Annotated in this window: 50 protein-coding genes (1 of these 50 running past the window's edge); 22 read left to right on the top strand and 28 right to left on the bottom strand. The window is 38.8% G+C overall.

The features are described 5' to 3' along the window. From cmoA to BT797_RS15535, 6 genes are all read left to right on the top strand, one after another. Positions 1–316 carry the final stretch of a carboxy-S-adenosyl-L-methionine synthase CmoA gene (cmoA, locus tag BT797_RS15560; RefSeq protein WP_045111167.1) on the top strand. 413 nt of this gene lie to the left of the window's left edge, so the window shows 316 of its 729 coding nt (coding positions 414–729); its start codon lies beyond the left edge, outside the window; the stop codon is at positions 314–316. A gap of 80 nt (positions 317–396) precedes the next feature. Next, positions 397–1,389 carry a tRNA 5-methoxyuridine(34)/uridine 5-oxyacetic acid(34) synthase CmoB gene (cmoB, locus tag BT797_RS15555; RefSeq protein WP_045111168.1) on the top strand — a complete coding sequence of 331 codons (993 nt, stop codon included), beginning with the start codon at positions 397–399 and terminating at the stop codon, positions 1,387–1,389. Between the two features lie 52 nt (positions 1,390–1,441). Further along, positions 1,442–2,299 (top strand): ATP-dependent zinc protease family protein, encoded by an 858-nt coding sequence (locus BT797_RS15550; RefSeq protein ID WP_139291687.1) that lies wholly within the window; start codon positions 1,442–1,444, stop codon positions 2,297–2,299. 253 nt (positions 2,300–2,552) lie between these two features. Then, positions 2,553–3,338, top strand: a complete 786-nt coding sequence (locus BT797_RS15545) for an ATP-dependent zinc protease family protein (RefSeq protein WP_075472703.1) — start codon at positions 2,553–2,555, stop codon at positions 3,336–3,338. A gap of 2 nt (positions 3,339–3,340) precedes the next feature. Then, positions 3,341–4,837 (top strand): inactive transglutaminase family protein, encoded by a 1,497-nt coding sequence (locus BT797_RS15540; RefSeq protein WP_045111171.1) that lies wholly within the window; start codon positions 3,341–3,343, stop codon positions 4,835–4,837. A gap of 2 nt (positions 4,838–4,839) precedes the next feature. Beyond that, positions 4,840–5,799, top strand: coding sequence for an alpha-L-glutamate ligase-like protein (locus BT797_RS15535; protein WP_075472701.1), 960 nt, complete (start codon positions 4,840–4,842; stop codon positions 5,797–5,799). A 90-nt stretch (positions 5,800–5,889) separates the two neighbouring features. On the opposite strand, the gene BT797_RS15530 is transcribed toward BT797_RS15535, so the two are convergent. Continuing rightward, complete coding sequence (locus BT797_RS15530; protein WP_075472699.1) at positions 5,890–6,183, bottom strand: DUF406 family protein; 294 nt, start codon at positions 6,181–6,183, stop codon at positions 5,890–5,892. Between the two features lie 160 nt (positions 6,184–6,343). Next, on the bottom strand, positions 6,344–6,871 hold the full coding sequence (locus BT797_RS15525; RefSeq protein WP_045111174.1) for a ferritin: 528 nt from the start codon (positions 6,869–6,871) through the stop codon (positions 6,344–6,346). A 331-nt stretch (positions 6,872–7,202) separates the two neighbouring features. Between BT797_RS15525 and adhE the strand changes: the two genes are divergently transcribed. Continuing rightward, positions 7,203–9,851 carry a bifunctional acetaldehyde-CoA/alcohol dehydrogenase gene (adhE, locus tag BT797_RS15520; protein WP_045111175.1) on the top strand — a complete coding sequence of 883 codons (2,649 nt, stop codon included), beginning with the start codon at positions 7,203–7,205 and terminating at the stop codon, positions 9,849–9,851. 44 nt (positions 9,852–9,895) lie between these two features. Here the strand turns inward: adhE and BT797_RS23645 are convergent, their stop codons facing one another. Then, complete coding sequence (locus BT797_RS23645) at positions 9,896–10,066, bottom strand: YeaC family protein (protein ID WP_139291686.1); 171 nt, start codon at positions 10,064–10,066, stop codon at positions 9,896–9,898. Between the two features lies 1 nt (position 10,067). Then, a complete protein-coding gene (locus BT797_RS15515; protein WP_211705519.1) occupies positions 10,068–11,237 on the bottom strand; it encodes a quinone-dependent dihydroorotate dehydrogenase in 1,170 nt (389 codons plus the stop codon). Between the two features lie 421 nt (positions 11,238–11,658). On the opposite strand from BT797_RS15515, the gene BT797_RS15510 reads away from it, so the two are divergent. Continuing rightward, on the top strand, positions 11,659–12,930 hold the full coding sequence (locus BT797_RS15510; RefSeq protein ID WP_045111177.1) for a cyclic di-GMP phosphodiesterase: 1,272 nt from the start codon (positions 11,659–11,661) through the stop codon (positions 12,928–12,930). 80 nt (positions 12,931–13,010) lie between these two features. Further along, positions 13,011–13,778 (top strand): DeoR/GlpR family DNA-binding transcription regulator, encoded by a 768-nt coding sequence (locus BT797_RS15505; RefSeq protein ID WP_045111178.1) that lies wholly within the window; start codon positions 13,011–13,013, stop codon positions 13,776–13,778. 97 nt (positions 13,779–13,875) lie between these two features. Here the strand turns inward: BT797_RS15505 and BT797_RS15500 are convergent, their stop codons facing one another. Beyond that, a complete protein-coding gene (locus tag BT797_RS15500; RefSeq protein WP_045111179.1) occupies positions 13,876–14,559 on the bottom strand; it encodes an oligogalacturonate-specific porin KdgM family protein in 684 nt (227 codons plus the stop codon). 688 nt (positions 14,560–15,247) lie between these two features. On the opposite strand from BT797_RS15500, the gene BT797_RS15495 reads away from it, so the two are divergent. Next, entirely contained in the window at positions 15,248–15,796 is a 549-nt protein-coding gene (locus tag BT797_RS15495; RefSeq protein ID WP_045111180.1) for an acyl-CoA thioesterase, read from the top strand. Positions 15,797–15,915: 119 nt separating this feature from the next. Beyond that, entirely contained in the window at positions 15,916–17,682 is a 1,767-nt protein-coding gene (gene ggt, locus BT797_RS15490; protein ID WP_045111181.1) for a gamma-glutamyltransferase, read from the top strand. A gap of 50 nt (positions 17,683–17,732) precedes the next feature. Here the strand turns inward: ggt and BT797_RS15485 are convergent, their stop codons facing one another. Further along, a complete protein-coding gene (locus BT797_RS15485; protein WP_045112614.1) occupies positions 17,733–18,731 on the bottom strand; it encodes a DUF2860 family protein in 999 nt (332 codons plus the stop codon). 336 nt (positions 18,732–19,067) lie between these two features. Between BT797_RS15485 and BT797_RS15480 the strand changes: the two genes are divergently transcribed. Together BT797_RS15480 and BT797_RS15475 are read left to right on the top strand one after the other, a co-directional pair. After that, complete coding sequence (locus tag BT797_RS15480) at positions 19,068–19,640, top strand: NAD(P)H-dependent oxidoreductase (protein WP_045111182.1); 573 nt, start codon at positions 19,068–19,070, stop codon at positions 19,638–19,640. Positions 19,641–19,642: 2 nt separating this feature from the next. After that, positions 19,643–21,565 carry a monovalent cation:proton antiporter-2 (CPA2) family protein gene (locus tag BT797_RS15475; protein ID WP_045111183.1) on the top strand — a complete coding sequence of 641 codons (1,923 nt, stop codon included), beginning with the start codon at positions 19,643–19,645 and terminating at the stop codon, positions 21,563–21,565. Between the two features lie 250 nt (positions 21,566–21,815). Here the strand turns inward: BT797_RS15475 and BT797_RS15470 are convergent, their stop codons facing one another. Together BT797_RS15470 and BT797_RS15465 are read right to left on the bottom strand one after the other, a co-directional pair. Further along, positions 21,816–22,394 (bottom strand): Lcl C-terminal domain-containing protein, encoded by a 579-nt coding sequence (locus tag BT797_RS15470; protein WP_052678363.1) that lies wholly within the window; start codon positions 22,392–22,394, stop codon positions 21,816–21,818. A gap of 56 nt (positions 22,395–22,450) precedes the next feature. Next, complete coding sequence (locus tag BT797_RS15465; RefSeq protein ID WP_075477749.1) at positions 22,451–23,170, bottom strand: Lcl C-terminal domain-containing protein; 720 nt, start codon at positions 23,168–23,170, stop codon at positions 22,451–22,453. A 199-nt stretch (positions 23,171–23,369) separates the two neighbouring features. Here BT797_RS15465 and BT797_RS15460 point away from each other — a divergent pair, with 199 nt between their 5' ends. After that, the gene (locus BT797_RS15460) at positions 23,370–24,401 is read left to right on the top strand and encodes an NADP-dependent oxidoreductase (RefSeq protein ID WP_075472697.1); all 1,032 of its coding nucleotides are present in this window, start codon (positions 23,370–23,372) and stop codon (positions 24,399–24,401) included. Between the two features lie 9 nt (positions 24,402–24,410). Next, on the top strand, positions 24,411–25,034 hold the full coding sequence (locus tag BT797_RS15455) for a glutathione S-transferase family protein (protein ID WP_045111186.1): 624 nt from the start codon (positions 24,411–24,413) through the stop codon (positions 25,032–25,034). Between the two features lie 88 nt (positions 25,035–25,122). Here BT797_RS15455 and BT797_RS15450 read toward each other — a convergent pair whose 3' ends face one another. Together BT797_RS15450 and BT797_RS15445 are read right to left on the bottom strand one after the other, a co-directional pair. Further along, entirely contained in the window at positions 25,123–26,736 is a 1,614-nt protein-coding gene (locus BT797_RS15450; protein ID WP_045111187.1) for a right-handed parallel beta-helix repeat-containing protein, read from the bottom strand. Positions 26,737–26,902: 166 nt separating this feature from the next. Continuing rightward, positions 26,903–27,274 carry an MmcQ/YjbR family DNA-binding protein gene (locus tag BT797_RS15445; RefSeq protein ID WP_045111188.1) on the bottom strand — a complete coding sequence of 124 codons (372 nt, stop codon included), beginning with the start codon at positions 27,272–27,274 and terminating at the stop codon, positions 26,903–26,905. A gap of 366 nt (positions 27,275–27,640) precedes the next feature. Between BT797_RS15445 and BT797_RS15440 the strand changes: the two genes are divergently transcribed. The 3 genes from BT797_RS15440 to BT797_RS15430 are packed head-to-tail and all read left to right on the top strand — an operon-like array spanning position 27,641 to position 30,377. Beyond that, positions 27,641–28,447 (top strand): metal ABC transporter ATP-binding protein, encoded by an 807-nt coding sequence (locus BT797_RS15440; protein WP_045111189.1) that lies wholly within the window; start codon positions 27,641–27,643, stop codon positions 28,445–28,447. Beyond that, entirely contained in the window at positions 28,444–29,304 is an 861-nt protein-coding gene (locus BT797_RS15435; RefSeq protein ID WP_045111190.1) for a metal ABC transporter permease, read from the top strand. The genes BT797_RS15440 and BT797_RS15435 overlap by 4 nt, the downstream gene beginning before the upstream one ends. A gap of 44 nt (positions 29,305–29,348) precedes the next feature. Next, positions 29,349–30,377: a metal ABC transporter solute-binding protein, Zn/Mn family gene (locus tag BT797_RS15430; RefSeq protein ID WP_075472695.1), complete on the top strand. Its 1,029-nt coding sequence runs from the start codon at positions 29,349–29,351 to the stop codon at positions 30,375–30,377. A gap of 129 nt (positions 30,378–30,506) precedes the next feature. Here the strand turns inward: BT797_RS15430 and BT797_RS15425 are convergent, their stop codons facing one another. The 3 genes from BT797_RS15425 to BT797_RS15415 all read right to left on the bottom strand — a co-directional run bounded on the left by BT797_RS15425 (position 30,507) and on the right by BT797_RS15415 (position 32,908). Then, on the bottom strand, positions 30,507–31,610 hold the full coding sequence (locus tag BT797_RS15425; protein ID WP_045111192.1) for a nickel/cobalt transporter: 1,104 nt from the start codon (positions 31,608–31,610) through the stop codon (positions 30,507–30,509). Positions 31,611–31,635: 25 nt separating this feature from the next. Continuing rightward, a complete protein-coding gene (locus BT797_RS15420; RefSeq protein ID WP_045111193.1) occupies positions 31,636–32,304 on the bottom strand; it encodes a DUF1007 family protein in 669 nt (222 codons plus the stop codon). Positions 32,305–32,491: 187 nt separating this feature from the next. Next, complete coding sequence (locus tag BT797_RS15415; RefSeq protein ID WP_045111194.1) at positions 32,492–32,908, bottom strand: Lrp/AsnC family transcriptional regulator; 417 nt, start codon at positions 32,906–32,908, stop codon at positions 32,492–32,494. A 187-nt stretch (positions 32,909–33,095) separates the two neighbouring features. Between BT797_RS15415 and lysA the strand changes: the two genes are divergently transcribed. Beyond that, entirely contained in the window at positions 33,096–34,421 is a 1,326-nt protein-coding gene (lysA, locus tag BT797_RS15410; protein ID WP_045111195.1) for a diaminopimelate decarboxylase, read from the top strand. Here the strand turns inward: lysA and BT797_RS15405 are convergent. Continuing rightward, positions 34,418–34,774, bottom strand: a complete 357-nt coding sequence (locus BT797_RS15405) for a winged helix-turn-helix transcriptional regulator (RefSeq protein ID WP_075472693.1) — start codon at positions 34,772–34,774, stop codon at positions 34,418–34,420. The two genes, lysA and BT797_RS15405, sit on opposite strands and share 4 nt — an antisense overlap. 108 nt (positions 34,775–34,882) lie before the next feature. On the opposite strand from BT797_RS15405, the gene BT797_RS15400 reads away from it, so the two are divergent. From BT797_RS15400 to BT797_RS15390, 3 genes are all read left to right on the top strand, one after another. Next, the gene (locus BT797_RS15400) at positions 34,883–36,217 is read left to right on the top strand and encodes an aldehyde dehydrogenase family protein (protein ID WP_075472691.1); all 1,335 of its coding nucleotides are present in this window, start codon (positions 34,883–34,885) and stop codon (positions 36,215–36,217) included. A gap of 33 nt (positions 36,218–36,250) precedes the next feature. Beyond that, on the top strand, positions 36,251–37,060 hold the full coding sequence (locus BT797_RS15395; protein WP_244534202.1) for a 2OG-Fe(II) oxygenase: 810 nt from the start codon (positions 36,251–36,253) through the stop codon (positions 37,058–37,060). 138 nt (positions 37,061–37,198) lie between these two features. Further along, positions 37,199–37,828: an SHOCT domain-containing protein gene (locus BT797_RS15390; RefSeq protein ID WP_045111198.1), complete on the top strand. Its 630-nt coding sequence runs from the start codon at positions 37,199–37,201 to the stop codon at positions 37,826–37,828. A 262-nt stretch (positions 37,829–38,090) separates the two neighbouring features. On the opposite strand, the gene BT797_RS15385 is transcribed toward BT797_RS15390, so the two are convergent. From BT797_RS15385 to BT797_RS23470, 14 genes are all read right to left on the bottom strand, one after another. Beyond that, on the bottom strand, positions 38,091–39,878 hold the full coding sequence (locus tag BT797_RS15385) for a hypothetical protein (RefSeq protein ID WP_075472689.1): 1,788 nt from the start codon (positions 39,876–39,878) through the stop codon (positions 38,091–38,093). A 407-nt stretch (positions 39,879–40,285) separates the two neighbouring features. Then, positions 40,286–40,816 carry a hypothetical protein gene (locus BT797_RS15380; RefSeq protein WP_139291684.1) on the bottom strand — a complete coding sequence of 177 codons (531 nt, stop codon included), beginning with the start codon at positions 40,814–40,816 and terminating at the stop codon, positions 40,286–40,288. Positions 40,817–41,167: 351 nt separating this feature from the next. Beyond that, on the bottom strand, positions 41,168–41,437 hold the full coding sequence (locus BT797_RS15370) for a DUF2913 family protein (protein ID WP_170860774.1): 270 nt from the start codon (positions 41,435–41,437) through the stop codon (positions 41,168–41,170). Next, the gene (locus tag BT797_RS15365; protein ID WP_045111200.1) at positions 41,437–41,634 is read right to left on the bottom strand and encodes a hypothetical protein; all 198 of its coding nucleotides are present in this window, start codon (positions 41,632–41,634) and stop codon (positions 41,437–41,439) included. Before BT797_RS15365 ends, BT797_RS15370 begins: the two co-directional genes overlap by 1 nt. 120 nt (positions 41,635–41,754) lie before the next feature. Next, positions 41,755–42,294: a porin family protein gene (locus BT797_RS15360; RefSeq protein WP_075472685.1), complete on the bottom strand. Its 540-nt coding sequence runs from the start codon at positions 42,292–42,294 to the stop codon at positions 41,755–41,757. Positions 42,295–43,001: 707 nt separating this feature from the next. Further along, entirely contained in the window at positions 43,002–43,286 is a 285-nt protein-coding gene (locus tag BT797_RS15355) for a hypothetical protein (protein ID WP_075472683.1), read from the bottom strand. A 341-nt stretch (positions 43,287–43,627) separates the two neighbouring features. Continuing rightward, complete coding sequence (locus tag BT797_RS15350; protein WP_045111204.1) at positions 43,628–44,389, bottom strand: N-acetylmuramoyl-L-alanine amidase; 762 nt, start codon at positions 44,387–44,389, stop codon at positions 43,628–43,630. 305 nt (positions 44,390–44,694) lie between these two features. Beyond that, positions 44,695–46,626 carry a bifunctional diguanylate cyclase/phosphodiesterase gene (locus BT797_RS15345; RefSeq protein WP_045111205.1) on the bottom strand — a complete coding sequence of 644 codons (1,932 nt, stop codon included), beginning with the start codon at positions 46,624–46,626 and terminating at the stop codon, positions 44,695–44,697. Between the two features lie 5 nt (positions 46,627–46,631). Further along, positions 46,632–47,288: a transglutaminase-like cysteine peptidase gene (locus BT797_RS15340; RefSeq protein ID WP_075472718.1), complete on the bottom strand. Its 657-nt coding sequence runs from the start codon at positions 47,286–47,288 to the stop codon at positions 46,632–46,634. Positions 47,289–47,366: 78 nt separating this feature from the next. Then, the gene (locus BT797_RS15335) at positions 47,367–47,963 is read right to left on the bottom strand and encodes an OmpA family protein (RefSeq protein WP_075472681.1); all 597 of its coding nucleotides are present in this window, start codon (positions 47,961–47,963) and stop codon (positions 47,367–47,369) included. After that, positions 47,963–49,375: a TolC family outer membrane protein gene (locus BT797_RS15330; protein WP_045111207.1), complete on the bottom strand. Its 1,413-nt coding sequence runs from the start codon at positions 49,373–49,375 to the stop codon at positions 47,963–47,965. The genes BT797_RS15335 and BT797_RS15330 overlap by 1 nt, the downstream gene beginning before the upstream one ends. 37 nt (positions 49,376–49,412) lie before the next feature. After that, on the bottom strand, positions 49,413–50,780 hold the full coding sequence (locus BT797_RS15325) for an HlyD family type I secretion periplasmic adaptor subunit (protein ID WP_045111208.1): 1,368 nt from the start codon (positions 50,778–50,780) through the stop codon (positions 49,413–49,415). Further along, positions 50,777–52,954: a type I secretion system permease/ATPase gene (locus tag BT797_RS15320; protein WP_075472680.1), complete on the bottom strand. Its 2,178-nt coding sequence runs from the start codon at positions 52,952–52,954 to the stop codon at positions 50,777–50,779. The genes BT797_RS15325 and BT797_RS15320 overlap by 4 nt, the downstream gene beginning before the upstream one ends. A 45-nt stretch (positions 52,955–52,999) precedes the next feature. Beyond that, positions 53,000–57,671 (bottom strand): type I secretion C-terminal target domain-containing protein (locus BT797_RS23470; protein ID WP_139292003.1); only part of this gene is annotated, 4,672 nt, incomplete at its 5' end.

Here is a 57,671-nt window from a genome sequence, read left to right as displayed (position 1 = left end):
TCCACCAGCAGAACGCCAAGCTCTACTGGCCAAAATCTATGATGGTTTAGTACCCGGTGGTATTCTTATCTTGTCAGAAAAATTCTGTTTTAGTGATAACAAGGTCAACGACCTACTCATCAATTTACACGAAGATTTTAAACGAGCTAATGGCTATAGCGAGTTAGAAATCAGCCAGAAACGCAGCGCAATTGAAGATGTAATGCGCCCAGACAGCATTGAAACTCACTTGAATCGTTTTAAAGAAATTGGCTTTAGCAGCGCAAATTCTTGGTTCCAGTGTTTTAATTTTGGCTCTATGATTGCTATCAAATAAGCTCAATCATAAGCACAATGTTTACATCATCATTTAGCACATACATCGAATTAATTTAAAGCAGTACACATAGGTTACCCATGATCGACTTTTCAAATTTTTACCAGATAATTGCGAAAAACAAATTACACCATTGGCTTTACACGTTACCAGCACAAATGCATGAATGGGAGCGCGAACATAAACATGGTTTTTTACCGCGCTGGGAAAAAGTATTAAAAAAACTACCAAAAGTCGAAACCAAACACATCAATATCACTGACAAGTTTGAAGTTGGTGCGCCGGGTGAATTAAGCGAAAGTGATCTGCGTAAAACCGAGAGCTTATTACAAAAATTCCACCCATGGCGTAAAGGTCCCTTCAACATTCATGGTATTCATATCGATACAGAATGGCGCAGTGATTGGAAGTGGGAACGTCTACGTGAATTCATCTCCCCGCTAAAATACCGTTATGTATTAGATGTAGGTTGCGGTAGCGGCTATCACATGTGGCGTATGCTCGGTGATGACGCTGAATTTGTCGTTGGTATTGACCCAAGCCAATTATTCTTAGTGCAATTTGAAGCGATACGTCATTTTGCTAACAATAACCAACGCGTACATTTATTACCACTTGGGATTCAAGAATTACCTAAATTGCGTGCATTCGACACGGTTTTCTCTATGGGTGTCCTGTATCATCGCAAATCGCCGATTGATCACATTGAACAACTTAAAAACCAATTACGTGATGGTGGTGAATTAGTATTAGAAACATTAGTGATTGATGGTGATGAACAAGCGGTATTAGTACCCGGCGATCGTTATGCACAAATGCGTAATGTTTGGTTCTTACCAAGTTGTGCCGCATTAAAACTTTGGGTTGAAAAACTGGGTTTTGAAAATGTCCGTATCGTCGATGTATCTGATACCAGCATTGAAGAGCAACGCGCAACTGAATGGATGAGAAACGAATCACTGGTTGATTTTCTTGATCCAAACGATCACAGTAAAACGATTGAAGGCTATCCAGCACCTAAACGTGCCGTGCTTATTGCCACTAAACCTTACGCCGAACAACTAGACGAATAACATGATATAAGCACCGGAAACGGTGCTCGATAAAGAATATAGAGAATAGGTTATGCACATTGTCAATTATTTAAAATTAAGAATGTATAAGTTGAAAACGCACCGTCAATTACTCACAGGTATTATCCTTAGCGCCTTACTTTCTGGGTGCGCGAGTGTTGACCAGTTTCTAAATCAAGACGGTACATCATCGCAAACACTGCATTCACAAATAGCACAACAAAACCAACAAATCGAACAATTGGTTAAACAGCAAAATACCATCTTGACCGAATTACAAAAACAACCAGAATTATTTGCACAGCAACAACTGGGGATCGCACAACTGAGTCATAAGCTCGAAAGTTATATTAAGTTACGTCAACAAGTAGCCAACAATAGTCAACTTATCGCGAGTTGCCCAACGGATAAATCTGTTGAAGTAATCAAGGATACTGAACATTTTTCCCTTGTGCAGTCTTCAGAAGCAATTACGCCCATTGATAAATTAGTGATTGGTTCAGAAGAACTGGTATTACTCAGTGATCTGCAAAATAAATATAAAGCCCGCATTGATACTGGTGCAACAACATCATCACTTAATGCAACCAATATTATTGAATTTGAACGCGATGGTAAAAAATGGGTTCGTTTTAACTTCAGCCAAGCCGTCGATAACGATACACAAATTATCGAAGCAAAAATCGCGCGTACCATTTTGATCCGTCAAGCAAACAATAGTGAATCCACGCGTCGCCAAATTATCGAACTACCCGTGCAACTCGGTGATATCAAAATGCTGACAGAGTTTACACTTGCCGACCGCAGTCACATGACGTTCCCTGTATTACTGGGTCGTACATTCTTAAAAGACATCGCGATGGTCGATGTTGCGCGTACTTATACACTGACAGAATCAGTAATACAGTAATTTAAAGATTCCATTAAGATAAAATACGTATAAACATTTGATATATAATAATTGTATTCGATATGATTATTATCTCAATAGCGATTATACTTTATGCAATATGTTATTTATTAAATAGATAATTATATTTTAGTTATGTCAGCCCCCTTATTTGACTATAAATAATATGATTTATAATCAAATAGCGGAACTATTTACCCACTTTAGCGAACTAACCCTCTTTTTCATCAGCCAAAACAGGGCAAAATACCTAATGAAAAATACAACAATATTTCGCACATTTAAAACATCAAAGATAGCTATTGCTAGTGTACTTAGTCTTGTATTTTTAAATGGCTGCGCGATGACACAAAATAAAGCTAATACTGCGATTGTGACAAAGCAACAAGCACAAATAGAAACAATTCTGCAACAACAACAACAGATATTAACGACATTGCAATCACAACCAGATAAGTTCAGCGAACAAGATAAAGCGATTACCAAATTAACAAATAAACTTGACGAACTCGGAGCGCCCCCTCCCGTGAAACACACAACACCAAACGTGGTTCTCGTGAAACCAACAGCTAAAGATGATGCTTCATCAGGCAAGGTGATCCTTGGCCAAGAAGAATGGGTATGGTTTGATGAATTGCAAACCAACTTTAAGTCACGTGTTGATACTGGTGCAACAACATCATCACTAAATGCAACAGGCATTGTTAAATTTGAACGCGATGGTCAAGACTGGGTTAAATTCAATTTATCCCACAAAGATGATAAAACTGAGCTCCCAATGGAAGCACCAGTCGTACGTACTATCAAGATCCGTCAAACCAACACAGTCGAAGCATTACGACGCTATGTAGTCAGCTTACCCGTCGAACTGGGCGATATTAAAACCGAAACAGAATTCACCCTAGCCGACCGTAGTCGTATGATCTTCCCCGTCCTCCTTGGTCGAACTTTCTTAAAAGATATTGCAATTGTCGATGTTGCACAAGCATACACTCAACCTAAAAAACATCCTGAACCTGCTAAAAAAGGGACTAACTAATCATGCCGTCTAAGATCCCATTTCGCATTTTTGTTGCGATACTTTTCCTCCTTGGTGTAGGTTCTATCGCTCAACGCCATTACAGTGGTGAAATCCCTTGGTTTCCCGGAGAAACCTACTCAACGTGGATGATTGAAGCGAAAGTTGAATTTACAGCGCAAGGCGACGCCGTTAATGCGTCCTTCGCCACTCCGTCTACCCAGTCTAACTTCACCGTATTAAGCCAAACAGCAGCGTCGCCAGGCTATGGATTAGCCTTTATTGATAATCGCGCACAATGGACAATTCGGAACGCCGAAGGCAAACAAGATTTATACTATAAAGTTAATGTATTGACGAATGACATCCCACAAGATGTCATTAATGAGCAAGACGTTAAAATTAATAAAACCACTTGGCTACCACCGTATGATATAGCTGCAGAGCAACTCGTTAATAGTGCGATGGAAAAAAGCGCCGATGCTTTTTCATATAGCCGTGAATTGCTCAAGCTACTGTCTGGTGATGATTTAGGTCAAAATGCCGAATTAATGCTACAAGAAAACAGCAAATCAACATTATTTGTGGCACTGCTAAATGAAGCTAATATCCCCGCATTACTGGTTAAAGGGCTATATCTTGAAGACGGTCGTCGCCAGCAGCAGTTGCAACCATTTGTACTGGTATTTGGCGAAGATGATACGCGTTTAATCGATGTCAAATTAGGCAAAATAGCTAACGCGAAAAACTTACTACTGTGGGAACAAAATGGCGAACCGACGTTAGATCTGATTGGAGGTACAAATTCTCGAGTTAGTTTCTCTGTTATTCAGCAAACTCAACCTGTCATGCAGGTATTAAAAGAAAAATCAAACGATACGAACTTGTCGAACTTTAGTATTTATAGTCTACCACTCGAAGAACAAGCTCTATTTAAAGGGATTTTACTTATCCCATTGGGTGTGATGATCGTGGTAATGATGCGTATTCTTGTCGGCTTACGTACATCAGGTACTTTTATGCCAGTATTAATCGCAATGGCATTTGTACAAACCAGTTTAGCAACCGGTTTAATTGGCTTTACCTTAATTGTCGGTGTTGGCCTTGTGATCCGTTCTTATCTGTCTCGGTTAAATTTGCTATTAGTATCTCGAATATCCGTGGTGATCATTACTGTTATCGCTATTATTTCGTTGTTCTCAGTTTTATCATACAAAATTGGGCTCACAGAAGGATTGAAAATCACTTTCTTCCCAATGATCATTCTATCTTGGACCATTGAACGCATGTCAATTCTGTGGGAAGAAGAAGGCCCGAAAGAAGTACTTGTACAAGGTGGTGGCAGCTTGTTTGTGGCTGTACTTGTGTACCTAACCATTAGTAATGAATTATTACGCTATTGGGCATTCAACTTCCTTGGTCTGCAACTTATCATTATGGCAATCATCTTAATGTTAGGTACTTATACTGGCTACCGTCTGTTAGAACTACGCCGCTTTAAAGACATGCAAGGTGAGTAAAAATGACATTTTCATTTTTTAAAGAATTCGCGAAACCGAATAAGTTAAAACAGCAAGGTATTCTGGGGATGAACCAGCGCAATAATATGTACATATCGCGCTATAACCCCAGAAAGTTATTTCCATTAGTGGATAACAAATTAAAAACCAAAGAAATAGCGGAAGAAGCCAATGTCAGCACCCCTGAACTTATTGGCGTCGTTGATAATCAGCACTCAGTTAAATCAGTTGATAAGCTTATCGCTGGTTTGAATGGCTTTGTAATCAAACCTGCAAAAGGCTCTGGTGGTAAGGGAATTCTCGTGATCACCAAAGTGGAAGATGACCGCTATTACAAACCCAGTGGCAGTGAATGCTCAATCGATGATATTGAACGTCATTGCTCGAATATTTTAGCCGGTCTATTCTCACTCGGTGGTGGTATCGATGTTGCTGTTGTTGAAGCGCTTATCGTATTTGATGATAGCTTTGAGGGCTATAGCTTTGAAGGTGTGCCAGATGTACGTGTGATTGTATTTAAAGGTATTCCGATGATGGCCATGATGCGTTTATCAACATCCATGTCGGATGGTAAAGCCAATTTACACCAAGGCGCTGTCGGTGTAGGTATTAACATCACCACAGGCGAAGCGCTCAACGCGGTGCAATATGATGAAGTTGTCACCCATCATCCTGATACACAAAAAGAGTTGGCCCTGTTAAAAGTGCCACATTGGGAACAAGTGATTCGTTTAGCTGCACAATGTTATGATATTTCAGGTTTAGGTTATTTAGGTGCGGATGTGGTCTTAGATCGTCATCATGGTCCTATGCTATTAGAACTCAATGCACGTCCAGGACTGGCCATTCAAATAGCCAATGGCATGGGGTTGCTGCCAAGGTTACAACAAATTGAAGCGGCGAATACCGAGAGTATGGATCTAGACCAACGTCTTGCTTATTGTAAACAACACTTCGGCTAAACATTCTGTAGAGGATAAATAAAGATATAAAGGCATACAGTACATTTTGTATGCCTTTAATCATTGAGCAATTTAAAAATATGAAACCTTTTAAGCCAATAAATGACGTAAATTCATTTCAAAAATCATTTTTTCTGCAGTACAAGTAAAGCTTAATGTTACTAAATAAGAGAATTCATCTTGTGCGGTAAAGGTAATCGTGACTTCTTCATCAAATTGCTCATTAACATAAGCCTCAAGCTCGCTGCGTTTTTCATCAGCAGCCAGTTGCGAATCAAATGTAATAGGAAAAGAGAGTTCAGTATCATCAGGTTGAATTATGCTGCCTATTTCAGCAAACGCACCACAGCAATCTTTAACATCAGTATTGTTATTATTCGACATAATTATTCTACCCTTGATTAAAATTCACGATTAACGCCAATGATAATACCACTAAAGTGTAACCTGTAAAAATAAAAAACCGCTTACACCAAGGTATAAGCGGTTTTTATATTCAAATAATCCTATTTTTAGCGTATATACATTTGTTAGCTAAAGTAGATTAAATAACAATTGACGGCGCTGCAGGCGCTTTGCTCATTGCTTTTAACTCTTGATCCATAATGAATAGACCATGACCATTTTCAACACCAACACGGCGAATTTGGCTCACGATACCATTAAATAATGCTTCTTCTTCAGTTTGCTCTTCCATCAAGGTATTTAAGTGAGCAACAGATTGGAAATCTCTTAATTCATGCGCTAAACCAAGAATTTCTGAAATAGATTCAGTGATCATCACTTCATGATCCAAGGCTTTGCGAAACACATCAAGTAGATCTGTAAATTCAGACTCTGCCGCAGGAATAGCTTCCATTAATGGCTGGATACCGCGATCGATCATGTAACGGAATAACAATTGTGCATGTTGCTGTTCTTCAGCCGCATGCTTATAAAAGAAATCACCCGCGCCAATAAAATCAGAGGCATAGCAAAAAGATGCCATGCTGCGATAAAGGTGCGATGCAGTAAACTCTTTTGTCATTTGTTGGTTAAGTGCTGTCGCCATAACCTTAGATAATTTCGGCATAGTATAATGTCCTATAATAAACTGTTCAGACAATGCTACCTTAATGACTCTAAAATTAACAATAACTTTGTTAATTTTACGTCTTTTTTTTTAAATTCAGCGCCTTACAGCCTTATAAATGAGTCTTAGTCGCATTGAAATAAAATTACAAATGAAAGTGATATTACATATTCACGACCGACTTAACACTATTTTGAAAATATAATACGTAATATTACTACAATTGATTTAAATCAACTTTTAATCCTTAAGATTACCTATAATTCAAACTAAAGGCATTCACTAAGAGGTAGCCCCTTAGTAAATATTTTTTAGCTTTTAAGGATGGATTATGACTGTCAAAAATATAGAAACACTCAATGCAATGGTTGCGAAAGTGAAGGAAGCGCAACAAAAATTCGCTACATTTAATCAAGAACAGGTTGATAAGATCTTCCGTGCAGCAGCCCTTGCAGCATCAACATCTCGTATCCCGTTAGCAAAGATGGCTGTTGAAGAATCTGGTATGGGGGTTATCGAAGATAAAGTAACTAAAAACCATTTTGCATCTGAATACATCTACAACAAATATAAAGATACTCTAACATGTGGCATCATCGAAGAAGATAATGAATTTGGTACGATTACAATCGCAGAGCCAACCGGTATAATTTGCGGTATCGTACCAACGACAAATCCAACTTCAACGGCTATTTTTAAAGCGTTAATTTCACTTAAAACACGAAACGGTATCATATTTTCGCCACACCCTCGTGCAAAAAATGCCACTAATACAGCCGCTAAGATTGTATTAGATGCAGCGATTGCAGCAGGTGCACCAAAGCATATCATTGGTTGGATTGATGAACCATCAGTCGAATTATCTAATGCATTAATGCACCACGACGATATTAACCTTATCCTTGCAACGGGTGGCCCAGGCATGGTTAAAGCGGCTTACTCATCAGGTAAACCTGCGATTGGTGTTGGTGCAGGTAATACACCAATTGTGATTGATGAAACAGCCGATATAAAACGTGCAGTATCTTCAATTTTAATGTCAAAAACATTCGACAACGGTGTGGTATGTGCCTCAGAGCAAGCCGTTATTGTTGTTGATGAAGTATATGACGCAGTGAAAGCACGATTTATCACACATGGCGGCTATATCCTATCGAAGAAAGAAGCAGATAAAGTCCGTGCTATCGTATTAATCAACGGCAATATGAACCCTGCAATTGTCGGTCAATCGGCAATTAAGATTGCAACAATGGCGGGCGTTACTGTACCTCCTTTCACAAAAGTACTCATTGGGGAAGGTCCAGAAGTACACGTAGATGATGCATTCGCTCACGAAAAACTATCTCCGACCTTAGGTATGTTCCGTGCTCGTGACTATAACCATGCAGTTGAACAAGCGATCACTATGGTTGAGCTAGGTGGTATCGGTCATACATCTGGTATTTACACAGACCAAGATGCTAACGAAGATCGTATCAAAGACTTCGGTGATAAAATGAAAACCGCACGTATTCTAATTAACCAACCAAGTTCACAAGGTGGTATCGGTGATTTATATAACTTCGGTCTAGCACCATCACTAACACTAGGTTGTGGCTCTTGGGGTGGTAACTCGATCTCAGAAAACGTGGGTCCTAAGCACCTTATCAATAAAAAGACTGTTGCAAAGCGAGCTGAAAATATGTTGTGGCATAAACTACCAGAATCAATTTACTTCCGCCGTGGTTCATTACCCATTGCGATGGACGACCTTGTTGGCAAAAAACGTGCTTGTATCGTGACTGATAAATTCCTATTCAACAACGGTTATGTTGATGACTTAGTGTCCATCCTAAAAAGCAAAGGTATTGATACTGAAGTATTCTACGACGTAGAAGCAGATCCAACACTTGCAATCGTGAAGAAAGGCGTAGAAGTGATGAACAGCTTCCAACCGGATGTTATCATTGCCTTTGGTGGTGGCTCACCAATGGATGCAGCGAAGATTATGTGGGTAATGTACGAACATCCAGATGTACACTTCGAAGATCTTGCAATGCGCTTTATGGATATCCGTAAACGTATCTACAAGTTTCCAAAAATGGGCATAAAAGCCATGATGGTTGCGGTAACGACAACATCTGGTACAGGTTCAGAAGTAACACCATTTGCCGTGGTCACCGATGAAGTAACAGGGCAAAAATACCCAATCGCTGATTATGAACTAACACCAAACATGGCTGTTGTAGATGCGAACCTAGTGATGAATATGCCAAAATCACTGACCGCTTTCGGTGGTTACGATGCCGTGACACATGCGCTAGAAGCATATGTCTCAGTATTACAAAATGAATACTCAGACGGTCAAGCACTACAGGCACTTAAACTATTAAAAGAGTACTTACCAAGTTCATACAAAAACGGTGCAAAAGACCCAATTGCGCGTGAAAAAGTACACAATGGTTCAACAATTGCTGGTATCGCCTTTGCCAATGCATTCTTGGGTGTTTGTCACTCAATGGCACACAAGATCGGTGCTGAGTTCCATATTCCACATGGGTTAGCAAACGCACTACTTATTACCAATGTGATTCGCTACAACGCAACGGATATGCCTACCAAACAAGCCGCATTCTCACAATACGATCGCCCGAAAGCACGCGCTCGTTACGCTGAGGTTGCAGAACATTTAGGCTTCCGTGAAGGTAAAACAGCTGACAAGCTTAACGCATTATTAAATTGGTTAGACGAACTAAAGACTGATTTAGATATACCTAAGTCAATTCAAGCTGCGGGTGTAAACGAAGCCGACTTCCTTGCAAAGGTTGACCAGCTAGCGATTGAAGCATTTGATGACCAATGTACTGGTGCTAACCCTCGCTACCCGTTAATCAGCGAATTAAAAGCATTATTACTTGCTTCCTACTACGGTAACGACTACAAAGAAAGTTATGAAATAGAGCAGAAAAAAGAAACAGTTCAAAAATCAACTGTCGAATAAATAAAATAGCCCAGTTAACCTTAATTCGTTAACTGGGCTTTTTATTAATGATTACAGTTAGAATCATTACCTTCATGATAAAACAAAACCTGTTCACAGATTCGCCGTTGCTGTTCTGTTAACAGTAATCCACTCTTCCAACAGCCCTGTATTAACGCTTGGCGAAACTCATAACAAATGGCCTGCGGTAAATTAACAGATACCTGTTCAAACATACTAAGCCACCTCTGCAACTTCCTCTATAGCCTCTGGAATTACTAACTCTGGTAGAGGATTTCTAGAACCCACAGCTTGCTCGATTGAAGTAAAACCATCTGCTTTTAATAATTTAACTAAACCACGGTTTATTTCACTAATATTTTGCGGTCCATCAAAGATCATGGTGGTGATCATATGCAATAAATTAGCCCCAGATGTGATTTTTTCATACGCATCTTTTGCCGTGAAAATGCCTCCCACACCAATAATAGTAAGCTCACCCCGAGTACGACGATAAACATGACGAATAACGTTAGTAGAAATACGCTGAAGCGGTAACCCACTCATCGCACCTTTTCCTTCGGGTAATAAACCAAGTTTAGATGGGTATTCAGCCGAGATATGTTCTTGGTTACAGCCTGGTTTAGCGAGATTTGTTAATACAAAACCATCCATCTTATACTCAATACAACCATCAACAATGACATCGATCTCGTCAAAAGTCAGATCAGCCGCTAACTTAACATAAATAGGTTTATCCGAAATCGGTCTAATATTTTCATTCACAGCGGCCAATAGAGCCCCTAAATTATCCGCATCAACAAAAGGTTCGCCATCTTGAGTATTTGGACAACTAATATTAATTGTATAGTAATCACCAATATCCTTAAATAAGGTCATCGTTTTAAGGTAATCACGAATTGATTCTGCTAATACAAAGTCAGGGGAGACATTAGATTTAGCAGCATTAATGCCTATACGTAAATCACCAAAATCAGCGTCAGCGAGTCGAGCTGATATTTTTTCTGCGCCAAGGTTATTTAGGCCATACCACACAACAATGGACTTAGACTTTACCATCCGGAATAGACGCTTACCTGGATTTCCCGGACAAATTTCACCGGTAAAAGAACCCAATTCAGCTAATCCAAAACCCAGATACGGATAAATTTTTGTAAGTTCACCATCTTTATCAAAACCAGCTGATAAACCGACCGGATTACGGTATTTGACTCCGTCTACCTCTGTGTTCAAACTCTTATGGCTATAATTAAATAACAATCCTGTTATTAATCGCGTTATTACATTACTGCCTAAAAATACCCCTATTTTCTTAAGCGCGTAATGGGCTTGCTCTGGATCCATCAAAAATATTATCGGACGAAATATCCGATATAATATTTTCAAAATATAATTCCTTAACCCAACAATAGCACTCATAGAAATCCCTTATTTGTAAATGTCTGCAACCGTTATTGATCACAACAGTCAATAATGATAATCGATCTCATTCGCATTTACAATGTAATGGGTATGTATCTTTAAAATATCTATTATGTTAATCCACTTCATGGAGAATGATTTATTCTGTGATTGATAACATTCAGACGTAAATATACCGGTATGGTAATTTAGAGAAAATGAAGGAGAAAACGCCTAAAAATGAAGTAAATAAAATAAACAAAAGCTAAAAATTTGATCTATGTCTACCCCCTACATTTAATTTTGATCACAACAAATATATTCCCTATAATTATTCATACGTATTTACAATCTCACAATAAACAATTAGGTTATTATCCTTAGGAAGGTAGTATAAGGAATAGAAATGGAAAATGTCTCATTAGCGATTAAAGATCTTAAAGTCGGTCATTATATTAATCTACCCATCGGTTGGACATCCCATCCTTTTATTCTAAATTCATTTATAATTAAGGATACGAAGCAATTACAAATATTACAGCACCTTGGTTTCGACACAATTTCCGTTGACCTATCTCGCAGTAAAGTGACGCCGGCAGCACAATCAACAGCGCAGCAGATAGCACCAGTAACAAACGATCTCGCTTTAGCCGCAAAAATAACAGAACAACAAGTTGCGTTAAAACACGCTGCAGAACAAAAAATACAATTATTACAACAGCAGGTATGGTGGAAACAAATCCGTCAAGCGCGCTCAAAATACCAAAACAAGATTACGATACTAAAAGATATTTACAGCAAACTTAGCTTACAACCGCAGCAGGCAATATCACAATTAGAAGTGCTTTCTGGAGAGTTAACAATTGCGGCTGAACAACAGCATGATTGTAGCTTTGTATTATGTAATGAAGAATTGTCTGGTGATCCGATTTATCAAAACGCAATGAATATCGCCGTATTAAGCACACGTTTAGCGCAGCAATTATCCTTTAGCTCACAAGATATTGCGATCGTGACGCAAACCGCGCTGCTTAGCCAATTCGGTATGTTATGGGTGCCCTCTTCAATTCGTAATAAAAAATCAGAATTAACAAAACCCGAAATAAATTATCTTAAACAACATCCTGCCTACGCATCACAAAAACTACAAGGTATCGACGCACTTACCGATATCGTGATAAATAGCATCTTACAGATCAATGAAAAGTTTGATGGTAGCGGCTACCCACGAGGTATCAAACAAGATAAAATATCGAAAATCGCACAATTAATTGCGATAACTACCCGCTATAATGAAATGTGTAATGCTAATTTACCTCAACACCGTTATTCACCTCATCTCGCCATTGGATTACTGTTTAAAGCCGCTGACAAACATTACAACAAAACTTATCTTGAACAGTTTATTAAAATGATGGGCATATATCCGATTGGTACAATAGTCAATTATGATAACAATCAAGCGCAAGTACTGATGAGTATTATTAATAGTCTTCGAACCCCCCTTATTGTCGACTTTACTAAACTTGAACCATTAAAAAAGCAGCCACTGTTACGCCACTGTGGTCAGGACAATATTACGATTGCTAAAGGGATTAGTTGCAATGATATCGCCCCTGACAAGTTAAATAAATTTAACCTAATACAACGTAATAATTTATACTTTCCTGCGAGTTAATTTAGATTACTGCTGACGTTAATTCATTATATTGCTACACTCCTACTTTAAATAAAGAACTAACAAGAACTCATTAAATTATGTCAAAACGCAACACTCAACAACGTCGCCATACCATTATTAAATTACTTGAAGAACAAGGTAAACTCAGCGTTGATGAACTAGCACAACGTTTTGAAACATCAGAAGTAACCATTCGCAAAGACCTAACAGCCTTAGAGCAAAATGGTCTATTATTACGCCGTTATGGCGGTGCGGTTCCGCTCCCTAAAGAACTCTTACCTGAAATTGAAACAGATAAGGTTTCCCAGTGTAAAACTGAGATTGCAATTGCCGCGGCGTTACGTATTCGCGATCATAATCGTATCATTATCGATAGCGGCACAACCACGGCCAGTTTAATTGAACAACTCGCGAATAAGAGAGGCTTAATAACCATGACAAACTCTCTGCAAGTAGCGAATGCATTAAATGGCTTAGAAAATGAACCTACGTTATTAATGACAGGGGGGACATGGGACCCACACTCAGAATCTTTTCAAGGTCAAATTGCTGAACAGGTACTGAGATCATATGACTTTGACCAGCTCTTTATCGGCGCTGACGGCATTGATTTAGAACGTGGCAGTACCACATTTAATGAACTAATTGGACTCAGTCGCGTGATGGCCGAAGTATCAAGAGAAGTCGTAGTCATGGTCGAATCAGATAAGATCAGCCGTAAAATGCCAAATTTAGAATTAGCATGGGACTCGATTAGTACGTTAATTACCGATGCCGATATTACTGATGAACAACGCACAGCAATTGAAGCAAAAGATATTACGGTAATCATAGCACCGAGATAAGCTTCTATTTGGGTTTGTGGTGAAAAACAGATCCCGCTTACTGCAAATAAACGGGATTTTACATAAAGGATCTATTGTTGCACTAAACGGTTAAGATTTAGAAACCGTAAGAAGCACCAAATGTGAACGCTAGGTTACGATCTTCAGCTTTACCCATGTCTTCATCACGTAACTCAAAGTATGGTGCAATACCAGTGCCCATGAAATCATTCTTTGTTACACGCCATTCGGTGTTATAACTGTCACGATCGCCATTTTCACCAAATTTAGCCGTATCAGCAAAGCCACGTTGGTTGTAAATAACATTTAGTTTAAGTTGAATACCGTTATCCATGTTGAAGCCAATTGCATTGTCATAACGGATCTCTTTCCAGTCACTTTCTGTCGTACTGTAATGGAAACGAGTACGGTTACTGACGAACAAACCATTATCAAAATTATAACCAATTTTAACCAATGGGCGACGTTGACCAGAATCGCCCTCTACTGAACCATCAAGACTTAAATCGTGGTAACCAATTGCAGTCCATAAACCACCGTTTGTATAAGCCATTTGCTCAATGCCAAATGTAGTATCAGTCACACTACGTACGCCATCGTGAAGAGTACCAGCGACTTCTACTAATAAGGTTGTCCCAGCAGAAAATGTATGACCCGCTTCAAGCGTATATTCAGTATCACGTTCAGTGTTACCCTTTACATTACCAGTAACATAAGAACTACCAGCAAATACAGGGGCAGCGATTGATGCGCAAAGTAGAGTAAATGCAAATTTTTTCATTATAGCCTCGATTATAGTTAAGCAATTTCATCATGTTAAATTGCTAATTTAAGTTAATCATTTCACTGACTAGTTACCTGTCAGAAGATGAAACTAATGTAACACTTTGTAGGCAGTCAATAATGCTATTAGCTAAATTTGACGATCTTTATCACAACTTATTTCCCAGTGTAAATTAAGTTAAAGAGGAATAAAGCGGCAAGGTAACACGTGGTCATATTAAAATTATATTTTTAATTATTAAAGTAACTACTGATCAACAAGTTAAGATGAGTAACGGAATTAACAAGGTTTCGTTCTATAAAATGCCTCATGATAATAACCCGAATAACTAATTATCATTTAATTTTTAATCAGATTAAATTTGTGAGCTACATAACGATTTCCGATAGAGAATGGAACCAACACGCTGGAATATATAACTATAAAACAACTTATAAAAGCTTAACATGTAGAATAAAACACTAATCAAGTTGATTTAACTTAATTTACAATGGAAACAATGATTTTAGTGAGGGTATTTAGTGCTTATTTAAAGAGGGTTTAATCCTTTCTGATTTCAACCAAATTAGGATTTACCACATAGGAACAAGTAGTAATTAACATTTTAATTACAATTGACGTGACAATAATAAAGAACGCAGTAGACTCTTTATTCTATTACCTATAACAATCATATTGAGGCTTTATGATCAGTGAGTTGATTCGTTGCTTTTACCTTCGTAATAAGCAAACAAACCCGAAAGGTTTTTTCGATACCATCACGCGCTCTTTTCGAGTAGGGTTTCGTCATATCGATCTGAATCTACATATTAACAATGCAAAATATCTCATGTTTCTTGAAAAATCGCGCTGGGATCACTCTATTCAGACTAATACATTCACCCCATTATTGAAGAATAAATTAAACTTCATCGTAGCAGGTGTGGAGGTCGGTTATATTCGTGAGATCCGCTTATTCAAAAAGTTCGATGTAGAAACCACTTACTTGGGCTGGGATGAGAAATACTTTTACTTAGAGCAAAAATGTGTAGCTGATGGAAAGTTATGTAACTACAGCTTAGTGAAGGCTGTATTTACTCAGAGAGGCAAAGTAGTTTCTCCGAATAAAGTCATGGAAATGATTCCCATAAAGCAACGTCCACAACAGTTACCAGAACATATGCAAATATGGAAAGATCTCGGTATTGCCAAACGCAACTTTTCCACCAGCGAAGCTGTAGATAAAGTCGCTTAAACCTATTTATGTGAGTTCACTTGTAATTTAAACCACCTAAAAATTGGTAGTTGAAACCATTTGCTATGTTATGTTATATCAACTAAATAACACTATGAACAATCGAATAGGGAACATTCATGTCAACGACGCCTCTAATCAAAGGTCTTACCTTTGGACTCATCAGCTGTATGAGCTTAACGCTATCAGCCGCCACAGCAAGCACAGAAACAGTTGCTAAAGTTAAACTATCAACAGGTGCTATTTATAATCAAATGGCGATCCATCATCCCGTATGGGCAGCAAACGGGATGGTAGCGAGTCAAGAAGCGCTTGCAACACAGATAGGTGTCGACATAATGAAGCAAGGTGGCAACGCTATTGATGCAGCAGTTGCCGTTGGTTATGCGTTAGCTGTTACCCTACCTCGCGCTGGTAATTTAGGTGGTGGTGGTTTCATGCTGGTTTATTTAGCCGATGAACAGCGCGCTATTGCGATTGATTACCGAGAGGTAGCACCACTGACAGCTTATCCTGATATGTTTTTAGACGATGCAGGCAATCCAGACAGCCAACTTTCTCGCTTTCATGGTCTAGCCGTCGGAGTACCTGGCACAGTATTAGGCTTTGAACTCGCACTAAATAAATACGGCAGTATGTCATTAGCACAAGTAATGGCCCCCGCGATCAAATTAGCCCGTGACGGTATTGTTGTTACGCCTGACTTAGCAAATTCACTCCAGGCTACGAAAAAACGCTTAAGCCAATGGCCAAGCACCAAGACTATTTTTTATAAAGCAGACGGCAGTAATTATCAACCCGGAGAAATATTAAAACAAACCGACCTTGCCAATACACTAACAGCCATTGCTAAAAAAGGCAGTCCTGCATTTTATCAAGGTCCCATTGCCAAACAGATCAGTAACTCGGTACGTAATGCTGGCGGCATGATGACAATGCAAGATCTAGCCACGTATGAAGCCATAGAGCGTCGACCTGTTACGGGGGACTATCGCGGTTATCAAGTAATTTCAATGCCACCTCCGTCTTCTGGTGGCGTACATATTATTCAAATGCTGAATATGCTCTCACAGTTTCCGATTGATAAAATGGGCCATAATAGTGCGGCAACGATTCATGTCATGGCAGAATCAATGCGCCGTGCTTACGCAGACCGTAGTTTATATTTAGGCGATCCAGATTTTGTTAACGTACCGGTTTCTGAACTAACCAACGAGCAATACGCAAAGCAATTAGTGAGTCAAATAAACCCTAACAAAGCGACACCAAGCAGCGAAGTATCCCCTGGCACATTATTGCCTTACGAAAGTAACCAAACGACCCATTACAGCGTGGTTGATAAGTTTGGTAACGCGGTCAGTAATACCTATACCCTTAACTTTAGTTATGGTTCTGGGCTCGTTGCTAATGGAACAGGTGTATTACTCAACAATGAAATGGATGATTTTTCAGCTAAGCCTGGTACACCAAATGCTTACGGCCTCATTGGCGGAAAAGCAAACGCCGTTGCAGCCAAAAAACGTCCACTTAGCTCAATGACACCGACCATTGTCTTAAAAGATAATAAACCTTATTTGGTCACAGGTAGCCCAGGGGGCTCACGTATTATCACCACAACGCTACAAGTGATCATGAATGTGATTGACCATAATATGAATATTGCAGAAGCCAGTGCGGCAACACGTATTCATCATCAATGGTTACCGGACATGATCCGTATTGAGAAAGGGTTAAATGTCGATACGATTAACTTATTAGAAAATAAGGGGCACAAGGTTGAAGTGAAAGCTGCAATGGGTAGTACCCAAACAATTATGTTGACAGAAGAAGGCGTTTACGGCGCATCAGACCCACGTAGACCGAGTGCACTTAGCTTAGGTTATTAGGTAAAAAACGGACGTGATACTCACAGTATGACGTCCCTTTCGTTCTAATTTTAATTAAAACTATAACTCACACCAACTGAAAATAATTTTGTCGAGCTATCATAGAACTCAATGTTGGCATCATTTTCTTTGTTTTGATAAATAATATTAAGGTTAGTGCCTTCGATATCAAACGGTTCAAAATAAGAATAAAGGAATGAATAACGGGCAGCATCGTCCTCTTGTACCTCTCCAAACATTGGATTCTCGGCATCGTATTCACGCTTGCTAAATGCCGCTTGAACTGAGAAGAAATGCCTTTCATATTTAGTCATAATACTAAGGCTATAATGAAATTCATCAAAACTCTGACTTGCACCTTTAGCATTTTGAGCACCATAAAACACATTTGCTTTAGCGTATATTCCTTGCCATAGCGGAAATAAGCTTTCTACACTAAGTCTTTGATAATCACTATCTCGATTTAACAAGGCTTGTTCTTCAACACTCATTTGACTGCCGCTTTGCTCATTTTCTATCGAATATGATGCATACGAATATTCAATCTGAACAGGGGAAAATTTATAGGCTAAACGTACAGCACTCGAATCAATGTCGCTCTTTTCTCTTGGCGCGTTAATCAAAAATGGATCTGACCAAGTTTCTTTTAAAAACGGTACGTGCGGGATATAAGCAAATGTCATGCTTTGGCGTTCATCAAACTGATGTTTCACACCTATTTCATATTGTATGGCACTATTTAAAATATTTTCAGGACTCTGACCAAGAAAGTACTGAGTCTGAAGATCTTCCGTTGTATAAGCCACACGGAAAAAAGGAAACAACACGCTTGTCGATACCCCTTCACCAGCATTGTTTAGATCTTGTATCTGTTCATTGTCATCATGAATATTAAACTGGCCCTGCGTTTCACTGACGCCAGCATTAATCCCTAACGTACCAGAAAAACCTGCGTTCTTTGCCAATGGCTTCGCTACTGCAACACTACCAAGTAAACCACAGGTCAATAATAAAGGTAGTGAAAGTAAGCGATGGTTTTTCAAAATCATGTGTAAAAATGTCCCAACAGTTAAGTTATTATCAATTAATAATGTCAAATATTGACCGAAACCAATCTAGTGACGAAAGCATAACATAACAACTAAAACATAAGACGCTTAATAATAGTGAATATGATTAATAGTATTAACGAGCAGTAACCATTCAATAATTAGAAAATAAGAGTGATATCAGCCATATCAGTCAGAACAACTAAAAAAACACTGAAATAATTTGTTTTATATTATAAGCTTATATTACAGCAACTGATATAATTAACGCCTTAAACGCTAAACTATTGAATGCAGTTAAAAAGACCTATTTCAATAAAGGATGATTGAAAATATATGTACAAAATTCTCGTTTTATTCGCCCATCCTGCATTACAAAAATCTCTCGCACATAAATCACTATTCAATGAAATTCAAAATATTGAAGGCATAACTTGCCACGATCTTTACGATGCTTATCCCGATTCATTTATTGATATTAAGCATGAACAAACCTTGTTACTAAATCACGATATCATTGTATTTCAATTTCCACTTTACTGGTATTCATGCCCCGCAATTTTAAAAGAATGGCAAGATTTGGTGCTCGAACATGGTTTTGCTTATGGTGAAAATGGAGACAAACTCGCAGGAAAAAAACTCATGCTCGCTATCTCGACAGGAGGTAGTGCTAACTCTTATTCCGATTCAGGTTACAATGAACACGATATTAGTGAGTTCTTATTACCTTTTAGCCAGATGAGCAAAATATGTAATTTAGAATACCTGCCACCATTTGTACTCCATGATATTCATAAACGTCATGAGTCACAGCGTATTGCGCGTAAAGCAGCAGAATATCGCCAGCAATTATTAATGCTACAACAAATAGATGATGGAACCGTCGCAAAAAAAATGGAGGGTAACTAACCATGGAACATGGCGTATTATTTAATACTTTCATCTATCTTGCCGCAGGTGTCGTGGCAGTACCAATAGCAAAACGTTTAGGGCTGGGTTCGGTACTGGGATATTTGATTGCAGGCGTAATTGTTGGGCCTTATGCATTAAGTTTAATTTCCAATCAAGAAGATGTCATGCATGTTGCCGAATTCGGTGTGGTTTTAATGCTGTTTTTGGTTGGCCTAGAATTAAGACCGGCTTTATTATGGCAACTAAAAATGCCAATTTTGGGGACAGGTGGCTTACAACTTAGCGCCACGACCTTGTGCATTTTCTTGTTATTACTTGCTTGTGGACTTGCGTGGCAAACAGCACTCGCTATCGGTTTAATTGTTGCCTTGTCATCCACTGCGATTGTGCTGCAAAACTTACAAGAACGGGAGTTGATGAAAACCGAAGCCGGTAAAAACGCCTTTGCGGTCTTATTATTTCAAGATATTGCCGTTATCCCTATTTTATCTATATTACCGCTGCTCGTCATACAAGATACTGCCATTGTTGAATCTACAATACCTAGTTGGCAAAGCGCATTAATGATTGCAGGCGTTATTGCTGGCATTATTATTGGCGGCCACTTCCTCGTTGTACCGCTACTGCGTATTATTGCAGGTTCTCGCTCTCGAGAGATTTTTATTGCAACCGCATTGGCACTGGTTGTCGGTATTGCCTTGGCGATGGAAGCGGTTGGTTTATCTGCCGCGCTCGGTACTTTTTTAGCTGGTGTGGTATTAGCGGACAGTGAATACCGCCACGAACTTGAAAGTGATATTGAACCTTTCAAAAGTTTATTATTAGGTATCTTCTTTATCTCTGTTGGCGCCAGTATCGATTTTACCCTCTTACTTAATCAGCCGATGTTAATCGCCTTACTAGTGGCAACATTAATTGCGGTTAAATTTATCGTACTATTCATCACCGGGATCGTATTTAAGATCCAACACAGTCAAAATTGGTTATTTTCCTGTGCCCTTGCACAAGGTGGTGAGTTTGCTTTTGTATTAACATCATTCTCTCTGCAGCGCCAAGTACTGGATAATGAAACAGCTAGCTTGCTGGTATTAGTAGTTACTTTATCAATGGTATTTACCCCACTGCTGTTGATTATTTACGATAAAATAATCGCGCCAACATTCAAACGCAAAATACCGCAATCCGAAAATACAACCACTCCTGATCATCAGATTCCAGATGATGCGCATAGCTCTGTGATCATCGCTGGCTTTGGTGGTTTCGGGCAAGTTGTGGGTCGATTACTGCATGGCTACCATATCAATACCACCATTTTAGAAAACGATGTAGGCCAGATAGAATTATTGCAGCAATTCAAATACAAAGTGTTTTATGGCGATGCTGAGCAGCTTAATTTATTACATTCAGCAGGTGCCGATAATGCCAAACTATTTATTATTGCCGTCGAAAGCGCAAGCCGTACCAAGCGTATTTTAATTCAAGTAAAAAAACACTTCCCGCACTTAACTGTATTAGTCCGGGCAACAGATCGTAACCATGCCCAGCAATTAATCCGTCTTGGCGCTGATCATGTGTTTAGAGAATCGCTCGATTCAGGTATCAGCTTAGGTGTTGAAACACTAAAAGCATTAGGGATGCGTGCCAATCAAGCGCATCGTGCAGGCCAAGTATTCCGCCGTCATGATGAAGCAGTATTACATGAAGAAGCAAAACGCATGCACGAAGAAGAGCCTGAATTTGTGAACCGTAGCCTAACAGAGCGGCGTATACTGAAAAAATTATTAGGATTAGATGCGTTAACCTACTACGACAACCTCAATGATGCTTGGTCAACAGAAGCGCACAGTAATGAAGATAAAAATACGGTTGGTAACTTAGCGGCCGCGCATAAACACAACAAGTCGACAAGCGAGCAGACTTAGTCATATAAATAAAACGGTGCAGTTGATAACGATAGCTATTTGGCTACTGCAACCAACTGTGCCTTTTCGTTTATTATCGAAATAGCTCATTATTGTTTAAAATCAGCTAACTCAAGCGACGGAAGCTAAAAGTGCCACTGTAAATAAACTGTTTGATAGTTACTGCCACCTTTAATACGCCCAAACACCGAGCTACTTTCAAAAATACCTAAACGCCAGCGTGATCCCAATTCTTTTCGACGCTATCTAACTAATCATATTCTTGCTGACAAGCTTCATCACAAGTTCGAACTAAACGTACTGTTAAACGCTCGCCATTCGAAATGTCATATAGTAATCCATTTTGAAATTCGACTTGCCAAGCTTTACTTGGGTTGCCATTACTTGGTGTACTCGACCAAGATTTAGATACCGCTGGAGATAAAGGGTGATTGGGAAAGATGGATTTATTTAAGCTTGGCTCTTCGCATGCTGTTTCTATAATACTGTAAAGCTCTTTAATATTAGGTAATCGCCAATCAGTATGGCCATCATTTGTAGCATTAAATGCAGCAGGTTCCATCATTGCTTCCCACGATGTAAAATAACGAACCGTACCGTTCTGACATCGATTACCCGTTAGACCGAGAACACAAGTTTGCCATTCTAAGCGGGTTGCTTTATCAAACAAAAACCCTTCCCTAGTATTAACAAAACGTTGATTTGGTGTTGATATCTCAGCATTCTCATTACAGCGTTGATCGAGTCCTTTGGCAGCCATCGACATCACTAATAATAAAATAGTGCTAGTAATAAGTAATATACGCCGGGTTATATTAAAGATCATCATTAACATCCTTTTATGACAACTAAATAGCTTATATCAAAGTATTTAATTACTGATTTTTATTGCAAACTTTGACTACGAACTAAACGTACAGCCCTTGGGATATTGGTTAAATTCCCCTGGATATTACCGTATAAAAAATTAACCATCCAAGCTGATTCTAAATCGTCAATATCAATATCAGCAGTCCAATAATAATGATTTTGAGTATGAGGAAAAAACACAGTCTCAACGGCAGGTATTATTTGCGAATAATTGATAATACTTTGTAGTTCTAAACGAGTGGGTAAACGCCAATCATTGTAACCACACCAATCGAGATCGTTCATAGCGATTTTGAATTTTTCAGTGTCACAGCTACTACTATCGACACAAATACCACCATTTTCGGTAACACCATGACCATTAAAGTCAGCATCACTCGATTTAAACCACGAATAAATATAGTCAGCATCATTAACATGGCCACTACCAATCACCGATTTAACTTCCCACATCAATTGTGTTTTATTATCTAAAACACAAAACCATTCAGGTGAATCCTCAGCCATGCTCACGCCCCCAGATCCTATTTTGGTAAAATCTAGAAAGTCTTCTAACCGATTCTGCTTATCATCAAGACGGAGTCCAGCGGGGTTTAAATTAAGTCGTATGACATAATCAGGCAGCAAAACAGCGCCCCCCTCACCGGGGTAACTATTCCGCTCAACGTTACCATCACTGCCAGTGGGGCAACCCGTCAATAACAAACAGCTTAAAAACATAGCTATATATTTCATATAAAGAATCAAAAATGTGACATGTATCGAAGTTTAGATTACAAATATTAATTAATCCGCAAAAAAACCACCAATTAATAGACGACCGGTCTACTAGAGCGTATTGTTAACGCATTAGAAATACATCACGCTTTTTACATCTAATTAAAAGACGATCGGTCATACAGTATCGTAAACGACTTAAAAATAAGGATCTTCTATGCCTCAATCGCATTCAATTAATCGCCGTATTACACTTGCTTCACGTCCTGTTGGCGCACCGACATCAACCAACTTTAGTCTTCAAGAAACTGTCATACCTTCTCCTGAAACAGGTGAAATATTATTACGAACAAACTATTTATCACTTGATCCTTACATGCGCGGCCGTATGAATGCTGGTGCATCTTACGCCGAGCCTGTCGATATTGACGGTACTATGGTTGGTGCTACAGTGTGCCAAATTGTGAGCTCTTTACACCCCGATTATCAAGTCGGAGAGTGGGTTCTTGCTTATACAGGCTGGCAAGATTATGGCATTTCAGACGGTGAAGGTCTTATAAAGCTAGGCGTAGAGCCAACTAATCCCTCTTATGCGCTTGGGATCTTAGGTATGCCTGGATTTACTGCTTATATGGGACTATTAGATATTGGTCAGCCTAAATCAGGTGATACGCTTGTTGTTGCTGCAGCAACCGGCCCTGTAGGAGCAACAGTCGGCCAGATTGGTAAATTAAAAGGCTGCTACGTGGTCGGTATCGCAGGCGGAGCAGAGAAGTGTAAATATGCTGAAGACGTATTAGGTTTTGATAAGTGTGTTGACCATAAAGCTGACGACTTTGATGCACAATTACAAGCTGCTTGCCCTAACGGCATTGATGTTTACTTTGAAAATGTTGGCGGTAAAGTATTTGATAGTGTCCTCCCCCAACTAAATACTGGCGCACGTGTTCCCGTTTGTGGTTTAGTATCGCAGTACAATGCAACAGAATTACCATCAGGACCTGATCGTTTATCACTATTAATGGGCACCTTGTTGGTCAAACGTATCAAGATGCAAGGTTTCATTATTTTTGATGATTACGCACATCGCTATAACGAATTTTTTGAACAGATGATGATGTGGTTACAATCGGGTGAAATTAAATACCGAGAGCATATGATTGACGGTTTAGAAAACGCACCATCAGCATTCACCGGTATGCTACAAGGTGAAAACTTCGGTAAACTTGTAGTAAATGTGGCTAAATAAGAGGTTAAAATGATTAAATTACACCATTTAAATAAATCACGTTCTAAACGTATCATTTGGCTATTAGAAGAATTAGGTGCTGATTATGAAATCATCGCTTACCAGCGTGATAGCCAAACTTTCTTAGCGCCACCAGAGCTAAAAGCAATTCATCCACTAGGTAAATCGCCAGTGATCGAAGATGATGGGGTCGTAATTGCTGAGTCAGGCGCAATCACAGAATACCTTATTAATAAGTATGCAGCTGACAAACTCGCACCAAAGCAGTTATCACAAGAGTATGTCGATTATTCGCAATGGATCCATTTTGCTGAGAGTTCTGCTATTTTACCGCTTTTGCTGAAAATGTTTGTTGAAAAGGATGGCTGTCAAACAAACTTTATGGCGGCTTACGCTGATATCGAAATAGCAAAAGTAATTAGTTATTTCGATGAGTCCTTAGCAAATAAAACTTACCTTGTTGGAGAGCAATTAACTGGGGCTGATATCATGATGTCATTTATTGTTGAAATCTTAGCAAATAATAATGTACTTGATAATTTTGTTCATCTTTCCCGCTACAACAAACAACTTCACTCTCACGCGAGTTTATTAAAAGCGATAGAGATTGAAGCTAAGTACGAAACTAGCTGATTTAGTTCTGATAATAGTCAATAGATAAAATACCGAAAAACCCTAATAACTTGTTATCAGGGTTTTTTATCTTATGGCAATCAACTAATTAATCATATTGACGAGAAAACTCCCCGCTACAGTCATCGCCAATCAGATAGTTACCAGACGATTTTAATATCACCTGATAATTACCATCGGATAAATTTTTAGCCCCAATATCAAATGTCCAGCCATTACCACCTAGCATTAATTTATTACCATAACTACTCGTACAGATCTCCATTAATTGGGAATGTGAAGCAGAAGCACTTGAATCTAAATATTGATCATTATAAGTAACTTCGAGTACAGGAGGCTTAACATCTGTTCTTTCATTACCGAAATCATCAACAAGCGCAATGTCAAGATTCAGAGCCATATCATCGCCCAATAAAGGCTTACCGGTAATTAACGCGGGTTGACAGGATAAAGTATCTATCACACTCGAATCGACCCCTTGTGAACCTAATGGTTGACCCAATGTACTTGCCGTTAATGCCCAACTTGCGGGGCTGAACAAATACACATTACTTAGCTCAGGATCATCTTCAAACAACTGCGTAAAAGTTAAATTTTCATTTACTAGTACCTTAAAATTATTGACTGCAACGTGTGTTAACTGATTTTGTGTGTAAGATTGGTTTTTCGCGTCAATACCGACAGAGTTCAACTTATAGTTACCATAAAATAATGAGTTAATAACACTATTATTGGTACTTGGACCACCCATTTCAGAAAACCAAACACCACGCGAGGCGTTGACTGATGTATGCTGTGAAATAATATTATCCGATGATCGATAAAGTAAAATAGAAATACCATAACCTTCAAAATCATCAGTAAAGTAATCTAGATTATTTTCCACGGTGTTGTTATTTGAATTAGTACTAAAATATAAATTTTCATGGGTATTATCCCAGAAGGTATTATGTTCAATCAGGTTATTCAAACCTTGTGATAAACTGATACCCCATGTATTTTGGTAAGATGTATTGTAAGCAACATAGTTATCATTACCTTGAATATTTATACCGCCACGGTTTCGCATCAAATCCTCATGACCATTACTATAAATAGTATTGTTCAACACATGCATATCTGAGCTCCAATATCCAACCGTGATACCATTACCGTTATCTGAGTTTGCAATGTTGTTACGAGCAATACCGCCACTTACATTATGCAGCCATAAGTCGTTACCATTATTATTAAATACATTATCTTCAATAATAAAATCTTCACGTTGATCCGCTTTTGTATGTAGCACAAATAAGCCATAAATCGCATTTTTAAATTCAGAATTCCGAACAATTACAGATTTTCGAGCACCAGTAGAAACAAGCTTATTCGACACGCCTTCACCATCAAATGTTATCCCGTCGATCACAATACCATCGCGGCCTATATGTAATATGCCTTGATATGCGGATCCAGAACCTGTTAACGTCGGTGATTGACCGGGTTCAGCTCTAATCGTTAAATTATTTTTATAAACATTTAACCCTTCGACATAGGTTCGACTATCTGTAAATACAAGTTCATCACCCGATGTGGCCGCTTGGTATGCACTGCCTAAACTATCAAACTCAGAAAATTCACCAATTTCTAATATTTCAGCATGTATATTTCCAATCGAAAATATCCACATGATCATTACAAACATGTACTTACATAAATCCATGGTAATTTCCCTACATACAAGGCGATGAATCATCAAATGAAGTGAAACATGCTATTTGAAGTTATACGTAAGTTTAGACTAGAATTATAAACGTGCTCCAGATCACATTTACTAATCGACTAACAACAGAATAAGTTATTTATAATCATCTATAAATGAACAATTATTATTTTTCAATATAGGCGGGTTCATCCAATTCCAATTGTAATTTTTTGGTCAATTTACTCACAACTAAAGCATAAGATTGACCCGCTAAGTTTTCAATCATCCCTGCTGGCACATCTCCTTTAAGCTTTACCGTTATCCAATGTCTTTTGTTCATATGATAACCGAGACTAATCGCCATAAATTCATCTACCAACACCTCAACATCACTCGGGTGAGCCTTAAAATTTACACTGCATCCAGCTTCATTTTTTGTCAAAAGAGCAAACATCTTACCCATCACTTTATAAACCAATACATCAGGTCCAAAGGGATAGTCTTGCTGGGCAGCTTTTAAATTATGAAGGTAATGCTCTAAGTGCACTTGTTCCATCTCACTATCATCCTTAGTATATTATTTACTAACTTTATGCCAGGTGATTGGCATAAGCTCAGTATCACAGCCAGCTTGTGTAAACTCAAGTGAGGCTAAACATGAATAATTGCTTTGTTATAACATAACATTATTCTTGCACACTTATATTGTTATGTTATAACATTGCCACACATTCAATTGAAGTATTACAAATCGATATAAAATGCCAGCATTATCATCTTATACACCAGAAAATAGTCATGCAGTAAATCAAAGACAGCGATTATCTTTACTGCTATGTAGTCTATTCTCACGTCTTGCTATCTCCATCATCATCACTGTTTCTCTGTGGTTTACTCTGTTTAAATTCATAGGGTAATAACCATGATCAAAATAAATAATTTAAGCGTTTCTTATCAGCAAAACCTCGCACTTAGCCATATAACAACCACCATTGACAGTGGGGACTTAGTCGCGATTGTAGGTCCTAACGGTGCCGGAAAATCAACCTTATTAAAAAGTATAATGCAACAAATCACCGTTGAATCAGGCTCTATTGAACTTGGTCGGTTGAGTTTGAAAAACATTGCTTACTTGCCACAAAGTAATCAAATAGACCGAAAATTTCCAATAACAGTGACTGAATTTGTTTCTGCTGGTGCTTGGCAACGCTGTAATTTCTGGCGAGTATTTAGTCGTAACGAACAGCATTTATTACAACAAGCATTAGCCAAAGTAGATTTAGAAAATATGGCTGGACGTCAAATTAGTCAGCTATCTGGAGGTCAATTCCAGCGCATGTTATTTGCACGTATGTTATTACAAGACGCCGATATTCTGTTACTTGACGAACCATTCGGTGGCATTGATGCACAAACGACTGAATTATTAATAAGCGTGATTCAGGAGTGTCAGCAACAAGGTAAAACAGTTATCGCCGTGATCCACGATCTAGCCTTAGTACAGCGATACTTTCCAACCACATTACTTGTTGCAACCAATTTAATTGCCTCAGGTAAAACAGCTAATGTATTAACTCAAAAGTATTTATTACAAGCGGGTTATCAGCATTTTGCTCACTGTGCTGTGCATAATACGCTTAATAATCCTTTTCATAACATCCCAGACAACAGCACTAACGAAAATGCAGTGACTTCTTTGTCAGCGAATATCGAGAGTCAAGCATCATGAGTGCACAGTTACACGAATTATTTATCGCCCCTTTTTCTGAGTTTGTATTTATGCAACGGGCATTATGGGGGATTATCGTACTCAGTATTAGCGCGACACCGGTTGGCGTATTCTTAACTCTTAGACGTATGAGCCTAACCGGCGATGCAATGGCACATGCCATCTTACCAGGTGCTGCGATTGGTTTTCTTATTTCAGGTTTATCTGTCACGGCCATGACGATTGGCGGTATTGTTGCCGGTTGCATTGTCGCTGTATTAGCTGGCATGGTGGCCCGACATTCAAATGCTGAAGAAGATTCAAGCTTAGCCGCCTTCTATCTACTTTCGCTCGCGATCGGGGTATTAATCATTTCGTCCAATGGCAGCAATGTGGATTTATTGCATGTACTATTCGGCTCAACACTCGCGCTCAATGATGATGCCTTAATACTACTCACCGTTATCGCCACAATCTCTATTTTAACACTCGCGATACTGTATCGTCCTCTAGTCATGGAGTGTGTTGACCCTCACTTTTTTAAAACTATCAGCAAATTGAGTGCCGTTGCTCACTATGGATTTTTGCTACTGGTCGTACTTAATTTGGTCGCTGGTTTTCATGCATTAGGTACATTAATGGCGGTTGGTTTAATGATCCTACCCGCAGCGATTGCTCGCTTTTGGTCTAACCGCTTAGGTGGCATGTTGTTAATAGCTTTCATCACAGCAGTAATCAGTGGCTATTTCGGTCTATTTCTTTCTTACCACGCAAGTTTAGCAACCAGTCCCGCAATTGTACTGGTACTCGGCATACTTTATATAATTTCATTAATATTTGGCCGTCAAGGCGGATTACTCTTTAAAAATAACAGCTAATAATAACTCTACGCGTTAATATCTAGCTATATAAGGACAATAATATGTTTAAATCAACCCTAACATCCTCCATGATACTTCTTGGTTTAAGTACCAGTACTACTGTAATGGCTGAGCAAAAAATTGCTGTTATCAGTAGTTTTTCGATTCTCGGTGATCTCGTCTCAGAGGTAGGTCAAGAGCATGTAACCGTTGCAAATTTAGTTAAAATTGACGGTGATGCGCACGTATTTAATCCGACACCTCAAGATGCTAAAGCAATATCAAAAGCACAACTAGTTGTCACTAATGGATTACAGTTTGAAGGTTGGATGCCGCGTTTAATTGAAGCAGCTAACTACCAAGGCGTGCAAGTTGTTGCAGCTAACGGTATCGATGAACTAAGTACAAAAGAAGAACATGATCATCATGACGACGAACATGAACATCATGACGACGAACATGAACATCATGACGACGAACATGAACATCATGACGACGAGCATGAACATCATGACGACGAACATGAACATCATGACGACGAACATGCGCATCATGACCATGGGGATATTGACCCTCATGCGTGGCACAGCATAAAAAATGTGAAAGTTTATGTTCACAATATCGCAAAAGGCTTGATTCAAGTAGACCCTAAAAATACAGATGACTATCAACAAAATGCGAAAGATTACATTCAAAAGTTAGATAAGTTAGAGTTAAAACTAAACGCCCAGCTTGCGCAGATACCAGCATCACAACGTAAAGTTATCACTCCACACGATGCGTTTGGTTATTTCGCTCGTGATTTCAATGTCACCTTCTTGGCACCACAAGGTACCAGCACAGGTTCAGAAGCGAGCGCTGCAGATGTAGCCACGCTAATTAAACAAATTCGTCACGACAACGTAAATGCTGTATTTATGGAAAACATCGCCGATAATCGTCTAATTGAACAGATAAGTCGTGAAACAGGAGTGAAAGTTGGCGGTAAATTGTATTCAGATGCATTATCTAGCGCGGATGATCCCGCAGCAACATACTTACAAATGATGCAATATAATGTTGATACGATCGTGAATGCGTTACACAAGTAAAATATATATCTATACCCACACTCTATTTCAAGATGCTAGCTAAAGACTAGCGTGGATATAAAAAGCCCCCCAATAATTGGTTATCCAACTATTGGGGTCAATTAGGGATTTTATCATCAGGTTAAACAATTAAAACATCGGAGACATACCTACAGGTCTCGATTCAAGTAATAACATTCCCAATAATATTAATAACAAACCTCCAATAATCGGCACGATAAACTGAGTTATATTGAGTCCATTTTTTGGCCCATCATTACGCTTTCCAGTCGCTAAATAACGTCTTACAGCTTGCTTACCGGTAATGGTCATAATCGCAATCGTCGATGTGGTAAGCGCAGTACCTAACGCCATTACCACAGCACTGACAATACCAAGCCAATAAATATCAAGCATATTAGCAAATAACAGTACCATAACAGCACCCGTACAAGGACGAATACCAATGCTCAAAATAATAGCCAAATACTCTTTGAATGAAGAGGCATCGTTAATTAGCTCAGGCGCCACAACATGTTGATGCCCACAGCCACAATTATCATGATGTTCGTGATCAACAAGCAATGAACTTGCTGGTGCAGCATACTTAGTAGCTAATACCGACGGTGCAACTGGTGTTAATCGTTTAATCACCCTATCAGAGCCATTCGATATGCCTTGATTTTCTGAATTCTTGTGCTTTTTAATTACACGATACATCAAGACTAAATTACGAAAAATAATAACAATACCTAATAAAACAACAGTACAAAAACTTAATGGTATGAGTAGGTCTGCTTTCTGATTAACTTCACGCATCGATGCATCAAATAGCATTAATAATACAGATACTAGCCCCACAGCAACGAAGGCCTGCACAAGCGAAGACAGAAGCGTGATAATAAGGCTTAACTTCACTTTAGCTTCTTGTGTCGCAATATAAGTTGTCACGATCAATTTGCCATGACCAGGACCAACTGAGTGCAAAACACCATACATAAAACTAAGTCCGATCAGTGATAACCCAGCCATTAAACTTTCATTTTTAGCAGCGTGTAATAATTCACTCAACTCATTATTTATCTGTTTTTGCCACTGCATACCAGCGGTAATAAGTGTTGGCCAAACCTGCCAAAGCACATAACCTAAAGCAAAAAATAAAGAGATCATGCTAACGAAACGAAGCATCTGTAACAAAGGCGACTTATGTATATTTTCTTTAGCCATACGGCGATTCGAAACTAACGGTATCATTATTTATCCTTGTATAAAAGTAACGTTAAGGTTGGCAGTTGATAATGGCAGATTGAGTAAATAACTCGCCAATCGCATTATCTCTCTCAGCATCAACAGGTAATGACATAACATACGCAAGTTGTTCAGACGTAGGTGTCGCTTCAATAAGAGATAATTTGCAATATTGATTCAGTTCCGGTGAGAGCTGAACTGAATTTTTTGCAGGCCAACTCATATCAACATAATAACTTGGATCATAAATAAGTAACTTGAGTGATTTATCAGATAACACAAGGGGCTCTGCTAACGGTAGGTAAAACTGTAACGTCGCCTTTATTTTGTCTTGCACTAAAGTACCCTGTTTTGCTAGTGCATACTTAACTGGCTTCCCCCCTTCATAAAAATAAGTAAGGTAATGATTAGTTGTCATATTTGTCATAATCGAATCAGCGAGGTCCTGTAACGTCTGCGCTTTATTTTTAGCGGAGAGGTCCTCGCCATCTAACATGTAAGCAGAAGTCATTGCATCAAACTCCCATGTCATTAAAAATCCAGTGATCTGCTTTCCATCTCCTTGGATCTCTGTTTTCATATCAATCCACGAGTGTGGATGAGCAGTACTATTCATACTCATTAATGCACCAATGAGCATAGCTGTCACTTGCAATAAGCGCCCTATGTACTTTGGTTTTAATACATATAAAAACATCATTTCAACTCTCAAACAGTAAACGCCAAATAGTCGAAAACCATATTTCCATGCAAAAATAATGATTTTCAACATCCTGTCGTATGTTATAACATAACAATGTTGTTATAAAGAATGATTAGGCTTGATATCGTAAATTAGGGTAAAGAAAGAGACGTACTGTTATTCCAGCTAGCTTCTGTAGGGGAAACTAAATTAACGTATCTAACACGCTAAATGTTTGGAGCTTATCCAGATCAGGTAATGCGGCAAATAACTCTCTAATCTGCGAAACGCGTGTCATTGATTCAGCTTCTACATATACAATTAAATCGGTATCACCACACAAAGTATGCGCGCGAGTTATTTCACTAATCCCCTGTAAATACGGCGCAATTGACTTGGCATCGAAAGGTCTAAATGTCAGTTGAAAATAGACAACAACTTTTGTCCTATCATCACTGCTCACATCGATGGTATAACGTAGGATAACGCCCGAGTCTTTCAAGCGCTGGATCCGATCATTCACAGCTGTACGCGATAATCCTATATCCTCACCAATGCTGGCAATTGAACGTCGTGAATTAGCAACGAGTGCATCGATAATAGCTTGATCAAACTTATCCATAAGTAGCTCGTTTATATTTATAAAACAGCTACTTTACACTGCTTAATCGCTTTAACCAAGTTAAACCCGCGGCAGACAAAATCACCGTAATAGCGATATTTTGTCATATAAAAACGTTATTTTTCACATTGTGCATAAATACCTCTCTTAATTATCCTATTGGTTCATCAGCAAAAGGATTTAAGCCATGACACAATTAACCCCTCAACTGCGTTATTTACCGAATGCACAGCAACAAGCATTATGGCTAGAAAATGTATCCATTCAGCAGTTAGCGTCTCAAGTCACCACACCTTTCTACTGCTATTCGAAAGCTGCTCTACTTAATAATATCCATGCTTGTAAAGCCGCATTTGAACCAGAAAAAATCCATATTCACTACGCCATGAAAGCGAATAGCAATCTGTCATTATTACGCATTGTCGCAGAGCAGGGATTAGGTGTTGATATTGTCTCCATCGGCGAAATGCGACGGGCACTCAGTGCCGGATTCAAAGCTCAAGATATTGTCTTTTCAGGCGTAGGTAAAACAACCGCAGAGCTCACCGAAGCCGTTCTTGCAGGTGTCGGACAATTTAACCTTGAATCTAAAGAGGAGTTAGCGGTTTTAATCACAATTGCAGATAAATACCAACAGCAGGTTTCTACACTCATTCGCGTCAACCCTGAAGTCACTGTTGATACGCATAGGAACATCACCACCGGTGCTAAAGGCAATAAATTTGGTGTTAATTTTAGCGATGTATTACCTATGTTAGCAATAGCTGAACATTCGCCTTTCTTAAAAATAAATGGGCTGGCAATGCATATAGGTTCACAAATACACACCACACAGCCCTACTTAGACGCGATAGCCAAAATACAGATATTGATAAACGAGCTTAAAAGACAAGGTTATCGCCTAACCCAACTCGACCTCGGTGGTGGCTTTGGTATTCAATATAAAGACTACCAACGACTTACTCGCAATACAGAACAACAAGGACAAGATTATTTAGCATTTAGTGATTTTGCTAACGCGATAAAATCCGCCCTCGCTCGTTGGCAAGGAAGTATTAGCATTGAACCCGGGCGCTCATTAATGGCCGATATCGGTATTATGGTATGCGAAATAACGTATGTAAAAGAAAGCCGACCAACATCATTTGTCGTATTAGATGCGGCAATGAATGATTTAATGCGTCCAGCACTGTATCAAGTAACCCATGCATTAATACCCGTACAGTCACCTTATAGCTCATTGCTAACCAAATACGACGTAGTCGGCCCAATTTGTGAAAGTACAGATACATTTTCCAAATCGGCGTCGCTACCAACTGACTTAGCTGCTGGCGACTTAATGTGTTTCTTATACACAGGTGCATATTGCGCGGTAATGAGTAACAGTTATAACAGCCGCCCTATCGCCGCCGAAGTTTTAGTCGATGATGCTCAAGCGCATGTGATCAGACAAGCAATAACCCAAGATGACTTAATAGCATTTGAACAACCTTCAGCATTAAAACTGTTTTAAATCCCATGCTCTTCCGACCAATCTTTTAAGCGTTTTAAAATATCCAAGGCGGTACGACCGAATTCGGTGATCTCATAAGTTACCGCAATCGGTCTGTCACTAATCACTTTACGTATAACCAAACCTTGGCTCTCTAATTCCTTTAGACGTTGATCGACCATCTTCTTGCTCGCACCTCCTAACATACGAGATAAATCATTAAAACGTACAGGCTCATCTTGTAGATGCCAAAGTATCGACGCTTTCCATTTTCCACCTAGCATGCGCATACCACGTTCAACAGAACAAGGTTCCTCACAAGAGTTTATAACTTTTTTTTGGCCATTAGCCATTGTTTCTATTGTTGTTTTCATCACCAACCACAAGGTTACTAAAAGTATACTAGTTGCTTTTGTATCCCAGAGTATCAAAATATAGACTAAACGTACCAATTAAATTTTACTTATTCAGGAAATCCCCCTATGCCGACATTAATTTCTTACGATGCCCACACCCGTAATGCCTTAGGGTCAGTAGAGATAACCACTGCAGAACAAATTCCCGCATTAATTAGTGAATCGCAAAAAACTCAAAAAAAATGGGCAACGTTATCATTATCAGAACGACAAAAACTTGTGGTAAAAGCCTACCAGCGACTGGAACCTATGCAAAATAAACTGGCTACGCTTATCAGTAAAGAGATGGGAAAAGACTACCGTCGTGCCAGCTATGAAGCAGGTGGTATAATCCAAAGTGCCGCTTATTTTGCCAATGAAATTGCACAAGCGCTCACATCAGAGCGACTTGACCGTGGTACCGAGCTACAATATCGACCACTGGGTATTGTTGCGCTGATCTCTCCTTGGAACTATCCACTGGCGATGGCAAATAATTTGTTAATGCCAGCCTTAATTGCGGGCAACACTGTTATTTTGAAACCATCAGAAGAAACGCCATTAGTCGCAGAATTATTCGTTAATACACTCAATCAAGTATTACCAAAGGGCGTATTACAACTGGCTCACGGTGATAAAAAAACTGGCCAAGCACTTGTCGCCAGTAATATCAATATGGTTGCGTTTACTGGTTCAATGTCTGCGGGTAAACATATCATGGCTAATGCTGCTCCAGGGCTAAAACGCCTTGTGATGGAGCTCGGCGGTAATGATCCAATGATCGTTATGGCCAACACTAACATTGATGCAGCAGTGCAGTTTGCGGTTGCCAGTTCATTCGAGAACGCAGGACAAATGTGTACATCTACCGAACGCGTTTATGTTGATGCCCGTATTGCAGATGAATTTGAACATAAAGTAGTAGCGCTTGCTCGCCAATATCAGGTCGGCGCTTGGGATAACCCCCGCGTAAACATCGGTCCTCTCGTTAATCCAAAACAACATGAAAATGTCTTAGTTCAATTACAGGATGCAACAGCAAAGGGGGCTAAAATATTATTAGGTAGTGATGATCAACCACTGCCCTTCATCCAACCAACCGTCGTCACAGGCATTACGCCTGATATGCATTTAGAACAAGATGAAACATTTGGCCCTGTGGTCGCTATTAGCCACTTTGAACATATTGATGAAGCCATTATCCGTGCAAATGACAGCCGTTATGGCCTTGGTGCGGTTGTTTTTGGAGGCCAAGGGGCGAGTGCAGTAGCAGAACAACTTGAAGCAGGCATGATTGGTGTTAACCAAGGAGTCGGCGGTGGTAATGCGCCTTGGGTTGGTGCAAAACAAAGCGGTTTTGGCTTCCACGGTTCAGCCGCTGGTCATCGTCAATTTTCACAAGTACGAGTTATCAGCAAATAACACGCCCCCTATTTTTAAGAAAGGACTGATTTAATGATGACTGAATTTCCGAATACTGAAACCAAGCGCGCTAAAACCAAAAGCACTGACTTTTTTGTTACAGCCTACGAACCAGGGGCTGAACATCCCGCGCTAGCAACATGGGCGAGCAACAAAACAAATTTAGCGAGCCTATCGTCTGTTGAAGATAATAAAATCACACGACAAGAAGTGTCACAAGTACCTGGTGCTTTTCAGCTTCTTAACGTATTTTCGAAGGAAGAATGCCAACGCTTTATTCAAGTCAGTGAGTCCATGGGCTACTTACCCGATGCAGCTGTTTCATTACCACGTGATGTTCGCCATAACGACAGCCTAACCTGGGTAGTTGATGAACAAACTGACCGTATTATTTGGGAGAGAATTAAACACTTAATGTCTGATGAACAAGGTATATTCGGTAACAAATCGGCCGTTGGCATTAACGCTCGTTTTCGATTTTACCGTTATAGTAAAGGCGATTACTTTAAACCCCATTCGGATGGTTCTTGGCCAGGTAGCCGAGTTATTAATAATAAATTAATTGCTGATGCCTATGGTGACCGTTTTAGCCAGATGACATTTTTAATCTTGCTCACTGAGGATTTTGACGGCGGTGCAACACGATTTTTAGTCAATGCGAATAATTCAAGTCAACCAGCACGCCGTGGAGATCAGGTAACAGAAGTCGATATTCGCACACCCGCTGGCAGTGTCCTTTGTTTCCCTCATGGTATGCATCCTTTGCACTGTATTCACAGTTCAGAACCTATTTATAAAGGGGTCAAATACATAATCCGCACGGATGTATTATTTGAATTGTAATTGTATGTAATCAAGCTACAGATTTAAATTTGAAAACTAATCTCATTCCTGTATGGTGAAACACAATAAACTACCTGTTTACATTACGTTAAACAAACAATGTAAACAACACAATTTGTACTACATCAGGGAATAGTTATGAAAATGGTCAGCCAAAAAATGCGTAAATTATTATTAGTTATCGCGTTACCAGTATTAGCCTCGGGCTGTGCAGGTAATATCGAAAAACTTAATCCTGATACTGAGTTTGGCCCTGCGCCACAAGCGTATCAACAAACTATTAAAGATTACTTTGCACAAGAGTTGAATAATCCTGAAGTTGCTGAGTACGTGATTAGCGAACCGATGAAATTTTATCGTTCAAAACCATCACTTGCTGGTCTTGGTGGTGGTATCAAGTGGCATGCTTGGGTAGCTGAAGTTGGTATTCCAGGCAAAGCAATATACAAATTCCTATCGGGAAGCGATAACGATCTTATCCATTATTATGTTCGTTTTGACGGTAACGATATTGAAACTGTATATGAAGGCAATGGTTATGCATCATTGAAAAATGAAACAGGCTTTACTGTTGGTGAATACGCTACAATTGACAACATTACAATTACGGCAGAAACAGCGCAAGTAATTGCCGAAGACAAAGCAGCAGAAGATGCAGAACTGATCCACAGCTTTGAATCAATCCGTGAATTAAATAAATTATATAAAGAAGGTATTATTACCGAAGAAGAATATAGCCTAAAGAAGAAAGCTATATTAAAAATCTAATCTATTCTTTAGCTGATTAATGGTAAAGCATTGAAGAACAATTAAACTATTGTTTTTCAATGTTTAATAATATCCTCTCGATATTAACCCTAGCTGACATGGCGACAGCTGAATAACTGACAGTTGTATTTAGATAGAATAGAAAAGCCATGAGATAAGAAATTTGAACATCAATAAATTTATGGTCTGAGTTCACTTAACCTTATGAACTCAGACCATTAGCCTAAAGCCAATTGTCATTATTTTAAATAGTATAAAAAAATCAAGCCGCTAGCGGAGGTTGTACGGCCAATAATCCTTTTATTTTGCGTATTACTTTTCGGCCTCGAGATTGCTTCTTCAAATGTGATTTGTTATCGGCAACCGATTTACTTAAAACATCAGAGCTACGCATAATCCCCTCCTCCGCTTTCTCCATTCCTTCTTCAGTATTCATCTCGACCGAACGCATATAAGCATCATCAAGTTTGGCTCCTCGAGATAGCTCATCATGATAAATGCCGTTAGTAAAATTAGCATCTACCGGAAGTCGCCACAGCTCTTCAGCCATTTTTATATAGTCACTTTCTAAAGAATTTAATGACTGGATCGCATGCTCATTACAGCGTGTAATCGCCACAGTATTTAAATTTCTATCTAATTTTTCATTCTTACGTCTCTGGTATTTTTGGGTTGTCAGGTGATGAGCAAAACCGTCCCACAGGATCACCTTAAGGGCTACAGGATTGACTGTTGCACCTAACGAAGTTGAAGCCCCAATCCCAGCGGTCGCACCTGATGAAACTTTGAACTTAACATCACCAGAGGTTCGAATTGATGCTTGAATTTCAGCGGTTATACCAATACCAGCCGATACAGAAGCAGAAGCACTCACTGATGCGGCATTGATACCTCGAGCTTTAAACGTAATACTACTAGATCCCGTTGCTTTCAATCCCGCAAATGCACTTGCTCCTAGCTTGCCAACAATGATTTCTTTTTTACCATAAATATTATTTGAATTCACACGTAGGGAAGCAGAAGCCTTAACCTCCGCTCCAACAAACAGCTCAGCTTCATTGGTCATTGCCATGATTTGGCCTACGGTAAGCACATGTGTAACAGTAACTTTTGCCCCCATCATAGCAGCGAGTTCTGCATTCACCCCTAAATCAATACCAGGTATCAATTGCATAGGATCAGAAAGACCACTCTTGATAGTAGTCTTTTTTTCTTCATCTATTTTGGCATTCGCACTTGCGTAACTCACGTTATTTATCTTAGCGTTGTAATTTATTTTTGCCTTAAAGTTACTACCAACTAATGCATTGGCTGTTACTTTATTTTGCATTATATTTGCAAAATCCCACTCTTTAGTTACTTCAACTTTTAAACCAGCAAAAAGCTCAGCACTTGCATCGGCGGAGGCTGATAAACTACGACTATTTGCCTCTGCACTAATTTTAGAGGTCGCAGTTGCCTTAAATACACTCTCGCGACATTTATAGTCATTCAGTATTTTCCATACCTGTTCATTGAACTGACTTCGCTGATTATAAGCTTTTTCCAAAGATGATATTTGCGCTTCAAGGATCTTAACCTGTAAACGACCTAATTCGCCTTGGGTAATAATATTAGATTTCATCATTTCAGCTAGACGTTGCTTCTGAAAAATAAAATTAAAAAAGGTTCGATTAATACATTTATCCCGAATAGCCTCATGCGGTGTTCTACTCGGTCGAACAACTTTAACTTGTTCTGGAAAATGACGAACAACAGAAGAAACAAGACATTGCCAAGTAGGATCTTCAGTAATAGCTGCTACACCATATTCATATGCAGTACTATTATTTTTGTGGTGTCGGTACTTCATATCTTCAAGTAACGAATAAACACCATCAATCCCTCTTTGTAGAGCAGGACGAGCCCTAACTGCATTTTTTTTTCCACACGATTTTTGCAATCGGTCTAACCATTTATCAAATGCCCCCGAACATACACCGACCTTACCTAAGTTTTGTTTAATAAAACCCAGATCTAATTCTAAGTGGAGTTGACTTTGGAGTGACATACTAGCGATTCCTATTATAATAAATTCGTAAAGGCATCCACTCTAAGATCATAATTATAATCTTTAAAGTTAACCAAGAAGTAAACATAGCACATTGAACATAACCTTACAATTCAATTGATTTAAGCATTATTTACAATAACTTGCGATATTACCCATATAAAAATAAAGTAGATAATTCATTACAAGTTAAATCAGTATTCTTCCCCACCTTGTAATAAATCACTCTTTATTAACCAAGAACAATTAGGTCCAAAATTGTAGATATCGCATGGGAAAACAACACAACCGTTATGCTGTCGATACTAAGCCGTGTTACGTCGCGACTATCGAGAGTGCCAGCATAATAAAATACGTCTAAATTGAGATTAACACCCCTAGTTTAGAAACCTACCGCTTGTTATACCTTATGTACATACGCCTTCATACACTAAAAAGTGTACTTTATTATTAGATAAGTCAGTATGTTCTGAACAGCGGATATAATCGGACTCACCATAAATTGATTTAATTTTATTTGGACAGCTAGCCTCTTTAGCTTTGATGTACTGCTGTTCACTTATTTGTAGCTGACCAGAAGTAGAAATTTGTAACGCAGTCTTCCCCCACCTTACATATATGTTTAAGCCTGATATAGCATAGACATATGAATCTACAGGCATAGACCATAGGTTTAAAATGTTACCTTCTTGGTCTATTTCGTAGACCTTCTCTGACCCTTGAATATAGTTCTTCGAACTTGCCGGAGGTAAATGGTCAACATTTTGTGTTTGAACCCAACCGCATGGTCCGTCGTGGTAGCCGGCTTTATGCCAAGACTCTATTGGCATATCAGTAGTTATATTAGGAGCATCTTTCTCGCTAACCCACAGTATAACTTCAATAGCACTTGCATTGATTGACAGCAAAACGAGTAAGATACTAGACAGTTTCTTCATATTTCCTTCTTGCGTAAAATTCCTCATCAGCTGTGCTCTTGCCATTCTGAACGCAACACACCATATTTGACTGAATCATAATATTTTCTTTAGCAATAGCGAACTTTACGTAACCTAGCTTCTTGATGAAAGCCTAATTTTAGTGCTAACGATATCATGTGGGGTTACTCGACCAAGTTGTCATACCAATACGCTCAATCTCTTTGGCCTGGAACAAATGAGAAACCCAGATAGTAATAGCCAATGCTGCAATGCCCTCCCCCAAGAACTAGGGATCATAAATTACGATACCGATTTCAAACCAGCGAGTATCTTCACATTCCCAGTAGTGATAAAACTTTAATCCCACTATCACCAATTAATTGATATATGATTAATATCACTTAATATTGCGAGTAAATCCCCTCCTTCCCGAGCAAAAAACAACATGGTTTTAATCTCTTTTTTACAGGATTTAAACTTTGATAAGTGCTGTTTCTCTTTCAGATATTTGATCAAAATATCATTGCGCTCATGATAAGGTGTAAATCCATCCTTATATTGAATTTTCATAAAGGTATGTAACATTGCGTGACAAGTTATTTCCTTTAACGCTTCATCATACAGCTTGTCTTGATTCATTATATATTTTTCCATTTCCCACTTTCTTTGGTGGCTAATGGTTCACCAGCAACATCTGAAATAACGATAGTGTAAGTCATATTTGGAGCAGCACTAGTTGCACTTGATTTAGCAGCAATAAGATTACGCATAAATACGGTTTCAGTAATCAGTAGTTCATTACCTTCATTAAGGTAAGTAATTAGATAAGCAGCCATAAATTATTAGAACTCTCTTTAAGTTATTTTACACATTAAAATATAACGTTTCTCGCGGTGTCAAGAATCGTCATCATTCTCGAATATTGTTACAACAGAAGAAACGTTATCAACCTAATTCTAAAAATGATAACTAGTGCCTATATAAAAATTATTCATCTTCACGGTGGAGCTTTTACCGTACTGGTAACCTAAATTAACACCTATCCCAGAATTTAATAGCATTTCCCAGCCTAGCTGTAGATCCGCTCCGATCTCATGATCGGATTGGTCTACTTTATTTAGGGTATAGTCGACTTGATAAAAACTAGCTCCCAATTTAGTATAAATAACATTAGAACTATTTAAAGGGTATTGACCATATAGTGATAATCGAGGGCCAGAAAAAGACGCATCCTTGATTTCAGACAACTCTCCGACAAAAGCACTAACTATCCCTCCTGTACTACCAATATAACCAGCATCAACACCTATATTTTTAGTAGCCATTCGTCGATAATATAAATCAAAGGTAAAGCTATCACCGTCATTAGCTGTATTCTTTTTAAAATTAAATTCCTGCGTACCATAACCGAGCGTCCCACCAATAATATTTTCATCTGCATTAGCCATAGAAGCAATCGTAATCAGGGAAACCAAACCGTAAATAAGTTTTTTCATAACGCCTTACCCTTTAAGAATAATAAATATGTATGAATAGAAATTCATGTAAAAAAAGCTATGAGAGCACTATTCAATCTAAATATTAAACATGGCTCAGTAATAGCGTAGGTACCAGAATTTTTGATAAAGTAGGTAGTTATAATCAAATAAAAAACCAACAGTTAAAATACCCAATAATTTAGAGCAGCCAATCCAACAAAAATTAATCTGCTTTCTAGCTAATGACATTTAGATGATAATAAATCTCATTTAGATTTACAGTACTAAAAAGTAAAAAAATACAAGAAAGCAGCCGTTTGAATAGGACAACAACCATCTCGAATTGTCTGTTAACAAAGGCTAAAACTTAGTTTCTATAAATACCTAAGTTAATGACAAGGCTTAATTTAGTGAGTAATTGCGAAGAGTCATAGTTATAAAAAAACAACGAATAAACAATTATAAGTCGACGTCAAGTTGTAGATGCAATCCAATATAGAGTGATTACTAGAAGTTTAAGACAGAGTGATACCGAGAGTTGGATTAAATAGATTTCATGGATGAAGTATAGCCAGTAATACTGATTTATATCTACCAACATAACAGGCTATACACTCACTTAATCAGATCATTAAATTGTTCGATAAAATAGTGGTATAAACCCAATAAAAATAGGGTTAACCCAAAAATTAAATTTCACGTCAAAACCTCATTAAAATCAGTAATTACCAAATCTGCTCTTCATAAGAATCAGTAATTACCAAATCTGGTTCTTCATAAGAATCAGTGATTACCAAGTCTGGGTCTTCATAAGAATCAGTAACTACCGAGTCTGGGTCTTCATAAGAATCAGTAATTACCAAGTCTGGGTCTTCATAAGAATCAGTAATTACCAAATCTGGTTCTTCATAAGAATCAATAATTATCAGGTCTGGTTCTCCAGAATCATAACTAACTACAGAACAACCTGATAATGATAACAACAATAATGGAACTAAAATATTACGCATACCAACAAACCCCTTAAGAAAACAACAATATTTTATAGTAATAAATTCGAATAAAAATAACAACCTACTACTACCTAGCCTCCCTATAGCACAGTAAAGTAATTATAATTACATTGATACTATATTTATCTTTTTCGACAATTACAAAAATTGTATAGTACAAGATTCAGAGGGAAAAGACTTACCATTTGAGGGGATAGTAAATTAAAAATAAAGTGAAAAAAGACGTTCACAAAAAAAGAATAGAATTTCGAAGTTTCCGTAAGGGGACACAAGTAATTAGACTTTAAATTCATAAGAATAACAACGTCTGGAACGTCAAGACCAGAGTTTGACGTTCACTACATTCTATACTTTTCTACCAGTGCAGAAAGTATAGAGGCCGTCTCAGTATCTATGTTCCCGCGACAATCCTCAGGTCTGAAATGAAGCTGGAATGCCCGCACTATATTTCTAAACTCTTTCTCACTAGATATGACGGAAGTATCATACCCATAGACCTTCAGCATACTAATTATCTTATCCTGATTAGGGAGCTTATAAGTATACTCACCTAAGTAACGATCTACGGTTTCCTTGTCATACCAAGCCCCGATACCTTCTTCGTATAAATCCTTCCAAGGAAAAGAGGAACCTGGGTCACTTTTTCTTCCAGGGGCAATATCACTATGCCCCACAATATGAGTCGGGTCTATATCAGGGTATCTTTGAAGTATATTCTTGAGTAGAGACTTAACAGCTTCTATCTGATCTGTGGAATATTGTGGAAAAATGAACTTCCCATTACTATAAGATGCTTGATTAACAATCTCAATACCGATAGAAGTATCATTAAGATTACTTCTCCCCATCCAAGAGCTTTTCCCCGCATGCCATGCTCTTTCAGCTTCATCAACTAGGTTAAATACCCTCATATCACTAAAGCCAGCATTACAGTAGGTTTTGTCAGTCTTATCAGGTATAAGATAATGGGAGCTAACACTATCTCCAGTCAGACTTTTTACCGAAGCTGAGAAATTTGCAGCTGTGTAGTGAAGAACAACAAACCGAACACGACGATTGAAGGATTTTGTTGCTCGGTACGAATTATAGTCGATCAGCATAAATATCTTCCTTATCCATAGAACTCTGGTGCAAGCTGCACGGCAAACACTTTAGAAGCGGTGAACTTAAATGTAACTCAATTATCAAAATATAAGCTCACCGTTACCAATACGAAAGGCAAACGTAACAGAATGGTACCCATCTCAAAAAGCTATACGACGAAATACACACTGATGCTACTGGTCCATAATTCTCCTGCACTTATAATGACATTAGAGATAGGATAAATGAATTGCTAAGGGAACAAGAAACCCACATATTGTGGCAATATATGGGCTCTGCATTTTCACCATTAACTAAGCTGCTATTGAGCGTATACTTTTACATCTTGCGGCACTGAAATATAACCTTGATATCCCTCTGCACGTAACGGTTTTATTCTTTCAAGTTGCTGACGATTTTCTATCGCGGTAATAATCACATCAATATTTAATCCTTTACCAATATTGATCAACGCACGACATAATTCATTGTTCTGCTGATTATTACTATAAATAGATAACGATTGATCTAATTTCACATAATCAGGTTTCAATTGCTGTAAATAACTTAATGACCCCATTTGACGACCGCATTGATCAATACCAAAATTAGCCCCGTATCGACGAACAATCCCCGCTAATTGCGAACTTTCGTGAGGATTATTACTCGCGGCTGACTCGGTTATTTCAAAATAAATTTGGTCTGCGGATAACGTATTTTGTAAAAAATGCGCTAACCAAGAATGAAACGTCGGATCGAGCAAACTATCCTGAGTTAAATTAACTGCCACAGGTTCTTTATTTAGAGCAAGTATATTTTGCGAAATTAAGCTTTCTAATAAACAGCGATCAAGTTGACTGCCTAACGATAATAGCTCAACATACGGCATAAATTGCCCTGCTTTAACCTGTTGACCATCAATATTCAAGCGGCAATAAAGTTCTCGCTGCAATACTTCACCACTATCCATCTGTAAGATAGGCTGCCATTGAAATACAAACTGGTTATGACTAATTGCCGTTAATAGACGTTGGCGCCACTCTTCTCGGTTAAATTCATGTTGGCAATGGCTATCAAACCAGCTACTCATCTTATTATCGGTAAGTGCTTGTTGCAATGCATTATCCGCTTGAGCGAGTAATTCAGAAGGAGAAATCTCATCATTTCGTTCCGTTACCCCTATCGCGAAGTCACGATTAGGCATGCAACCAGCTTTAAACATCTCTTGATTAATTAAACGAATAAGCGCTTGTAAATAAGACGCTATTTGCTGATGATCACCTTTAGTAATTAAAAACGCAAATTCTGTATTTGAAATACGAGCAATAACACATTCAGCAACACCGGGTAATTGTTCTGTCATACGTAATGCGAGCACTCGAATACTTTCATCACGGACTTGATAACCATATTTACTGTGTACTTCATTCAGCCAGTCTAATTTGGCTAGCAACAAGCCGCCATAACTTGGGTCTGTTAACCAACTTGTGATTTGCCCTGTTAAATACTGTCTATTTGGTAAGTTCGATACCGCATCAACAAGATTGTCATGCTTTAAACTATCGACTTCGTCATCCAGAGTTTGAAATACTTGTTTAAGCTGTCCCGACATCGAGTTTATTGCTGTTACTACCAATCGTAACTCTGCAGTAGCAGGTAAGTCCATATCAGGGTTAAATACCCGCTGTGATATATCACTAGCATGGCTAGCAATATCATGTAACGGCTTAAGTAAATATTTAAGATGAAAATGTAATACAAAAATAGATATCAAAAATAAAAGAGAGATAATCAATAACGTATTATTCATTACCCGCCACAATTCACGATAACCTAATCCAGGATGCGCTTCTATTTTTAATTTTGCGAGTTGTAACCAACCCGATTGAATTAAACTTTCTTTGGTTTGAACCTCAAATAATCCAAGATCAATGAACCACTGTGGTACCCCTTCAACGACAATTGGATTTTCCCATGATTGCTGCTTTTGATCGGCAAGCCAAGTTAAATTAACCTTACGATAAAAACCACCCTCAAAAATGACATTTACCAAAGTCTCAACCGCAGCGATATCGCCCGTTTGTAAATGTGGTTTTAACATCAAACTTAATGATGTAGTCGTATTATTAAGTTCAGACTCCATCTGATTAGCCATGAAATCACGTGTTTCTGTAAATTGAAAATACACCAGACTCGACATTACTAAGACAAATAAACCAAATAATAATGAATAGATCTGTTTAAACAAGGTCATTAATTTTACTCCAAACTCAGCTTAGGTTTCATCATACTGGACACACCCATTCGCTGATTTAAATTACTCCAACGCTTTAATCGCTGTGATTTACCGGCCAAAATTCCTTGGCCCTTTTCTTTGTTCAACCATAATTGCTTACCGTTAAAACTGTATACAGGTAATAAATCATTGCGTTGATCTGCAGGCTTTATTTCGCCATCAATATTATCCAAAATTAATGGGATGGAGCCAGGTGTAGGATAATAAGCGACAACCATATGGTATTGATTTAGAGTCAATGACTTCACCATAGTGATACGCATTTTTTCATCTTCAATACCTACCTCTAATAAGCTAAAATATTTCGCAATAGCAAAATCCTCACAATCCCCACCATTAGCACCGATAAACTCCAATGGAGTAGCCCAATAATTTTCTTTTCCCCAAAGCTTAATATCATCAATAAATATCAACTGATTAAAAAAACCATTGACCTTATTCAGTTTATCTTCCAATGGAAGCGCCCTGCTTGATGCCATAATCTGTAGCCAAGTACGCCCTCTGAGAGCAGCTCTTTCACCATAATTTTTATCTAACGCAATAATAATGCCTTGATCGTTTAAGCGGGCAGTTGGATTTGCAGATAACTCCCATAACCAACTAGAGAAAAATAAAAATATAACGACTACACACTTATGACTCACTTTATTTGGCACTACACTAACCTGTAACAATATGACTATGAATAGATATAAGCATTATTTATCAACACTGTAAATATTCCATTTCATATCTTTAGTCGTGCTTTCACTCGTAAGCTCAGCCACAATACGTCTATTTTTGGCATGTGCGCTTTTCGTATTACCATCATCGAGTATCCGCTCAAAGCCATAGCCAACCGCAGACACTCTGGATGTCGCAATACCAAAATTATTCACCAAAATGTTCATCACAGCTTGTGCACGCTCTTGAGATAAACGCATATTTAATGATTTACTGCCTAATTTACTCGTGTGTCCTTCAATAACAACTTCAGTATCAAGGTGTTTTTTCATAAAATTGGCTAACGCTTCAATATCACCAAAATATCGTTTACTCACGACTGCCGAATTACTGGCAAAGTTAACTTTTAGCTCTTGCCTCACTTTATTAATAATATCAGCACCACAACCATAATTATCCACTTTAGAACCAGCAAAAGAAGCAGGGCATTTTTCTCTACTTGTGATAACACCATCGTTATCAGCGTCACTCAAATCCTGCAGTTGAATCTGTGTATTATCTGCCATATCAACAATAGGTGTCGTACATGCCATTAATAAAAATGACGAAATCAAAACAATAATATATTTCATTACTTAACGCCTCCAGCATATTCATCTTCACCCATCCAAATATCAGGTCTGGTTACCCGTAATGAATCTAATAATTGCCCTGTCGCATTTAATAAACGATAACGTGCAATTATTTCACTAAATTCTGCATCAACAAATTCTTTACGAGCTTGAAATAATTCATTTTCAGTATCAAGTAAGTCCAATAGGCTACGTTGGCCTAATTTGAATTGCTGTTCATAAGCGGCTTGTGAATCTTTCGATGCCACAACATGCGCTTGTATATAATATTTTTGTTCGTTTAATAGTTCATATGCATTCCAGGCTAAGTTATACCCTTCCGTCACCTGACGATGTGCAGTTTTATTTAGCTCACTTGCTTCTGTAATTTTATAAGCCATTTCCCGTGCGTACGCTTTATCACGTCCCCCAGAATATAAGTTATAAGAAAAGCGAACCATGGCGACTACGTCATTGTTATGACCGCCAACACCCGATGTGCCATTATGCCCATCTTCACCATCAAGATCGTTATTAAAATTAGCATCAACCTCAAACGTCACTTTCGGATAGTAATTTGAATTTGCTGCATCATATTGATAATGAGCAGCAGTAATATCATTAGTCGATGATTTAATGATTGGATGATTAGCTAATGCTTGGTCTAAACCAATGAGTCTATCTGCAGGTAATAAATCAGCGTCAGGTACCGGTACGATAAGGTTATCAGCGCGTTGCTCTGTCACACGGTAAAATTGTGCTTCTGCATCAAGGTAATTATTCTTTGCTGAAATAACATTAGATTGTGCTCGAGCCAAGCGACCTGTAATTTGAGAAAGATCAGCAATACTGCCTAACCCAGAATCTGTCCGTTGTTTTATTTGGCTATAAATGGTCTTATGCGTTGTTAAATTCTTTTCAGACAACACCAAGATCTGCTTTGTTTTTAATAAGTTAGTGTACACCTTCGTTACTTCTAGCGCTACGTCTTCCGCAGTACTGAATAACCGCCATTGCTCAGCACTCGTTTCATGAATTGTACGACTCACATCGCTTGATGTTTGAAAACCACTAAACAAACTTTGCTTTAAACTAATACCGAATTCACCACGGCGTAATTCTTCAGTGTTATCGTGATCATTGACATCACTCTTTCTCGTCCCCGGGCTGTTAGTATATTCATAGCCATAACCCCCAGTGACATCAATACTCGGTAAATGCCCAGATGAAGCTTGCTTAACCTGTTCTTCACGTACTTTAAATTTACTAAAAGCAATGCGGATCTCAGGGTGACTACTTAGCGTCAGCGCAACAGCCTGCTCTAACGATTGTGCATTTACCATCGTAGGGAAAACTATAGCTGAACACATTATCGCAGAATAAAGGAAACCCTTACAGCCTCTTTGTTCCGAGTGAAAATTAGTGGGGTTCATGTTATCTCCATTTTTATTATATCTTTTAAATAGCAATTTATAACTCCCTAAGTGCCATTGCTTTAGCCCTTAAAACAGGATTTAATATATATTCTAATACCGTACGTTTACCTATCATCACATCAACAGATGTCATCATTCCGGGAATTATTGGCATATCGTGATTCCCCTGAATATCAGAAATTTTAGTACGGACACGAATAATATAAAAACTATTACCGTCTTCATCCTGAGTTGTATCCGCACTTATGTGCTCAACAACCCCTTTTAACCCTCCATAACGAGTAAAATCATATGCAGTGATTTTCACCACTGCCGGTAAGCCTAGATGAATAAAAGCAATATCTTTCGGTTTTATTTTGGCTTCAATCAGTAATTTATCTTCAGTTGGTACAATCTCTAATAACACTTGGCCCGGCTGTACAACGCCACCCATGGTGGTGATATGCAAGGTTTTGATAGTACCAACTACAGGTGAAATGATTAGTGCTTTTTCTACCTTGTCTTTAACCCCAACTTGCGCCTCGGTAATACGTGAAAACTGATCTTGTAATTCATTTAACTGTTCTCGTGCATCTGCACGATAATTAAGTACCGCTTCACGACGCTTTAACACCGCTTCTGCCATCGCCGCTTTTAATTTCGGTACTAATAAACGAATAGAATTCAACTCACCTTTAATACTGTTAACACTCCGCTCTAATTTTAATAATTCCACTTCCGGTACTATGTTCTTTTCCGCTAAAGGTCGCGTCAATTCAATTTCCCGCAAAGCCAATTTATAACTGATTTCCAAGGTTTTTATTTTTGACTTTAATTCCCTGCTTTCTTCATGACGCTGTTGAATTTGCTGGCCCTGAATCGCAACCTGATTACTAAGACTATCTAACCCCGTCTGATATTCATCTTGTTGACGTTCGACAAGATGGGGTAAATTCTGATTTAAATCATCAGGAAATATCAAGGTTTTTTTGGCTATCTTAATTTGTAATTTCCAGTCTGGAACATCGGCAACCAAGATACTCGCTAACTCACTGCGCAAACGAATAATATCCGCCCGCAAGCTATCAACTTCTTGACGTTGTTCTGCTAGGTCTGCTCGAAAACGTGTATCATCGATTCTCGCAAGCGGCTGGTCTTTACGTACTACCATACCCTCAGTTACATATAGCTGTTGTAAAATACCACCATCTAAACTCTGAATAATCTGGATCTGCGAAGAAGGTACGACCTTACCCATCCCCGTTGCCACTCGGTCTAATTTTGCAAAGTAAGCCCAAATAATAAAGCTAAGTACAAATGCAGCCAATGCCCAAATAGTTAATCTGTGAACTTGAGGTGTTTGCGCTAACATAGCGCCGTACACATCATCGGCCATCTCTAAGTCTTTTTTACTTATCTTCATTGCACAGATCCCGGTGTCAGCAGCCCATTTTTCAACTTATTTAAAACAACCTCTTTACTGCCATCAGCAACCAAATGACCTTTATCTAATACTATAATCCGATCAACTAAGTGCAACAATTGCATTTTGTGAGTTATCAATACTAACGTGCGATCTTGCGCGATGACTTTCATAGATTGCAAGAATTGCTTTTCTGCCCGAGCATCCAAACTTGCAGTTGGCTCATCAAGTAATAATATTTGTGGTTCATTTAAGATCGCGCGCGCTAAGGCAATAGATTGACGTTGACCGCGAGATAATGCTTTACCGCCTTCTCCAACTTGCTGATCTAAGCCCTGTGAATCAAGATCTGTAAATATATTTACCCCAGATAATTGTACCGCGCGAATAAGCTGATATTCAGTTACTTGTTTAGCTCCAAACAAAATATTTTCGCGAATAGTACCGTGAAACAAGGTTATATCCTGTGGTAAATAGCCAAAGTTACGGCGTAAATCACTTGGGTGGATCTGCTTATGATTCATGCCATCATAGTGCAGGCTACCCATAGTCGGCTGGTATAAACCTAACAAGAGTTTCGCGAGGGTACTTTTCCCTGAGCCATTACGACCAATCACAGCGACTTTTTCCCCTGGTTTAATTGCTAAAGACAGCGGATATAAACTCGGTTTATCAATGTCAGGATAACTAAAACCAAGCTGTTCTAAAGTAATATTACCTTCAAGTTTACGACGACTAATCAAATGCGCTTTGTCTTCAAATTCATCTTCTTGCGCCATGATCGCATCAAGTTGACGCATGGCACTCATGGTTTGATTTGAGCGAGTCATTAATGAGGCTATTTTTGCCATCGGCGCTATTGCACGGCTCGATAACATAACCGCAGCAATAATAGCCCCCATCGAAATAGTATTATCCGCAACTCGATAAACGCCTAAGACCACCACACCGATTACCGACACTTGCACAATAAAACTTGCAATATTAGACACGGAATTAGTTAATACTTTAGATTTAAGCTGCCAGCTAGAGATATGACCAAGCATCTGCTGCCAGCTATTTTGCACCACACCTTCCGCGCCGTTAGCTTTAATCAGTTCTAAAACCGATAAACTTTCAATTAAATGGCCGTGCCGCAGGCTAGAAAATTTATTACTTTCTTCGATAGCATGACGTAAACGCGGCTGAATAAGCAAGGTATAACCTATGATTAATAAAGTTGCGACAACAGAAAATATCACGAGGTCTCCAGCAACAAGCCAGATAATAAACATGAATAACAGCGCAAATGGCAGGTCAACTAAGGCCGTTATCGTCGCCGAAGATAAAAACTCCCGCACACTATCAAATTCACTGAGCTGTTTGGCCATGCCTCCGACACTGGCGGCGCGTTTTTCTAACGGCATACCAATCACTTTAGCAAACAATTTAGCTGAGGTTTGTAAATCAATTTTCTTACCTGCGACATCAATAAGGTAACCACGTAATTGCTTCATAATAAAGTCAAATATGTAAGCAATGGTCGCACCAATCGCTAATACCCAAAGTGATTCAAAAGCTAAATTGGGTACCACTTTGTCGTACACATTCATCACAAATAACGGAGATGCTAACGCAAATAAATTAACCAAAATAGACGCGATAATAACATCACGATAAATCGGCGCAGCAGACGTTATTGTTTCCCATAACCAGTGTTTTTTAGTTTCATGTAGGTGTACATCAAAATCACGGTCACCATGATATTGCTGCTTGATCAAAAACAGATAACCAACATAGATAGCTTCTAGTTCAGCGATCGTTAATGATATTTCACCGCCAGTTTCAGGCATTGAGATAATTGCTTTGTCTTGACTAAAATCCAGTTCCTGCAATACGCAGGCTTTTTGATCTTTTAATAACAAAATACACGGTAATAGCATACCCGGTAATTCATTCAGACCTTTTTGACTGAGTTTAGCACTCAGGCCCGCACGCCCAGCCGCTTGTGGCATTAACTCGGGAGTAAGATTCGCTCCCGATATAGACAAGCCTGCTGTGAGCGCGTCAGCGGAACAAGGATTGCCAAAGTGCTCAGTGAGCAAAATTAAGCAATCCAGTAGTGCATCCTCAGTAACATGCAAAGAAGATTTGATTGTCCACTGTGTCTTATTTTCAGTTTTACTAGAGTCCACGTGTAATATTTCCCTCAAATTCCTTTAATAAACAAACCAGTTGATTTAGAAGATCAATGGATCTGCAACATCATCTAGTATGCTATTAATACCACTAGGACTGCTAATATCCACATTTGTATAAGCGTCTCTAAGATCTACGTCATCCAAAATAATCACTTGGCTGACTGCAGAACCTGCACCATCAGTGTGAATATTTATCGTTGTTGTAACGGTACCACCCGTTGCAGTAGCAAAACTAAAGTCAAGGTAATCATTAAGCTCTCCGCTATTTACACTTTGTAATAAATCACTAAGATCAAGCTTATCTTCATTTATATTAAAGTCGGTAATATGGTCAATGGCTGGTGCTTGCTCAGTTCCCTGATCACCATCCAACCAAACTGCGGTATCAATACCTGAGCCACCCGTTAATATGTCATTACCCGTACCACCAATTAATATATCATCATCAGCGCCACCGCTTAACGTATCTCCGCCATCTTGGCCCATTAATAAGTCATCGCCAGTACCACCATTGAGGATATCGACACCAGCACCAGCAACTAAGGAGTCATCACCCGCATTACCAATAAGCGTATCCGCATTATCGCCACCAAGCAGGATTTCATCAAATTCACCACCAGTGATAGTTGCACCACTGACTTTTTCAAATGTCACTTCAGCTTGATCATTTGCACCGCTATTATTTAATGTATAGTCGAAACTTACGTCATTGATGTTACTATCTGAAGCAACTGTAACCTGAACAGTCTCAAGCGGCGCACCATTACCAATAACCGTTGCATTTGTCTCATCACTGATAGATGAGATTTCAGCTGATGCCCCTTTGGTGTCGTTGTGCATTAATGCCAACGTAGGGATCTCTAATGTTGTAAAACCATTTTGGTTCGTTAGGATTAGATCTCGGTTAGCGTCAAGATTTGCTTGATATTCCAAATTGATCGTCATATTAAGCTGTTTACTATCACCATCGTTATCGACAATAGTGATTTGAAAAATATCTTGTTCACCAGTAATGCTTTTATCTAATTCAACGTTGTAGCTGTAATTTAAGGTGGCTAAATCTAAGGTCAGAGTTCCGCCTTTCACTGTTACAACTGATATTTCCGAGTTTGCATCACCTGGTTGATAAGTATAAGTCACACCATCGATAGTAATTGTTGATATATAGCCACCATCAGCACCTAAAGCAGCGCCTGCATTTCCACTTGCAGCCAGTAATGAAACGTTACCACTAAGAATACCGCTATCAATCGTACTTAATAAAGTATCAGATAGCTCTGCAGCTGATGATATTTTGATAGTATTTGGTTCACTCTCCCCGCTATCATTCGAATTCGGATAACCAATAGGATTTAATTCACTTAATGAAGTGTTAGCACCAATACCAATCGAAAATGAAGTGTCGATATTACTATTATCGAGGAAACCTTCCCAAGTTGCTTGCTCTGTAGTGTTAATGCCATGACTACCCGATGGTTCACCATCAGACATAAAGTAAACAAGTGATTTGTCAGCAGCATTACCAGCGGGAACTTGATAATTATCCATTACTGACTCGAGCGCTTTATCATAATGCGTACCACCACCTGCTTGAATCTGGTTTAAATAATCAATAGCCTTAAGTAAATCGTCTGCAAACCACTGTGATTTAGTCGTACTAGCACTAAAGGCTACGAATTGGACATTAACATTACCAACCTTATCGTACTCAGCAAGCATATTAGTTATAGCTTCTTTTGCTACTTCCATACGGGTACGACCAGAACCATCGCCTACTGACCATCCCATTGAACCCGATTTGTCTAATACAATGATTAGATTTACGGTATATGCTTCTGATGCGGCTTCCAGTGTCAGTTCAACATTGCTGGCTACAGGTGCATCATCAACAATATTAACATTGAACTGTGCGGCGGTTTGATGCCCACTACTTTGATCTGTCAATTCATAACTAATAGAATCAACGGTACCATTACCGGCAACTTGAACTGCATTAGTTAAGGTATAAGTATAATCGCCCGCTCTGTGACTACCATCATCTTCGACATAAACAGTTAATGAACCTTGATCCATGTTAACTGTGATACTTGAGCTAGAGCCTGCTGCAACCCCATCCACGGAAGTTATTACGGTTGACGCACCGATACCAGCGTCATTATCTAATAAATTACCGGTAAGAACTGTTGTAGACCCCCCCTCAGCAGTGCCATCTGTTAAGCCTGATTCAAATACAGTACCGCTATCATTAAATGCGGTTGAATCACCAGAATGTTCAATAGTTAAGGTTGCATCACTACTGTCACCATCCGAATCAACAATACTGTAATCAAATGTTTCATCTGGAATCACTCCGTGATCCGCAGGGATAACTGCGCCTGTCAATACAACGTCAGAATTATAGTGCTGGTATACAGAGATGTAGGACACTTCCGAACTAAATATTAACTCTTCAGATACTGTATTGTCAGGCTCTCCACTTATCCACTTTATACTATCAACGACATTACCGCTGGCATCATAACCATAAACACTGATGTACTCATTATTACTTAATTCAGCAAAGCTTAAATTCACTTTTTTAGTTGCAACACCTAAATCAAGTACAATTGATTCACTGTTACCAACCGTAGAAGAGTTGCCAGTACCAACGCCAATACCATTATTTGAAATATTTGAATGTGCAGTATTTGTCGCGTTATTAAGATTATTTGGGTTTAGCCCTGACTGAGGTGCATCACTCTGATAAACATTATAATTATCTGCATTAGTATCATTAAAACCGTAAACTGTAATACCCGCGTCATTCCAACTAGATGATTCTAAGTTTCCATTAGCAATAGCGGTATCAGCCAAATCAGAAGTGTACTGATAACTGCCATCATCATGAAAAATTATTGAACCATTAGCAGTATCCAGCGTTAATTCACCGTTAACTAAATTTTGGCCATTCACACTCGTTAAAGTAACAGTATCAGCACCTAATGTATCAGCACCGTCATCTTGACCACCTGCTCCAGTAATAACATTACCGTAAATCGAGCCACCGTAACCCACACTATCAACATCATCAACAGATACAGGGGCTGTATCTGTTACTATCACATCAAGTTCAACAGTGCTTGATGCGGTTTCATTCGCTCCGGTACCATTTGCTTCAGTTGAGGTAGCTGTAAAACTTAATGTATGCGTTGTACTATCATCTGTAGCCTGCCCATTAAATGTTAACGTAGCCAAATCCCAATCACTGATATCAATTGTAGAACCATCACTGGTGACAGAATTAGTACCATCACTGATAACGGCACCAATTGGCACACCACTCACCGTTATGGCGAGACTTTCTGAACCATCTAAATCAACCAAAGCTGCATTCACACTTGAAAGTGAAATATCAGTACCTTCGACACCTTCATTCAAGCGCACAGGATAAAAACCACCGTCATTATTATTATCAGTATAAGCACTATGCTGGCCATTTAACGAATTCACTTCGTTAATATCTGCATACGTTGGTAATACTGATAACTCTTGTGCTGCACCACCGTTAATTTTAACACTAACATCGTAAGAACCGACACTAGAAGCGTTATAAGCATACATCTCAAAGCTGTAATAACCAGATTCAGATGGTACAAATGCCGTCGATGTGTAATTCCCCCAGTTGTCAAATCCTTGAGAGAATACTTGTTCGCCGCCGATTTCCATATGGAAAGTATCGTCACGATAACCGGTAAACTCATAACTACTGCCCGCTTCAAGGTAAATTAAACCAGTAGCTTTAACTGCACTATCCGTGGCTAGGTTAATTGTTCCGCCTGCGTCAGTAAGTGATAGCAAATTCTCGGTACTGTCTGGTGTTTCATTCGCCAGAGCCTGTTCCATGTAACCAGCGTTACTGCCAGATACATCAGATATATTAAACGCCGTTACATTATTAAATGTTTCAACTAACAAACCTGCACCTTGAGGGGCTACATAATTTACAGAACTCACCACACCGCTTGATACTGTTAATATCGGTACATCGGCGACCGCTTCAACATTCACTGTTGCTGTGACTGAATTACTCCACTCAGCACCATCTGATACACTAAAATCAAAATCACTATAATCTTGTCCCGATTCATGTTCGTCATTCACAAAACGTAGATTATCAGCATTAATATCTGCAATAGATATAGTTTGACCATTTGTGACACTATTCCAACTCGAACCATCATATAATTGCAGCTCCCCATCACTTGGCAAGCTATCAATACGAATACTCACTAATGCATCATTGGCATCACTATCAGTGAAATTAAAATCACTTACACTCAGTATGTAAGGCGTATCCTCGATGGCATCGATAGTCATAGCACTAGTTGTTGGTGCAATGTTAATTTCAACAGTTTGCACAGCTGTCGCGCCAACATTAGCGGCGTTATCAACAATACGCATGTCGTAATCGAAATCTGCATTATGCGTTGTAGCTGTATCATCATGGCTCCACGTGGTGCCACTAATACTGCTCACTTCAACCCAAGTTGCGCCGTTATCTGTACTTATTTGTAGAGTTTCATCTGACTGTAGTGCATTAACTAAGCTACCATTAACAATTAGATTGGTATCCGTTGTTTTAAAGTCATTACTATCAAGGCCAGTGTCATCAGTTATCGCCGCAATTGTAATTGTGTTTACTGATACTGTTGTATCAAAAGTAACAGCATGC

It is taken from the genome of Moritella viscosa (genome assembly GCF_900120065.1).
Classification (GTDB): Bacteria; Pseudomonadota; Gammaproteobacteria; order Enterobacterales; family Moritellaceae; genus Moritella; species Moritella viscosa.
Note: the sequence above shows the minus strand (reverse complement) of the source record. Positions and strands in the feature narration are given on the sequence as shown.

Excerpts from the sequence above, each read along its gene's own strand:
- cmoB (WP_045111168.1), top strand. The coding sequence starts at position 397 with ATGATCGACTTTTCAAATTTTTACCAGATAATTGCGAAAAACAAATTA.
- BT797_RS15550 (WP_139291687.1), top strand. The coding sequence starts at position 1,442 with ATGCACATTGTCAATTATTTAAAATTAAGAATGTATAAGTTGAAAACG.
- BT797_RS15545 (WP_075472703.1), top strand. The coding sequence starts at position 2,553 with ATGAAAAATACAACAATATTTCGCACATTTAAAACATCAAAGATAGCT.
- BT797_RS15540 (WP_045111171.1), top strand. The coding sequence starts at position 3,341 with ATGCCGTCTAAGATCCCATTTCGCATTTTTGTTGCGATACTTTTCCTC.
- BT797_RS15535 (WP_075472701.1), top strand. The coding sequence starts at position 4,840 with ATGACATTTTCATTTTTTAAAGAATTCGCGAAACCGAATAAGTTAAAA.
- BT797_RS15530 (WP_075472699.1), bottom strand. The coding sequence starts at position 6,183 with ATGTCGAATAATAACAATACTGATGTTAAAGATTGCTGTGGTGCGTTT.
- BT797_RS15525 (WP_045111174.1), bottom strand. The coding sequence starts at position 6,871 with ATGCCGAAATTATCTAAGGTTATGGCGACAGCACTTAACCAACAAATG.
- adhE (WP_045111175.1), top strand. The coding sequence starts at position 7,203 with ATGACTGTCAAAAATATAGAAACACTCAATGCAATGGTTGCGAAAGTG.
- BT797_RS23645 (WP_139291686.1), bottom strand. The coding sequence starts at position 10,066 with ATGTTTGAACAGGTATCTGTTAATTTACCGCAGGCCATTTGTTATGAG.
- BT797_RS15510 (WP_045111177.1), top strand. The coding sequence starts at position 11,659 with ATGGAAAATGTCTCATTAGCGATTAAAGATCTTAAAGTCGGTCATTAT.
- BT797_RS15505 (WP_045111178.1), top strand. The coding sequence starts at position 13,011 with ATGTCAAAACGCAACACTCAACAACGTCGCCATACCATTATTAAATTA.
- BT797_RS15500 (WP_045111179.1), bottom strand. The coding sequence starts at position 14,559 with ATGAAAAAATTTGCATTTACTCTACTTTGCGCATCAATCGCTGCCCCT.
- BT797_RS15495 (WP_045111180.1), top strand. The coding sequence starts at position 15,248 with ATGATCAGTGAGTTGATTCGTTGCTTTTACCTTCGTAATAAGCAAACA.
- ggt (WP_045111181.1), top strand. The coding sequence starts at position 15,916 with ATGTCAACGACGCCTCTAATCAAAGGTCTTACCTTTGGACTCATCAGC.
- BT797_RS15485 (WP_045112614.1), bottom strand. The coding sequence starts at position 18,731 with ATGATTTTGAAAAACCATCGCTTACTTTCACTACCTTTATTATTGACC.
- BT797_RS15480 (WP_045111182.1), top strand. The coding sequence starts at position 19,068 with ATGTACAAAATTCTCGTTTTATTCGCCCATCCTGCATTACAAAAATCT.
- BT797_RS15475 (WP_045111183.1), top strand. The coding sequence starts at position 19,643 with ATGGAACATGGCGTATTATTTAATACTTTCATCTATCTTGCCGCAGGT.
- BT797_RS15470 (WP_052678363.1), bottom strand. The coding sequence starts at position 22,394 with ATGATGATCTTTAATATAACCCGGCGTATATTACTTATTACTAGCACT.
- BT797_RS15465 (WP_075477749.1), bottom strand. The coding sequence starts at position 23,170 with ATGAAATATATAGCTATGTTTTTAAGCTGTTTGTTATTGACGGGTTGC.
- BT797_RS15460 (WP_075472697.1), top strand. The coding sequence starts at position 23,370 with ATGCCTCAATCGCATTCAATTAATCGCCGTATTACACTTGCTTCACGT.
- BT797_RS15455 (WP_045111186.1), top strand. The coding sequence starts at position 24,411 with ATGATTAAATTACACCATTTAAATAAATCACGTTCTAAACGTATCATT.
- BT797_RS15450 (WP_045111187.1), bottom strand. The coding sequence starts at position 26,736 with ATGGATTTATGTAAGTACATGTTTGTAATGATCATGTGGATATTTTCG.
- BT797_RS15445 (WP_045111188.1), bottom strand. The coding sequence starts at position 27,274 with ATGGAACAAGTGCACTTAGAGCATTACCTTCATAATTTAAAAGCTGCC.
- BT797_RS15440 (WP_045111189.1), top strand. The coding sequence starts at position 27,641 with ATGATCAAAATAAATAATTTAAGCGTTTCTTATCAGCAAAACCTCGCA.
- BT797_RS15435 (WP_045111190.1), top strand. The coding sequence starts at position 28,444 with ATGAGTGCACAGTTACACGAATTATTTATCGCCCCTTTTTCTGAGTTT.
- BT797_RS15430 (WP_075472695.1), top strand. The coding sequence starts at position 29,349 with ATGTTTAAATCAACCCTAACATCCTCCATGATACTTCTTGGTTTAAGT.
- BT797_RS15425 (WP_045111192.1), bottom strand. The coding sequence starts at position 31,610 with ATGATACCGTTAGTTTCGAATCGCCGTATGGCTAAAGAAAATATACAT.
- BT797_RS15420 (WP_045111193.1), bottom strand. The coding sequence starts at position 32,304 with ATGATGTTTTTATATGTATTAAAACCAAAGTACATAGGGCGCTTATTG.
- BT797_RS15415 (WP_045111194.1), bottom strand. The coding sequence starts at position 32,908 with ATGGATAAGTTTGATCAAGCTATTATCGATGCACTCGTTGCTAATTCA.
- lysA (WP_045111195.1), top strand. The coding sequence starts at position 33,096 with ATGACACAATTAACCCCTCAACTGCGTTATTTACCGAATGCACAGCAA.
- BT797_RS15405 (WP_075472693.1), bottom strand. The coding sequence starts at position 34,774 with ATGAAAACAACAATAGAAACAATGGCTAATGGCCAAAAAAAAGTTATA.
- BT797_RS15400 (WP_075472691.1), top strand. The coding sequence starts at position 34,883 with ATGCCGACATTAATTTCTTACGATGCCCACACCCGTAATGCCTTAGGG.
- BT797_RS15395 (WP_244534202.1), top strand. The coding sequence starts at position 36,251 with ATGATGACTGAATTTCCGAATACTGAAACCAAGCGCGCTAAAACCAAA.
- BT797_RS15390 (WP_045111198.1), top strand. The coding sequence starts at position 37,199 with ATGAAAATGGTCAGCCAAAAAATGCGTAAATTATTATTAGTTATCGCG.
- BT797_RS15385 (WP_075472689.1), bottom strand. The coding sequence starts at position 39,878 with ATGTCACTCCAAAGTCAACTCCACTTAGAATTAGATCTGGGTTTTATT.
- BT797_RS15380 (WP_139291684.1), bottom strand. The coding sequence starts at position 40,816 with ATGAAGAAACTGTCTAGTATCTTACTCGTTTTGCTGTCAATCAATGCA.
- BT797_RS15370 (WP_170860774.1), bottom strand. The coding sequence starts at position 41,437 with ATGAATCAAGACAAGCTGTATGATGAAGCGTTAAAGGAAATAACTTGT.
- BT797_RS15365 (WP_045111200.1), bottom strand. The coding sequence starts at position 41,634 with ATGGCTGCTTATCTAATTACTTACCTTAATGAAGGTAATGAACTACTG.
- BT797_RS15360 (WP_075472685.1), bottom strand. The coding sequence starts at position 42,294 with ATGAAAAAACTTATTTACGGTTTGGTTTCCCTGATTACGATTGCTTCT.
- BT797_RS15355 (WP_075472683.1), bottom strand. The coding sequence starts at position 43,286 with ATGCGTAATATTTTAGTTCCATTATTGTTGTTATCATTATCAGGTTGT.
- BT797_RS15350 (WP_045111204.1), bottom strand. The coding sequence starts at position 44,389 with ATGCTGATCGACTATAATTCGTACCGAGCAACAAAATCCTTCAATCGT.
- BT797_RS15345 (WP_045111205.1), bottom strand. The coding sequence starts at position 46,626 with ATGACCTTGTTTAAACAGATCTATTCATTATTATTTGGTTTATTTGTC.
- BT797_RS15335 (WP_075472681.1), bottom strand. The coding sequence starts at position 47,963 with ATGAAATATATTATTGTTTTGATTTCGTCATTTTTATTAATGGCATGT.
- BT797_RS15330 (WP_045111207.1), bottom strand. The coding sequence starts at position 49,375 with ATGAACCCCACTAATTTTCACTCGGAACAAAGAGGCTGTAAGGGTTTC.
- BT797_RS15325 (WP_045111208.1), bottom strand. The coding sequence starts at position 50,780 with ATGAAGATAAGTAAAAAAGACTTAGAGATGGCCGATGATGTGTACGGC.